Source organism: Bacillus pumilus (genome assembly GCF_038738535.1).
Taxonomy (GTDB): domain Bacteria; phylum Bacillota; class Bacilli; order Bacillales; family Bacillaceae; genus Bacillus.
Map to the genome: position 1 here is coordinate 228352 of NZ_CP046128.1, position 57671 is coordinate 286022.

Sequence of the window (57671 nt, forward strand, 5' to 3'; positions counted from 1 at the left end):
TTAGAAGAGGCAGAAGTTGTGCCAATGGTCAATCAAATCGAGCTGCATCCAAAGCTGACGCAGGAGCCTTTACGAGACTACTGCAAGGAGAAAGGGATTCATGTAGAAGCGTGGTCACCATTAGGCAGCGGGAAGCTTCTGAACCATCCTGTTCTTCAGGATATTGCGAAAAAACATGACAAATCCGTGGCACAAGTCATTCTTCGCTGGGACTTGCAGCATGGTATTATCACCATTCCAAAATCTGTGACGAAGAGCCGAATCATCGAAAACACACAAGTCTTCGATTTCGAGCTGTCCGCACATGAGATGGGCGTCATCGATCAGCTTAATGAAGATGAGCGCACAGGTCCAGATCCAGATAACTTTGATTTTTAATCGAAAGAAAAGCACAGGTGAGATGCCTGTGCTTTTTTTTATTTAACGGTTTTTCGAGGCTGATACGTTTTCAATGACTTGAATGGCGTCGGCAATTTGCTCTTTGGAATAGTCTCCAATCAAGCAAAAAGTTTCGTCTGCACGTGCAGCATGGCTTGCCACTGTTTTTGCGGCTTCTTCCAGCTGAGCTGTGATGCCAAGCTCACGCATATTTTTAGGTAATCCGAGTGTTTCATAAAGCTCAAGTAATTCTTCTACTTCGCTCATTCGATTTTCTGCGGCAAGCTGAACAAGAATGCCATAGGCCACTTTTTGACCATGTAATACGTGATGCGTTTCTTCAATAAATGTCAATCCGTTATGGATAGCGTGCGCTCCTGCCATTCTGCCGTAGCGTCCCCCGTACCCGCCGACCGTGCCGGCTAATGTAATAATGGTATCCGTTACATCTGCAAATGCTTGCGAGTGCTGCCCTGTTGTCAAGCTGTGGACGGCTTCTTCGCTATGGGAAAGAAGAATGTCTCTGACGTATACCGCCTGCTTTAGTGCAGCATGCACCATGAGCGGTAAGGAGTCTTTTGCATTTCGAATAATGGCTTCTGCTTCATACCATTTCGCCAGCGTATCTCCAATACCACTTTGAAGGTAGGAAAGAGGAGAAGAGAGCAAAAATGTATGATCAATTAAGGTGAGATAACTGGACCGTTTATGGTAATCGACTCTCATGAAATTCCCCTTGTCATCATAAATGACGCTAAGCGGTGTAGATGCAGCACATGTCCCTGGAATGGTTGGAACCATGATCACTTCAATTTGAAGAGCTTCTGCTACTGACTTAGCGGTGTCTAAAATCGTGCCGCCCCCGATCCCAATCATCACATCTGCCCCTTTCAGTTCTTCAGCAATTCGTGTGATCGCATTTGGTGAACTGTATCCTTTATGCTGAACAACAGGCCAATGAGGTGGAAGCTTTGTGTACGCTGAAAAAGCATGAAATGAATCATGTCCCGTCACGACAGCGGGCGACTGGAAGGAAGAAGAAACAAGTGAATCGAGTTCATGATAAATTCCTTTTTGTGAAATAAATTGGTTTGGGCCGCTTCTGACGATATCTTCTGGCTGGATCATTGCGTTCTGCTCCTTTACAACATCATATTTCATAAATCATCTCATTTTACAGAAAGTTCTGTCAAATAATCGATAATATGAGGAGAAAGACCCTTCCGTTTTATGGAATTGAGCCGCTGTCATTGCCTTTAGGTATGTATTTCCTGTATGATAAAGAACGGTATGTTCTCATTAAATTTAAGAGGTGTTTATATATATGGAAAAACAATATCGTGTCTTACTTTACTATCAATATGTCCCCATTGAGGACCCAGAGACGTTTACAGCAGAGCATCTAGCATTCTGTAAGGAGCTTGGTTTGTTAGGCCGTATCCTTGTGTCAGCAGAAGGCTTGAACGGAACTGTTTCTGGTACCATTGAGCAAACGGACAAGTACATGCAAGCGTTAAAAGAAGATCCGCGCTTTGCGTCTATGCCGATCAAAATTGACGAAGCAGATGGTCATGCGTTTAAAAAAATGCACGTCCGCCATCGGAATGAACTAGTGAATCTTAGCCTTGAAGATGACGTGAATCCGTTAGAATTAACAGGTAAACATCTCAGCCCGGTTGAATTTTACGAGCAAATGCAATCACCTGATACCGTTGTGATTGATGCACGTAATGATTACGAGTTTGATGTCGGCCACTTTAGAGGGGCAGTACGTCCTGATATCGAGACATTCCGCGAATTACCTGAGTGGATTCGTGACAATAAAGACATTCTTGAAGGGAAAAAAATCCTGACGTATTGCACAGGCGGCGTACGCTGTGAGAAATTCTCTGGCTGGTTAAAGCGTGAAGGCTTTGAAGATGTCTCTCAGCTTGACGGCGGAATAGTCACGTATGGAAAAGATCCAGAAGTTCAAGGGAAGCTTTGGGATGGTCAATGCTATGTGTTTGATACTCGCTTAACAGTGCCCGTGAATCAAACAGAGCATGTGGTTGTCGGAAAAGATTTCTTCACTGGTGAGCCTTGCGAGCGTTATGTGAACTGTGCAAACCCTGCATGTAACCGCAAAATGATTGCAACAGAAGAAAGCGAGCATAAGTATATGCGCAGCTGCAGCCATGAATGCCGTACAAGTGAACGTAACCTTTATGTGAAACAGCACAATCTGTCTGAAGAAGAAGTGCAAGAAAGACTAGCTGTGATTGAACAAGAACAAGCAATCTCACAAGGATAGAGGGAAACCCCCTTTATCCTTTTTTCTATACATGATAGGGCTCAGAAGAAAGAGGGATTCATTTCCTCTTTCTTTTTTGTTTTGTTTTTTTCAAAATAAGGGTAAAGGTAGTTATTCAGTCTAATAGATTGAAGCATTGAAAAAGCGCTTTCTTAAGAAATAAGCATGTTCGACTATTTCAGAAAATAGAGAATTGAGAGATAATAAAACAGGCGAAAAAATGAACAAGGGTAAAGATTTAGTTGAAGAAATATTTGTCAATTGAATGAAAAGTGAGTTGCAATGAAAGAAAGGTGCTTACTTGGGCACATGCTTTGTAATTTAATCGAAAGGTGTTATGAACATGAATCATTTACATCGTAGAATGGGAACTTTCGCTTTAATGATGGTAGGTCTTGGCTCAATCATTGGTTCAGGATGGCTTTTCGGTGCTTGGCGTGCCGCTCAAATTGCCGGCCCTGCTGCTATTTTGTCCTGGTTGATTGGGATGGTCGTGATTTTATTTATCGCTTTGTCTTATAGTGAACTCGGATCGATGTTTCCAGAGGCAGGCGGAATGGTGAAATATACGCAATATTCACACGGCTCTTTTATCGGGTTTATTGCTGCTTGGGCAAACTGGATCGCTATTGTCTCCGTCATTCCGGTTGAGGCGGTGGCTTCTGTCCAGTATATGAGTTCATGGCCTTGGGAATGGGCAAAGTGGACAAGCCATTTGGTCACAAAAGGGGTGTTGACGACAGAAGGGCTCATGGTCGCCAGTGTGCTTCTTGTGATTTACTTTCTGCTCAATTATTGGACAGTAGGGTTATTTTCAAAAGCCAATACATTCATTACCGTGTTTAAAATTGTCATTCCAGGATTAACAATTGGTGCGCTCTTATTCGTAGGTTTTCATAGTGAGAATTTTACTTCTGGAACAAGTATTGCCCCTAACGGCTGGGCGAGTGTGCTGACAGCTGTTGCGACATCAGGAATTGTGTTTGCCTTCAATGGCTTCCAAAGCCCGATTAATATGGCGGGTGAGGCGAAAAATCCAGGCCGATCAATTCCGATTGCTATTGTTGGATCCATTTTGATTGCGACTGTGATTTATGTTCTTTTACAAATCGCCTTTATCGGTGCTGTCGATCCGTCCATGATTGTGAATGGATGGGGACATTTGAATTTTAACTCGCCATTTGCTGACCTTGCCATTGCGCTTGGGATTAACTGGCTGGTTCTGATTTTATATGCAGATGCGTTTGTATCACCTTCTGGTACAGGCATTACGTATACGGCGACGACATCCCGTATGATTTATGGAATGGAAAAAAACAAATACATGCCAAGTGTACTTGGTCGTCTGCACCCTATTTATGGCGTGCCTCGTCCAGCGATGTTTTTTAACTTAGCCGTATCGTTTATCTTTCTGTTTTTGTTTAGAGGCTGGGGTGTACTTGCGGAAATCATTTCTGTTGCGACACTTATTTCTTATTTGACAGGCCCAGTGACTGTCATGACACTGAGAAAGACAGGGACAGATTTATATCGTCCCCTTCGAATAAAAGGACTCAGCATTATTGCTCCTCTCGGTTTTGTCTTTGCGTCATTGACGCTGTATTGGGCGAGATGGCCGTTAACAGGTCAAGTGCTATTCATTATTCTCATCGGTCTTCCGATCTATTTTTACTATCAAGCAAAAGCGAAGTGGAAAGGCTTCGGCCGCAACTTCAAGGCGGGTGCTTGGATGGTCGTGTACTTACTTGTGATGATGACGATTTCCTGCCTTGGCAGTGACAAATTCGGCGGCTATAACGTCATTCATTATGGCTGGGACATGGCTCTTATTACAGTGGTTGCTCTGCTATTTTATATGTGGGCACTCAAAAGTGGATTTGAAACAGAATTTCTAGAGGATGCGAAAAAAATCAATGATGAGCTGCGTACTTCTACGCAAGAAGCCGCATCATCCAAAGAATAAAGGAACGGCTGCCTGAATATTACGGGCAGCCGTTTTATTTTGATAAATGATGCATCACGTGCTGCCTTAGCCAAGTGGTGACACCGCGCAAAACGGCTGCTGTGACAAATGAGATGAGCACATACTTCCAAAGCTGATTCATGCCTTGTCCACTAAGCAAAAACACGATTCCTAGAAAGACGAGTGTGAATAGAAGCACGAATAAAAATGATGCAGACCAGAAAAAAGCCTTCACTGAAGGTCACCTCCTCGGAGTATTGTATGCAGGCAATTGAAGGATCAGACCAGCTATGACGGGGGAGAATTATGGTGAAATCTATTGCAAAAGTCAGATAAAAACACCAAGTGATTTGACAGTTATGTTAAGATGAGAGCATATTTTGAGAGAAGATTGTGGTTCATAGACGGAGGTGTTTGGGGTTGCAGATACAAAAAGTTCTAAACAATAATGTCATTAGTGTGATAGATGAACAAGGGAAAGAAATCGTCGTCATGGGGAGAGGTATCGCGTTCAAGCGGCGACCCGGGGACCCGGTAGACGAGTCGTTAATCGATAAAGTCTTTCGACTAGAGGATCATTCCGTTCATGAGCGGATGAAAATGCTGCTTCTGGAGGTTCCGTATGATGTGGTCAAGGTAACCGAAGAAATGATTCAATATGCACATACAAAGCTGAACCGAAGATTAAACGAAAGTCTGCATGTATCGCTCGCAGACCATATTCATTACGCCATCGAACGATTGAAGAAAAATCACCTCATTGAGAATTCGCTCATTTGGGAGATTAAACGCTTATACAAAGATGAATTTCTTGTGGCAAAGGACTGTCTTGAGATGATTGAAGAGCGTCTTCATATTGAACTGCCTGAGGATGAAGCAGGCTTTATTGCGATGCATATCATTAATGCAGAGCTCAATGAGGACATGAATACAACGGTCAATATCACAAAAGAAGTAAACGCCATTCTCACCATTGTGAAATATCATCTCAATATGGAATTTGATGAAGATTCGCTCAACTTTTATCGTTTTCTCACGCATTTACGCTTTTTCGTCCAGCGTCTGATGAACGAAACAATGCTTGTCAGCGAAGATCATGACTTGTATCAGCTAATCAAGGTAAAATATCCGAAGGCATACGAATGTGCAAAGAAAATCGCAGAATATGTCTATCAAACCTATCACCGAGATCTCACATCAGAGGAGATGCTGTATCTATCCATTCATTTGAATCGATTGATCAAACGAGAAAAATAAAGGTAGATTTTAAAAGAAAGCGTTGACATGAGAAAAGCTGAGTGGTACTATTTGCTCATAAACATAAAAGAATACGGTTTCACAATGATCGTCTTAGAGGATTGTGACTGTTCGGCAGGCAAAACCTAAACGTTCACTGAAAAAGCGCAATGGCAAGTTGCGACTATTTTTGGTGCCCGTTTAGGTTTTTATTTTGCCTAAAAACGTATTTTTTTGAAAAAAAGGGGGTTTTTGTATGAGTTATCGTCAATTAGCAGAAGACATTATCAAACACATTGGCACAGAGAAAAACGTTCATTCACTGGTCCATTGCGCTACAAGACTTCGCTTCACATTACATGACCGATCAAAAGCAGACAAAGCAGCCATTGAAAAATTAAATGGTGTTGTAACCGTCATGGAAAGCGGCGGCCAATTTCAAGTAGTCATTGGCAATACAGTACCAGAGGTTTATCGAGAAATTGGGGAGTTTACGAATCTATTAGAGGATTCCACTTCTTCATCTGCAAAATCAGGTGGAGAGAGTACAAGCCTTTTCGGAAAATTCGTCGACATTGTCTCTGGTATTTTCACACCACTTCTCGGTGTCATGGCGGGTGCTGGTATTTTAAAAGGTCTATTAGGTATCTGTATCAATGCGAAATGGTTATCACCTGAAGATACGTCGTACCAAATTTTATTTGCTGCGTCTGACAGCTTGTTCTACTTCCTGCCACTACTGCTCGCATTTACTTCTGCTAGGAAGTTTAAAGCGAATCCGTTTGTCGCTGTGACGATTGCTGGTGCACTCATTTACCCAACCATTCAAGAGTTGTCAAAAGGCGGCGGAGATGTGACCTTCTTCGGGATTCCGGTCGTCTTAATGTCTTATACATCGACGGTTATTCCAATCATTTTGGCAGTGTTTGTCATGGGATATATCGAACGTTTCTTTAACAAAGTCATTCATGAAAGTGTCAAAAACTTTATTACACCACTGATTTTACTTGTCACGGTTGTTCCGCTGACACTCATTGTATTCGGCCCATTTGGTGTGTATGCAGGGAACGGCATTGCAGCTGTCTTGCTGAAAATATTCTCCTTTAGTCCTACACTTGCAGGTGCTTTAATTGCGATGGCATGGCAGGTTCTCGTGATCTTCGGTATCCACTGGGGTCTAGTGCCAGTGATTTTAAATAATATCGCCGTCCATGGAAAAGATCATATCAAGCCGGCTACTGCGCCAGCTGTATTCTCACAAGCCGGTGCCTCAATCGGTGTTATGCTGAAAACAAAGAATAAAAAACTGAAATCATTGGCTGGATCGACAGCGGTTTCTGCCGTGTTTGGGATTACAGAGCCAGCTGTATACGGGGTCACGCTTCGTTTGAAAAAACCATTTATTGCAGCCGTTATCTCTGCCGGTGTCGGCGGTGCGATCATCGGTTATTCACAAAGTATTGCGATTGCGTCAGGGCTTCCAAGTTTACTGACACTTCCGATTTTCTACGGACAAGGCTTTACAGGGTTCATCATCGGAATCTCGGTCTCGTTTGTTCTATCCATCGTCTTGACTTATTTGATTGGATTTAAGGATCCAGTAGATGAAGATGACACGCCAGCACCGATTTCCGCACCAACAATGGAAAACGAACATGGGGTCAAAGCAGCTCATGTGAAGAGTCCTTTAAAAGGCGAGGTGATCAAGCTGGAGGAAGTGCAGGATAAGGCATTCTCATCTGGTGCACTAGGAAAGGGTGCAGCCATCATTCCATCAGAAGGCAAGCTGTTTGCACCAGTATCAGGAGTCGTGACAACGGTGTTCCCAACAGGCCATGCGTACGGCCTCACCTCTGAAAGCGGAGCAGAAGTGCTCATTCACATTGGACTGGATACCGTCCAATTAGGCGGTCAGCATTTTGCCCCGAAGGTCGTACAGGGGCAAACCATCACAGAAGGTGAACTGCTTGCAGAATTTGATATTGAAGCCATCCAAGCTTTCGGCCTTTCCGTCACAACACCAGTGATTATTACCAATTCAGGTGAGTTTAGCGATATCATAGAAACAGAAGTAAGACAAATCACACCAGGACAATCATTTTTACATCTCGTTTAATCAAGAGGAGGAAGAAATTATGAGATATTCAACACTAGCACCATTTCCAAAGGACTTTTTCTGGGGCGGATCTACTTCCGCCTATCAAGTAGAAGGTGCGTGGAACGAGGATGGCAAGGGGCCTTCTGTCATTGATATGAGAGCAAGTTACCCTGAAGGGACAACGGATTTTAAAGTCGCAAGCGATCACTATCACCGCTATAAAGAGGATGTGAAGATGTTTGCAGAAATGGGTTTAAAGGCTTATCGCTTCTCTATTGCATGGACACGGATCATTCCAGATGGAGATGGGGAGATCAACCAAAAGGGGATTGAATTCTATCATTCTCTCATCGATGAATTGCGCCGCTATGATATTGAACCAATCGTGACAATGTATCATTTTGATCTGCCTCATGCGCTTCAAGTAAAAGGCGGTTGGTCAAATCGTGCGACAGTAGATGCGTTTGAACGTTATGCAGAGGTTCTCTTTAAGGAATATGGCCATAAGGTAAACTATTGGCTGACCATTAATGAACAAAACATGATGATCTTACATGGATCGGCGCTCGGTACACTTGATCCAAATTTAGAAAATCCAAAAAAAGAACTGTATCAGCAGAACCACCATATGCTCGTAGCTCAGGCGAAAGCCATGACGCTTTGTCATCGTTTGCTGCCTGAAGCGAAAATTGGACCAGCACCAAATATTGCGCTCATTTATCCGGCATCTCCAAAGCCTGAGGATGTGCTTGCTGCGGCGAATTACAATGCGATCCGCAACTGGCTTTATCTTGATATGGCAGTCTTCGGCCGTTATAACAACCTTGCTTGGGCTTATATGAAAGAAAAAGACATTCTTCCTGTTATTGAAGAGGGAGATATGGATATTTTGAAAAGTGCGAAGCCAGACTTCATTGCCTTTAACTACTACACTTCGCAAACAGTTGAAGCGAGTAAAGGAGATGGCAACGATGAATTTGCACGCGGCGGAGATCAGCATTTAAAATCTGGTGAAGATGGCGTATACAAAGGCGGCAACAACCCGTTCTTAAGTAAAAATGCGTTTGGCTGGGAGATTGACCCTGTCGGCTTCCGTTCAACGATGCGCGAGATTTATGACCGCTATCAGCTGCCGCTTATTATTACAGAAAACGGATTGGGTGCTTTCGACAAGTTAGAAGAAGATGGTTCGATTCAGGATGATTATCGAATTGACTATTTAGAAAAGCATATCGAACAAATCAAATGGGCGATCACAGACGGCGTCGAGGTCTTCGGATACTGCCCGTGGTCCGCCATCGACTTAATCAGCACACACCAAGGATGCTCCAAGCGCTACGGGTTCATCTACGTCAACCGCGACGAATTTGACCTAAAAGACCTCAAACGAATTCGTAAAAAGAGCTCTTATTGGTACGAAATCTTGATTCAGCAAAATGGAGAGAACATCGGGAAGTAACAGATAAAAAAGCCAATCACCTTATGCGGGTGGCTGGCTTTTTTTTTCGTTCACTCTATTGGCAACGTCATATTGTTCGAGTTGTTTTAAAATGATAGTCTAATTATATATTGTAAAATTTGGTTTAATATCCATTATAAGAGAGGGTCTGTTTATATGATGACGATTCTTTTTCTGTTTTTCTTATTGTTTTTCATTTTTTATGCTTTGAATTATATAGGTCAGAAATTAATTGCGAAGGAATACCCAATGAACCATGGTGTGATTGTGACTCTATCAGCTGTGGAAGGTATTCTTGTTTTTGTACTTGTTGGTGTTAATGAGAAGTTTCCATTTTTTTAGATCCAATCACATCTTGCTCTCTACTATTATTATACCGCGAATACAATCTCATTTACAGACTGTTTTCCGCCCAGATCAGGCCGTATACTGTTATACGCAAGTCAAAAACGATAAGGGGTGCGGCTGTATGAATGACAATGAGCAGGTTTTAGATCCTGGCCCATTTTTTCATGGGACGAAAGCAGAATTGAAGATTGGAGATCTGCTTGAACCGCTGTATTTATCCAATTTTCAGGATAAAAAATCAAACCATATCTATTTCACTGGAACATTAAATGCGGCCAAATGGGGTGCTGAGTTAGCAAGGTCAGATGCGAAAGAGAGAATATATCTTGTAGAACCGTTAGGCGAGTTTGAAAATGATCCGAATTTGACTGACAAAAAATTTCCCGGCAATCCAACACGTTCTTATCGATCGAAATCCCCTTTGAAAATAGTCGCAGAATTAGGTTCATGGGAAAGACATTCTGATGAAGAAATTGAACATATGCTGAGCTCTTTGAAGAAATTAAGTGAAGAAGGAAAAAATGTCATATACGATTGATGATCCATATTCTAAATAACACGAAGGCCGCCTCATTAACTGGGCGGCCTTTGTTCTATCTTATTGAAACAACGCATCCATCAACTCAACAAATGTGTTTGCTTGCTTCAAGGAGTGAATGCGGTTTGGATTGTCCAGTAAATCGACGGCTTGTTCAAAGAATTGATTCATGCAGGCTGCGTCATCCTTATGAATGGCTAATAAAAAGACAAGTGATACTTCATCTCCCTGCCAGTCAATTGGCTGTTTTAAGTGTGCGATGGCTACGCAGGAGGTGCCTTCATTTGTGATGAGCGGGTGTGGCATAGCCATTCCTCTGCCAAGATAGGTAGACGACATTTGCTCCCGCTCAAGCACCGAGGACCGAAAAGAAGGCGATACTAGCTGATGCTCCTCTAGACGGCTGCATAGTGTGTCTAATACCTCGTCCTTGCTGGATAGGTCAGCATTTAATAAGGTCAATCGTTCTTGAAAAAATGCCATCAGCTCTTTAGAGGGAGTCCCATGTCCATTTAATAAATGAATGATCTCATTTACCCGCTGTACATCATGATGTTCAAAAAAAGCGCTGACCTGAATCACGGGTTTTCCCTTTGATGCGAGTGGGACGGTTGTAATGATGACATCACAGGGCAGGGTGGTACTCATTAGATAATCCTGATAGGAATACAGCTCGACGATTTCCAGTTCGTGCTGAAAGGCTGCCTTCAATTTAATTTCAAGCAGTCTTGCCGTCCCTAGTCCAGACCCGCACACGATAATGGCTTTCTTTTTTTGCGAGGTATCGAGCTGACTTCTTTCAAATGAAGCAGCGATATGCAGGGCAACATATGCCGCCTCGTCTTCATTTGGCGTCCGTACCAGCTGTAAGGCATTCAGTCCGCTGACAGCCAAATCAAACGGGTAAGGATAGGACGCTTTGATCTCATGCAAAAGCGGATTTTGTAAGGATACGCCATATTGGATTCGATTTAATAATGGCTTCATATGAAGCATCAAGTCTTGCTGCAGGATGTTGTCATCTGCAAAGCGGTGGCCGCTTGTTTTCTCAATGTGCTGTAGAAAGACCGCAACCGCCTGCTGAACTTCCACTGTCGTCTGGTGCTGGGCGGCTTCTTTCCACGTTTGATTCGCCAATAGATGCATCACTAAGTAATCTGTTTCATCCTCTGATAAGATGACGTGAAAGGTGTCACTTACCTGCTGTATGATCTTTTGGGCAATTCTCATTAAGACTTGCGATTTTTGTGTACGAGTGGTGCTGGCGGATATCCGCTGGTTTTTTCGTGTCTGCTGAATCGCAATCGCTAAGTGAATGACTAAGTTTTTTAAGGCAATGTCTTTAATGAGCAATGACTCTTGATGCAGGTTCGTCAGGACAATAGATCGAATGGTTTCAAGAGAAATATCAGGAAAATGGAGCTGCTCCCGCTCGGTGATATGAGAAAGTGCAGGCTCTTCCTCAAGGAGTAAGTCTGCATAGCATGTTCTTTTTTGCAACTCGTCTCCCTCAATTTTTAAGCCAAACCCAGGTTTTGACACAAGGGTCATGCCGTATCGGGCTAACAGCTCTCGTCCTTTTTTTAAATCACTGCTGACTGTCATGCGGCTGATAAACAGTTCTTCAGCCAGCTGGTCAATTTTTAAGTAATCCGGTTGAAGCAATAGCTTTCTCATCATAAATCGTACACGCTCTTCTGGCATGACGGGGACGAGAGAGCGGGCAGGAAGCTTCTGCTGATGAAGCCAAAGCAGAAAGGCGTCTTGATCACTCGTTAATAGGGTGTATCCCTTTCCGCGGATCGTTTTAATCTTGGCTCCAGCTTCCTTTAATTGCTCATTTGCTTCTTTGATTAAATTGCGGATGGAGCGGTCAGATAAGCGAAAAGAGGCAGTGAGCTCCTCCAGCTTCACGAACCCCTTCGTTTCAAATAGCCGCTGAATCAGCTGATAGGTTCGAGGATCTGCCGTCATCATCATTGCGCGGCTCCTTGCGCCTGTAAGGCATCAGTACCAAGAGCGATTGCGCCCATTAAACCAGATAATCCATCAAAGGATGGCTTGGTGATAATTTCATTTAAAGGCTTTGGCAGCTGCAAATACCCGTGAAGCCGCTTTTCTGTTTCATCAAGAATGAGCGGCAGCATAGCGGGCTGTTTCATCACACCTCCGCCGAGAATGATGCGCTCTGGTGAAAGAGTGAGTAATAAATTGGCGGTCATCTGCCCGAGATAGTAGGCATGAAGTGACCAGGCAGGATGCTCCTCTGGCAGCATTTGCGCCAGTGTATGATAGCGTCCTTCTATGGCAGGTCCAGATGCCAGTCCCTCTAAACAGTCGTGATGTATTGGGCAGCAGCCTCCGTAGGAATCATGAGGATGCCGCTGAACGGTGATATGACCCATTTCTGGATGCAATAATCCGTGAATGAGGCGGTGTTCAATATAGGCACCGCCGCCTATTCCTGTTCCAACTGTGATGTAAACCAAAGAAGCAGGCTTTCGTGCTTCGACCGAAAAGCGGGCTTCTCCGAGTGCTGCACAGTTCACATCGGTATCGAGCTTCATCGGGAGCCCAAGGGCTTGTTTTAAGGTTGAGAGGAAAGGGAATTGGCGCCAGGCTGTTTTTGGTGTATCTAAAATCGTCCCATAGCTTGGGCTTTGTTCTTTTACATCGACAGGCCCGAATGCCCCAATGCCAATGGCATCGACAGGATGCTTTGTAAAGTAATCGATCACTTGCCGGCATGTTTCAATTGGGTTTCCTGTTGCAAAGGAAGTCATGTGTTCAATCGTTCCGTCTGTTGTTCCGTAGCCGCAGACAAATTTTGTTCCGCCTGCTTCAATGCCTCCAATTCGCATGATCAATGCCCTCCATTAAAGAGGGGCGGAATCCAAATGGACCCCGCCCCTACATGTTCATTTTTTCTTTACAATGTAGGTTTGTACCTGACAAGGTGTGAGCGGTTCAATGTGTAATGATCCATGTTGTGCTTTGAGTATATGTCCTTCAGGTGTTTCGCCTAAATTCGCTGTTTCTCCGTGTTGTAGAGATGAACTATTGATTGAAGCGGCTGTTTGACGCGTTAAATATGGATTGAAGAGACGGATGACAATGCCTGTTCCATGCTCTTCTTTTTTTAGAGCGCTTAGAATGGCTCCGTCTGTCTCAATGTCAAGCAGGCTATAAGTAGATTGTAAGTCTTCTTTTTCATCTCGGAAAGAGAAAATTAAACGACCGTTTAAAAAGTCTGCCCGTTCGTAGCATTGAACTGGGGTGGTATACCGCTTAGCAAGCTGCGCTAAGTGCCCCTCGCTGACAGCGTCCTTACTATAGTGCATGCCAAATGAGAACGACAGTGCACCTTGCAGCTGAGCGTCAGGTGTCTCAACAATTTTTTCCCCAGATGCGCGGCCTGGACGGTAAAGAAGATTTTCTTTCCCCATTTTTCCGAAACAGCGGAAGAGCGTATACGCAATCGTTGTGTAGCCTTCTCCTGTGATCTGATATTCTCTCACACAGTCGGTCAATAGAGCGACACCATATGCTTCATCACGAAGTGCAGTAAAGGATTGCATCGGTTCAATGGTGATCGGTTTTTCTTCCCAATGCTCATTGCTCCACCATTCAAGCTCTTGTGTGAGCTCTGTTGGGCGTTCGATGGTTCCAAACTGCTGATCGCTCAGTGATACCTTTGATGCGATGCCTGTATCAAAGAGGACACGCAGACGATGGTCTAACGCATGATTGTCGACATCGACATGAAAACGGATGACAGGCTCATCTTTGTTTAATGCCACCTTCGCTGTGATCGGGAGTGAAGTCGTGACCGATTGCTGAGAGCGCTCTTCTAAGTCATATGGGACAGTGAGAGTAAGCTGGATGGTGAGCTCTTCCTGCAGGCCGCTTTTAGACACTGTGATGTCTGCTGAAGAAAGATCCTTGGATGACACATACAGATCTTCGCGCGGCGGGGAATAGTTGTAGGAATCTCCATCGTCTCCATTGTCTTCAAAGATCATTTGCTCAGAGAATGTCAGGCCTGTTTGTTTATCTGTGATGTCCAGCGATCCGTTGTCATTTGCCGCTATGCGGTAATACGTATTTTCAATCGCGCGTCCTTCTGTTTGTTCCCATACAGATTCGCTCGATTCATCGAAAACCATGCTGACTTGTGTATAACCAACGGACGGTAAGCTGGCGGCTTCAATCAGCAGAATGGCTTTCCATACTTGTTTTGGCATGTACACATCTTTACTTGGGTTAAGAGAAATTTGCTGTGCCAGCACATAATCTGTGACATCGGTTTTGCTTTTCACTGTGTAGTGAAGCGTTCTTCCGTTTGCATCCTTTAGTGTAAATGGACGTTCCGTGATAAAGGTTTCAACCTCAATGACTTCAGAACGCTTTGAAGGCAGTGTATTAAATAACGTGAATGTGATTTCTTGCTCAGTTTGCAGTCGAATAGCAATGAGACGCATGTGTAAGTCCACAAGATTCTCGGCGATTTCCTTTGCCTGCTTGTAGCGGAAGAAGACATCTTGATTCGTCGTGTCGCTATTGCAGCCGCCAATGCTGTCATGCGCTGCATTTTCAAACATGAGGTACCAAATATCACGAACCGTATCATGCGGATAGTCGTGTCCGAGTGAATAGCTAATCGTTAGGATAGGCTCCATCACATTGACGAGATAGTTTTCAATTTGATTGTTTAAGATTTTTAAATCAGCTCGTGTTGAAAAAATAGATTTGTGAATCCGCATATGCTTCGCATGAATGAGCTCTCCTTCTAATGTCTCAAAAGACGTCCGCTCTTTTTTTACTGCTGCAATGTAATCTTCTAAACTGCTGATTTGATAGTGGTGCTCGTCAAGTTCATTGGCTTTTTCTAATAAGTCAGGCAGGTTTTTGCGGATCGGTGCCTGGTCAAAGCCATTTGGGAAATAGACATTCTTTGTGGTTGCTTTTGCTTGCAGTGCACCAATTTTTTCAGATAAAAAGGCTTGTAAATCCTCATCCTTCTCAGGAATATTTCCACCGTAGTAGTAGCCAAATGGCAGGTTCACCGCAAAGACTTCACTGCCGTCAGCACCTTGCCAATTGAATTCAGTGTGATTCGTCATATGGTCTGAAACGCCGCGCCAAAAAGCCGTATCCACAATGCCGAATCCACGGTAAATTTGAGGCATTTGCGCGGATTGACCGAAGGAATCAGGGACATAGCCGACTTTCATCACATGACCGAACTGCTGACAGCGTTCAATCCCATATTGCAGGTTCCGTACAATCGATTCACCTGAAATGACGAGCTGGTCGGTTTGGGTATACCATGGGCCGATGATGAGACGTTTGGCTGTGACGAGCTTTTTGATTCTATTCTCATCCTCAGGGCGCCATTTCAGGTAATCATCCAATAAGGATGCCTGTGCATCGAGCATGAAGTAATGGAACCTTTCATCTGTTTCAAGGGTGTCTAAAATGTCCATTACGCTTTTCATTAAGTAGATACGGGATCGGGAGGTGGTGAAATACCATTCCCGGTCCCAGTGAGTATGTGGAATCACATGTACATTGACAGTCATTGATCAACGACACCTTTCTATGTTCAAATTATCCTTCTAGCACAAGGTCAAAATCGTCTTCTTCTTTCTGCTTCTGGTCATGTTCTGGCGTTTTTGGCTCTTTTTTCTCAGAGAAATTCACAAGCAGGTTGGCGCCAATACCGATGACGAGTGCGCCAGTGAGGGCTCCGATTAAATAAGCCCACCAGTTTCCGACTGAGAAGAAGCCGTATAGCCCGCCAATTGGCGGCATGATGTCATGAACACCTAATAATGCAGCGACCCCGCTTCCAGCAGCACACGCGACAACATTGAGCGGAATCAATTTCAAAGGATTGACAAGGGTAAAAGGAATCGCCCCTTCCGTAATACCGATAATGCCCATCACAAGCCCGCCTCGTCCGGCTTCTCTAAAGGTTGGAGAGAAGTTGCGTTTTCGAATCAATGTCGCAAGCCCGTATCCAAGCGGCGGAATGACAATCGCAATATTGACGAGGATGGCAGGGAGGTAGACGCCTGATAGGAAGAGTGCGTTACCTGCCATCCAAGCGGATTTATTCACCGGTCCGCCAAGGTCGAAGCCAATCATCGCGCCTAGAATCAGAGCGAGTGCAAGTGTGCTTGTGCCGTCAGCGACCATACCTTTAATCCATTCAATTAATGCCGTGTTCAAAGCGCCTAATGGTCCGCCCAGCAGAACGGACATGAGAAGCCCGGTTAAGCCAACGGTTATAAGCGGTAAGATGAGCAGAGGAACGAGTCCGGCCGCGGAGCCTTGAATTTGAATTTTTCGTTTTACAAAAAGAGCGACATATCCTGCGAAGAAGCCTGCAATGACGGCACCGATAAATCCAGCATTCGTTGAGCTGGCAAGGGCACCACCGATGAAGCCGGCCGCAAGACCTGATTTATCCGCAATCGAATAGGCGATAAATCCAGCGAGCAGGACGTTCATTAAGCCAATGCCTGTCCAGCCAACCTGCTCCATTAAATAGGCGCCGTGTAAAATGCCGCCAGCATCCTTATAGGCGTTTAAATCTGAAACACCAAATCCTAATCCGACTAGTTTTGCTAAACCAACGATAAGGGAGGCACCGATGATCACAGGAAGAATATAAGAAATACCGGTCATGAGATGGCCTTCAATGACTTTTAATTTTGCTTTCATTTTGCTTTGCTCCTTTCTATATGGCATTGCTCACGTTTTTTGAGATTCAGATTTTTTCTTTTCAACAAGTGCTACGGCTTTTGTGATGATTTGCTCGGCATTTTTTAAGGCGCGTCCAATCTCGACACGTACTGTGGGAATGCCTGAGAAACGTTCCGCATCGTTGATATGCTGATTTGAGGCAATGATACAAAGGTCTGCCTGCTTTGCTTCCTCTGTTGTAATGCCATTTACCTGTCCCATAATCCCTTGCTGCTCGATTTTGATCTCGTGACCGAGCTGTTTACCCGCATTCTCTAATGCCTTTGCTGCCATTGGTGTATGAGCTAACCCTGCTGGACATGAAGTGACACCGACAATTTTCATTGTGTAATCCCCTCTTTCAATTGTTGTTCAATGACTTCGTAATAATAGTCAGCGGTTTGACCTGGTTGTATCTTTTCGATGAAAGCCGGTTCCATGAGGCTTGTCGCAATCCCTGACAGTAATTTCAAGTGTGTGACATTTGCTTCTTCTAATGGAACGAGCAGTGTAAATAAATAGCTTGTGGGCAAATCGTCGAAGCTTCCCCATTCAATAGGTTGTTCTAACTCTAAAAATAGAAGTGAAGCCGTTTGTACAGCGGAGCTTTTTGTATGAGGAATGGCGAAGCCTTGCTGAAGTCCTGTTGAGACTTCGTCTTCGCGTGTCAACAAATCGGATAATAACCCCGCCTGATCGTTTGTAATCTGAAGGTCTTCAGCTTTCTCGGCAATGTATTGTAAAATCTCATTCTTTGATCGTCCGTTTACTTGTGTGAAAACATGATCTTTTTGGAACAAGCTGATCCCTTCTCTCTTGTTTGTTAAGCGCTTACAAGTTGATTGTAATGTACTTTTCGGCATGGTTAAATAGCATCATTTTCCGTTTGAAATGGCAAAAAGTTTATGAAGCTATTCGTTTTGCTGTCTGTATATCTCAAATCCTAGCTTAAAACGAGTTTAATTATGTAAAAAACAGATTCTACTAAATGCATTTCTGTGATATTCTTCCAAGGTATTACAAAAGATAAGGGGGTCTTTTCATGTTCAAAAAGCAGGTCAAATCCTGTGTGGTCGTACTCATGGCCATCATTCTCTGTATGGCGGCATTACCTGGATACGAGGCAGCAGCTGCCAGTAAAGGAACAACTGTCAATGAAGCCATTGGGTTAAAAAATGGTGAAGTGATTTCAGGTACATTACAGAATGAAAAAGAAGAGTCATGGTACCAAATCACGCCATCTGCACAAGAGGTGGCAAAACATACGCATATGAAAATTTCTGTAAAAAGTAAACAGGTGTTGTCCGTATCGGTCTATCCAAGCAAGGACAGAGCGATGAAGGATGACACTTATTCCAGATATCGTGTGGACACTGCAAGTGGAGAGACAGAGATCGACTTCCCGCATGCATGGTCAGGTCCTTATTTTGTCAAAGTGCTCTATTTAGGGTCGGAGGAAGACAGCCGTGATGAGGAAGAGGATGCGGCCTATACAATTGGGTATAAAGGAGCTAACCTTCCGCCTTCCGAACCCGTTTTCCCTGAAGACGATGAGCCTGACATCATTATTATTGAGAAAAAGTACGGGCGCGAAATTCTCCAATCGATGCGTACAATTGAAGATAAACGTTTTAATGAAACACCAAATGGTCAGAAGCTGAGTCGCCTGCTCCAAAAGACAAAGCCATTTCTCAAATCGAAGCTCATCAAACAAAAAAATGAGCAGCAAAAGGTATACAATCATCTGCTTACATTAAAGACACTGCTAAATGACGTAGAGAAAAATGGTGCATTTAGCGGTCATATCGTGACAGAGAAAGAACAACAGGCGATCCGTTCTCTTTTTGATATGCTCAAAGGAGCAAGTCCTGCCTATTTAAAGAAGGAATTAGAAGCAGTGAGTCAAAATATTGGAATCGATCAGCTTGAAGGAAAATCGATCGGTTATGTATTAGAGAAGCAAAAGCTTGTAAAAGAAGAGAAAGTGAAGACGAATAAGATCATTTTTAAACTAAAGGATGGCCAAACGCTTCAATCTGCGAAAAAGAAGATGAAAAGCTATGGAATCCAAGAAAACCGCGTGACATCGCAGTCAGTAAGTCCTTTGTTTAAAGGAATGTATGTCTATGATGTACCAGCAGGGCAAGAATCAGCTGGGAAGACACTAAAAGCAGGCAAAGCTGTGATCAAAAGCACTGCAAGAAAGCTGTCCAGTATGCCGAATGTTGAATTTGCGGAGCCTGTTCAAACTTATCGTGCACTTAGCAATGACGTGCAGTATGGTTACCAGTGGCCGCTGAAAAACAGTGCGCAAAACAGCGGGAAAAAAGGCGCTGATGTGAAGTTTGAACAAATGAATACACTGATTGGCACAAGCAAAATGAAGCAAACATTAATTGCTGTTGTGGATACAGGTGTAGACAGTCGTTTGACTGATTTAAGCGGGACTGTTCGTACGGACTTAGGTGCGAATCTCATTGGACGAAACAAAGATGCGATTGATGACAATGGACATGGTACGCATGTTGCCGGCATCATTGCCGCAAAAGCCGATAATCATTACTCCATGGCAGGCCTCAATCAACATACGGGCATCATTCCAGTGAAGGTGCTGGATGCCTATGGCTTTGGAGATACAGAGCATATTGCACTTGGAATCAAGCATGCAGTAGATAAAGGCGCAAAGGTCATCAACATGAGCCTTGGCGGCTACTACAGCCGGGTGATTGAATATGCAATGAACTACGCGGCTCAAAGAAATGTACTAGTGGTCGTCGCGAGTGGAAATGATGGCATTCCAGAAATGGGCTATCCTGCGACATCAAAGTACGCAATGGCCATTGGTGCAAGCAACCGTATGGATATTGCCGCTGAATTCTCAAGCTATGGTAAAGGACTGAGCATGTCTGCACCAGGATCTGATATTCCAAGCTTAATGCCAGATGGGAATGTCTCATATCTGAGCGGGACATCAATGGCGACACCATATGTGGCAGCAGCAGCAGGATTACTGCTTTCTAAAAATCCATCCTTGAAGCCAAATCAAGTAAGGAATATCTTGCAAAGCACAGCAGATAAGATCTTCTTTACATCTGTTGATGGAAAAGATGACGTTTTCTATGATGAAAACGATGAGCCAATTGTCGATCCGAAAATTCCAGGTATTGATTGGATGGCAGGACATGGCAGACTGAATGCATTTGCTGCTTTAAGTGCTGTCGAACTGAATGCATCTGTGAGCAAAGTGGAGGATCAGCATCAAAAGGTGACAGGTAAAGCAAAGGCAGGCGCTGCTATTTCTGTGTATAGAGGCAAAACCCTGCTTGGAAAAGGCACAGCAGGCAAAAATGGAACTTTTAGTGTGAAGATCAAGCATCAGAACAAAAACAAAGTCCTTCACATTAAGATTTCAAAAGGAAAGGCCGCTACAACGCTCAAAACAGTCGTCAAAAAAGGCAAAGCACCAGCTAAGCCGAAAGTGGGCAAAGTAACGGTCAAAAGTAAAACGGTCAAAGGTACTGCGGGTGCAGGATTGACCATTAAAGTGAAAAACAAATCAAAGAAAATCATCAAAACGGTGAAAACGAATAACAAGGGCGCATTTACTGCCCAAATAAAACCGCAAAAAGCCAAAACAGTCTTGTATGTGACCGCTTCTGATGTGAGAAAAAGAGAAAGCAAAGCGGTGAAGGTTGTTGTTGTGAAAAAGTAAGAGAAGAACTTCCCTTTCTAAAAAAAGGGAAGTTTCAACGTGTAGACAAACCCTCGCATTCGCCCGCAGGGCTGTGCTCCGGTGCTCACGAATGTCAAATTCGCTCCGCTCCGGTGCTCGCCCTTCCTAGACTGCAAAGGTTTTCTATCACGCTGAAAAGAAGACAAAGGGCTAAAATAAAGATCATTTTAGCCCTTTGTCAACAATCTGGAACTTCCCTTTCTAAAAAGGGGAAGTTCTTTTGTTTGTTACTGGAAAAATACCAATTAATGTCGAAAGTAATATAGTAGGAAAAAAAGGAGGATTTATCGATGAAAAAAATGATGTTTGCTTTCTTTCTATCATTGCTTCTCGTATTCCCAACCTTTGCACATGCAGAGGAAACAGGAGCAGTACCAGCATCTGTACAAGTAACTAGTGTCACAGCAGCAGATAGTGGAATGGTGAATTACGGCTCTGGCAGTAAATATCGAGTGGGCTCTTATTATCCAGCTACGTTTAAAGGAACATTAAAGGATGCGAGCGGAAATCTGATGGCTAATCAGCCAATCCAGCTTTATTTTGAAGCAGCGATCAAATCATTGGCTCAAACAGCGACAGGCACAACAGACGAGAATGGACAATTTTCACTAACGATTCAAGTTCCTTCAGGTGCAGGCTACCGTACATACAATAATGCAGGCTGGTCGACACATTACTACGATATTGTTCCGGCGACGTTCACTTCAAACGACATCAAGCTATCTTCAAATGTCACAAGTGTGTACCATTTGGCATATACATTACGTAACTAATTTGCTGAGGGAGACGACTTGGCTGGAGCTTGTCGTTTTTTTCATAGAAAAAAGGATGTCTCATTTGACATCCTTTTCTTTTTGTTAGCAAACCTGCTGGGCGGCAACCGAAAGAGTCGATAAACAAACACTCATCAGCCGTTACTCCCAGATTCGATCGAGCGTTTAACTTTTAATCCTGAGCTTTGATGGATAAGAACTTTCACACTTGAACGTTGATCCTTGAACATTCAGCTTTGAGCTTTTATCAAGGATCATCCAAAGATGATCAGATGAGGAGGGAATGACCTTTCCCTCGGAGGTGTTTAGTTCTATCGATTTTCGGCTCACTAACAAAATCAATTAATCGATCTGTATTTTCGTCAGTGTATTGCTTTCAGACAAGGAAAAATCAACTTCCATTTGAAAATCCTCAATTTCGTTCGAAAGCTTTTCAATCTTCACTCGAAGACGAAGCGGGTCGATGATCGTTGCCTCATTTTCAGCGAGGAACGACTTGACGATCTCTTGGTTGGCAGCCGCTTGTGTTTTTCCGTCTTTCCCAAACAAGGTTTCTAAATGCTGGTCGAGCCTCTTTTTCACATCTTCATTGGTTTGTTCTGCTTTGTCTACTAGTTCTGTGTACACCTTTTTCAATTTCCGTAAATAACGAATATCGTATTCGATCGACGTCTTCCGTTCAATCGCTTCTGCCACCGTCATGCTGACACCCGCTACATCAATTGTTGTGGTCGCATTCGACACAACAATGGCTGATTTGATGGCATTCCGGCGTTTGATTAATGCTTGAATCGATTGGTCATCAGCCTTCGCCTTTTTTTCGATTTCTTCTTGATCTTGAAACCCGTGCTGTATATGTTTCCCGATCATCAATCCACCAAGTACGGCTTCATCAACGGTTCGGTTGATTCTCTTATCTAACATTTTCAGTTCACTTAATGCTCTTGTAATGGTCATTTCCATATTAGTGACAACTCCCTTGGTTCATCCTGAAAATCATAGATTTCTATCATATACCAATGTGTGTTTCTTTTGCTAGCGATATCCTTTTTTGTCAAGTTGTTTATACTTTTAAAAAACCTGGTGCTATACACCAGGTTCTTCTCGTTTTTTCTGAATCCAAGCTGTCACATAATAGGCAGCATAGCAGAGCGCGATGAAAGGAATGCCGCAGATGAGGGCAATCCGCTGATTTGGATCAAAGGCAATACCGATGACAGATGCAAAACACAGGAGGAAAGCAGCAATTGGAACCACTGGATAGAGCGGGGTTCGAAAGGAAAGATCATGGAGCTGTCCGCCCTCCTGTAAAAAACTTTTCCGAAACATAAACTGTGAGGCAGCAATCCCCATCCACACGATTACAACGGCCAGTCCAGAGATCGAAACAAGGACAAGGTATACCGTTTCGGGTGCGATGACACTTGATAACAAAGAAAGAATACCGCCGATCATACTTAAAACCAGTGCATTCAAAGGAATTCCTTTTGATGTCAGCTTCGCTAGTTTCTTAGGCAGTGTCCGTTCCTCAGAAAGAGACCAGAGCATACGGGATGACGCGTATAGTCCTGAGTTTGCGGCAGATAAGATCGCCGTCAAAATGACAAAATTCATGAAATCTGCGGCATACGGAATCCCGATTCGATCAAACACCACAACAAATGGACTTTTGATCACCCCGGCTTCTTCCACTGGGATCAAGCCGGCTAAGACCACGATCGTTCCAACGAAAAACAGGACAAGACGCAGTACGGTTGTGCGAATCGCTCTTGGAATGGTCTCGTCAGGATTGACGCTTTCACCCGCAGCAATCCCAATTAACTCCGTACCTGAAAAAGCGAAATTGACAGCTAGCATCGTCATTAAAATTGGTAAAAAGCCGTTTGGGAAAAGTCCGCCTTCTCCAGTGAAGTTAGAAAAGAACGGAGCAGATTCACCGCCCTTTAATGGAATCAAGCCAAACATCGCAGCTCCGCCAAGGATAATAAAGAGAATAATAGCCATTACTTTAATGCTGGAAAACCAAAATTCCGATTCTGCAAAGAACTTAACTGTAAAAGCATTGAGTAAAAAGATGAGAAGAGCAAAAACGCCACTCCACATCCAAACCGATGTGTCTGGGAACCAGCGCTGCATTAAAAGGCCTGCCGCTGTAAATTCCGAACCGAGTGCCACTGTCCATGTCAGCCAGTAGAGCCAAGCGACTGTATAGCCTGTGCCGGGTCCAATGTATTTTGTTGCATACGTATGAAAGGCCCCTGTAACCGGCATTGCGACAGACAGCTCGCCTAAACAGAGCATCACGAGGTACACAATTAATGCCCCGACAAGATAGGCAAGAATCGTTCCTGCGGGTCCTGCCTGATTGATGGTATACCCAGAGCTTAAAAAGAGCCCTGTTCCAATAACGCCGCCTAGAGAAAGCATGAACAGGTGGCGGCTCGTCATTTTTCGTTGATATTGTTGTGACTGATCTTTTGCTTGTTCCATGTCTTCCCGCCCTTTTGCTTAGAAGTATGTGTGATGATTCGTGGTGCTATGATGTGGTTTGTTTTAAGATGTCCGTGATATCTTCTGGGGTCGTCCGGCAGCAGCCGCCGATGATATGCGCGCCGTCTTTGTACCATTGATGCGCACATTCACCAAATGTATGCTGAGATGTATCCCCGCTCCATACCTTTTCTTCAGGATCATATAATTCTCCTGAGTTTGGATACACGACAATCGGCTTGCTCGTCCCCTTTTTCATCTCTTGAATGAGAGAAGAGATAAATTGCGGCGGCGTACAGTTTACACCAACAGCAGCGATCTGTTCATAAGGTTCCAATGCTTGTACACATTCTCTGAGCAAATCACCTTCACTAATGTGAAGATCGTCCTTTGCGCTGAATGTGATCCAAGCAGATACACCCCTGAATTCATTTTGCAGCAGCTTTGCGATAGCCGTTGCTTCAATCAGACAAGGGATCGTTTCACATGCAAGAATGTCTGCACCAGCTTCTACTAATGCCTGAATTCTTGGTCTGTGAAAATCAATGAGTGCCTGCTCCGTGAGTCCGTAATTTCCCTTATATTCTGAACCATCAGACAAATAAGCACCGAATGGCCCCACAGATCCTGCGACAAATGGTTTTGTCCGCCCTTTACGATGCGCTTCATCCTGCCAAAAAAGATCGCGTGCCTCTTTTGCTAAAGTGACAGATCGTTTCATTAGTTCAATGGCTTCTTCTTTTGTATAGCCTTTTTCAGCGAAGCCATCAATCGTTGTTTGGTAGCTCGCTGTTGTGGCACAGTCAGCTCCGGCTTGGAAGTAATCCAAGTGTACTTGCTGAATCAATTCTGGCTGTTCAATGAGTATTTTGGCTGACCATAAACGATCGTTTAAATCGCATCCCTTTCGTTCAAGCTCCGTTGCAAGTGCACCGTCTAAAACCAAAGGTGCGTGAGGCTGTAAACGGCTTTGAATAGGATTCATCGGAATCGAACACCCTCCTTTTTAGTTGGAAATGATGGATATGATATGAGGCAGTAGTTTAAATGACTAAAGTGTTTTTGTCAAGGAGAGGAAAAAGCATGATATCGCGGAAAAACCTTGAAAACATGCGGGTTTCGGTGCATAAAGATGCAGTCAAAATAATAGAAAACCAAGTCATTGACAGCCTCTAAAAAGAGATATATATTATGGAAAGGCTCATTTCAGAAAGCTTCATCAAAAGGCGCTGTCTTTTGATTTTTATTTTGTCCAACGACTGTCTTCTTTCGTGCAGAAAGAGGGTTTTTTATATGCTTAGAAAAGGAGGAAAGAAGAAATTGAAAAAATGTGTAAAAGATTTGGCTATGATTCTGATTGGTTCTTTTTTATTTGCTGCAGCAGTGAACATGTTTGTCATTCCACTTGAATTTGGTGAAGGCGGTGTAACGGGGCTGTCCATCATTTTCTATTATTTGTTTGAAATTGCACCATGGCTGACGAACCTGGTGTTTAATGCCATCCTGCTGCTTGTGGGGTATAAATATTTGGACAAGAAGACGACGATTTATACTGTGGTTGCCGTCGCAAGTAACTCCCTATTTTTACACCTGACCACAACATGGGTCGTGAATGTACATGAATTGATCATTGGAGCGATTTTCGCAGGAATTATCATCGGTATTGGAATTGGTCTTGTGCTAAGAGCAGGCGGTACAACGGCGGGTTCTGCCATACTCGGAAGAATTGCCAACAAGTATTTAGACTGGAACGTGAGCTATGCCATCTTGTTCTTTGATCTGATCGTCGTATTTGCTTCCTACTTTATTATTGGTGCGGAAAAATTAATGTTCACCATTGTGATGCTGTACGTGGCAACAAAGGTGATGGACTTCGTGATAGAAGGGCTTAACACGAAAAAGGCAGTAACGATTATTTCTTCATGCAAAGATGATATTGCTGAAGAAATCAATCACACTTTGGATCGAGGCGTGACGATTTTAAACGGACGCGGTCATTATTCAAAGGAATCGAAGGAGATTCTCTACGCAGTTATTCAAAAGCAAGAGCTCATGCGCCTAAAGAAAATCATCAAGAAAATTGATCGAGACGCATTCGTTGTTGTCCATGACGTGCGTGATGTGTTCGGAGAAGGATTTGTGAATATATAAACCTGAAAAGACCTTAACCGGGTCTTTTTTTATGCTCTATACCTCTTGTCACATTATACTATGTATTGTATAGTATAAATGGTTAGGAGTTGTAATTATGAATGCACAATTAAAAAAAGGTTTGCTGGAATTCTGTGTACTGGCGGTATTAAAGAAAGGCGATTCCTATGGTTATCAAATTATTAAAGATATGTCCCATTGTATTGAGATTTCAGAATCGACATTATATCCGATATTAAAGCGGTTAGAGCAAAACAACTATGTGGAGACCTATTCCCAGGAACATAACAGTCGATTAAGAAAGTACTACCGAATGACAAATAGCGGCCGTGAGCATATGGCGCAGTTTTTAGCGGAATGGGATCAAGTGATGGCGATTTACGACTTTATTTCTGGAGGACAGGGCAATGAATAAAAAAGAATTTTTAGCCAGCTTAGAGAAGCACCTGCATCGTCTAGGCGAAAAAGAAAGTGATCGGTTCATCGAATATTACGATGAAATGATCGAGGATTATCAGGAAGATGGCTATAGCGAACAGGAAGCTGTTCATCAAGTGGGTCAGCCTTCAATCATCGCTGAGGGGATTATGAAGGAACAAGGAATCAAAACTGCTCAGGTGCCGACGTTCGGAGAAAAAGCTACAAGGCTTTCCATTCTCATTTTGGGCTTTCCGTTATGGGGAAGTATTTTAGCAACGGTCATTCTGCTGATTCTTTCTGTCTATATGGTGGTTTGGTGCGTTCCGCTCGTCACAGGTGCATTGACGCTCACTGGTCTGCTCGGAGGTTTTTGGAGCATCATTGGTTCTCCATTTATTTTTCAGGACGGTTTGCATGTGGTGGTGACGCAGGTTGGAGTGGGTATTCTTCTATTAGGTGTCGGATTATTATGCGGAATTGCCACGGTGTATTTGACAAAGTTATTTGTGCAAATGACTGTTCAAACCACTAAGGCATTCATGGGAATGTTTAGAAAGAAGGTCGTGAGAATATGAACGTGAATGAATTCAAAAAGCAATGCTTTAAATGGGGCATGATCTTCACAGTTGTAGGAGGCATTGTAACGGCGATTGGGTTTGGGCTATCAGGTTTTGATCCAGACGCATATCACACAAAAAAAGAGAACAACGTGTTCCGCACCATCAATTGGTAGCAACGCGCTATAATGAACTAAAAAAACCCGCTTATGCGGGTCTTTTTGTTGCTCGGGCCACAAAGAAGAAATAACAGCAAAGTGCACCTAGGTCACAAAGCATAATGATCAGGCCCATTGGAAAGGCTGTTTGGCTTCCCGCTAGTCCGACAAGAGGTGTCATGCATGCGCCTAGCAGCATTTGTGCCACCCCGATGAGGGCAGCTGCACTTCCTGCATGCGCTCCGTGATGCTGCATCGCAAGAGACGGCGCGGACGTACCGACAATTCCGACGCTTGAGACAACAAAAAACAATGGAATGAGAATGCCATACAACCCTGCATCAATGGAGATCATCAAAAATAAGGAGACGCCGCCTAAGGCAGCTGTCAGCAATCCAATGCGAAGAACTTTCTCTTCGCCGATTTTTACAGCGACACGGGCAAATACTTGTCCAGCCGTGATGATGCCAAGACTATTCACCGCAAAGGCAGCACTAAATCCTTGTGGAGAAAGGTGGAAAAGATCCTGGAGCACAAACGGTGAGCCAGAAATATAGGCAAACATCGCTGCGAATACAAGACCCTGCGAGAGGGCATACCCAACAAAGAGACGATCACTCGCTAAAATTTTCATGGCACCAACAATCTGTTGAAAGCCCCCAGTCTGTCTGCGCTCCACAGGTAAACTTTCTTGTAGTGAAAAAATGGATCTCAGCAGCATCAAGGCCCCGAGAATTCCTAGTAGAACAAATACACCCTGCCATGTTGTAAAGCGTAAAATCTGTCCGCCCACAATAGGTGCCGCTGCCGGAGCAACTCCGTTGACCAACATCAGCAGTGCAAAGAATTTCGTCATTTCTGATCCTTCATAATGATCTCGCACAATGGCTCGTGCAATGACAATGCCAGCTGAACCAGCGAGCCCTTGAATCAATCTTAAGAGGATGAACATCCAAATCGATGTGACCACCGTACATAAAAGTGATGAGGCTATAAAAATGATTAAGCCGATCATCAGCGGTTTTCTTCTGCCGATCGTATCACTAATAGGACCTGCAATCAGCTGTCCAAGCGCCAGTCCAATAAGACAAGCCATAAGACTTAATTGGGACAAAGCCGTGCTTGCTTCAAAATCACGCGCAATATTAGGCAAAGCAGGTAAATACATATCCATTGCAAGCGGTGCAAGGGCTGTTAAAGACCCAAGCAATGCAGCAAGGAGAAATCGATTTTTTTTCGATTCTTGGGGATAAGATAAAGAACTCATATGATCACTACACTCCTCGTATACTTCCTCAAAACAGCATAATGAATCAAGCGTTCCTTTTCAATGGAAATTTTCAAAGATGATTCCGTGCAAAATGATTGATCTTTCGAATGAGACTCTTTACATTGAATGAGTAGAGAAAAGAACAAGGTCATCGACATGCAGTATTTGCATGATACGTATATCTAGCAATAAACAACAGGAGGTGCTGACATGAAGCAGCAAGAGCTGATCATTCGTCAAGCAGTCAAAGAAGATCATGAAGCGGTCAGGCATGTACTAATCAAATCCTATTCACAGTATGAGCCTCAATTTACAGAGGAAGGCTGGCAAAATTATTCTGCTGCGCTTGCAGCAGCTGTAGATAATCCGAACATGGAGCTGATGCTTGTGGCGGAGCTTGAAGGCAAGGTCGTGGGGACGCTTCAAATGTTCCGGTCATCAGAGCAAGCGTATGACAAACCCGAAATGGGCATTACATCAGCCATCGTCCGGTTTTTAGGAGTAGATCCCGATGTTAGGGGAAAAGGAATTGCAGAGTCATTATTACGTAAAAGTATTGAACTTACGCAATCATGGGGCGAAAATGTCCTGTATCTTCATACATCTGATAAAATGCAGGCTGCCATTCGTCTATATGAAAGAATGGGCTTTGAGCGTGCACTAGATAAAGAATTTGTGAATCAAAATGGGACGCATGTCAAGAGCTATCAATATGTTATCCAAAAAGAACAGCCGGCTGGTTCATCACTTCACTCGTAATAAAAGGAAGAGCAAGTCCTTCAGGGACAGCTCTTCCTTTTTTCAATTTACGCCCACAGTACAAGCGCCCAATATGATACCCCCCCCACGAAATTAAACCGAACATGACAAAGAATTTTAACACGCGTTCGTAAAGGGACAGCTTTCGTTCTCTCTTCGTTTTCACCAGCCGCCAATAAAAGGCATAGTTCCATAAAAAGAGGATGATTTGTCCAAGCTCTGTAAGGTTTTCAAGAATCGTGATTCCGTTCATTTATTTCATCTCATCATAGGTCTTCCATAAGTAAATGCAGCAACCCTTTATTTCTTCAAAAAAAATCGGTGTATACTGGAAAGAGAGAAACTAGATGCAGAGGGAGTTGTGACATGTTGTTTTCGCTACATGCGGATCGTTGGGATGAAGTAATCGAGAGAAAAATCAAATACGATCAGAAGGTCGTGGAATATACTTGTCAGCTGTTAGACGCACAGGAGCAGCAGGCTGTGCTATTTCACAAGATCGAAGACACGTTTACGATGAGGGCAGGTGATGGTGCTCTGACCATTCCAAAAGGGAGCTATACGACCGCCTATTATTGGAAGGATCGACCTTACAATATTTACTTCTGGAGGGATGATCAAGGGAAGGAACTTGGGTCTTATTTTAATATTGTGGGGAATACATGGTTCAACGGCCAGCTGGTCATATTTGAAGACCTCATTATTGATCTTCTCGTTCTGCCGAATGGTCATTTCTTTGTGTTGGATGAAGATGAATTGCCGGAGAGTTTAGCGGCTTTTGAACAAGGTTCAGTGCGCCGGGCATTAGAGGGTGTGATGGCTTCGTTAGAAAGCATACTCGATCAAGTGAGGGCAGATGCCGAAGGAAAATATCATCACAGCTTGTTTGAGCCGATGTTGAAATAGAAAAAACGATTCCTTTCAGGCGAGGAATCGTTTTTTTCTGTCAAACCTTGATACGGTTTAATCGTTTCTGTAAGTTGGTTTTCGTTTTGGAAGCTTTTAGCTGTTTGACAGCGGTTTGAGCCGCTGCTTTTGTTTTCTTTGTCCGTTTGGCTTCCGCTTTTTTCACCTTTTGTTTGGCGTCTGTCACTTTCTTTTGATAGGCGACCTGTTTTTTGACTTTGTCGAGCCGGTTTTGCAGGCTTGTTTTTTCTTTGCCTTTGTTTAGCTTTTTGATAGCCGTTTGGGCGCTTTTAATGGCGCCTTGTGTTTTGTTTTTTTCGGCTGTTTGAACCTTTGAACGTGCGGAACGGATATCAATGGTTCCTTGTACCTTTTTCACCCGTTCGGTGAGTGCTGTTTTTTGTTTACTTGCAGTGAGTCGGCCAATTCTCGTTTTGGCTTGATTGACATCTGCCTGCTTTTTAGATGTTTCGGCTTTTTTGACAGCGCTGGTCGCAGCCTTTAAAAAGGTGGATTGCGGTACATATTGCACGCGGCCATAGCCGAATTGTGGATCCTTTCCTTTTGCGCCAAGATCCACTGTATAGCTGCGCAATAAGGTGCGAAGCTGTGCATTTGTTTTCTTCGGATGAAGCTGCTTCAACAGCGCCAGCATCCCTGTGACATGCGGTGCAGCTTGTGATGTACCCGTTGCATACCAATATTCATTTTTTAAATAAGTGCTGATGACGTTCTCGCCAGGGGCAGAAAATTCGATGCCTTTCCCTGTATTTGAGATAGACGCGAGTTTGTCTTTGTCAGTGGTTGCGGAAACAGCAATGACGCTATTGTAAGCGGCAGGGTAGCTGATATGATTCTTCTTCCCATCATTTCCGCTTGCAGCGACCACAAGCAGTCCTTTTTTGTATGCTTCATCCACTGCTGAACGCAAGATGGGGATATTGTCTTCAAAACCTAGACTTAAATTCATAATATCCATCTTATTGCTAATGGCCCAATCGATGCCTCGAAGCAGACTGTACAGGTCGCCTTCTCCCTTTTTATCTAACACTTTCACAGCATACAGCTTCGCGCCAGAAGCGACGCCGACTGTGCCGTAATCGTTATTGATCGCACCAATCGTGCCCGCGACATGTGTGCCGTGTCCTTCATCATCTTTATAGGAAGATGTGTAGTTCACAAATGATTTACCGCCCGATACCTTTAAATCCTCATGTGGAAAAATACCAGTATCTAAAACGGCTACTTTCACATTTTTACCTGTGACGCCTTCTTTGATCGCTTTCTTTACATTCAGCTTTTGCAGGTTGTAAGATTTTTGAACCAATGCATCCTGATTCGTAGCGGCAGCAGTTTTTTTCATGGTAGAAGAAGCGAGTTTGACCTTTACGTTTTTTGACACATATGCAATGTTTGGGTCTTTTTTGAGTGAAGTGACGGCTTGTTCATCTGCTGTCACAGCGACAGCGGGAAGATGTATGTACTGTGCGTTCACTTTTTCACTTTCTTCAATAGCCGTTTGCTTTCCTTTTTGGTTTTTATAGACGATAATGACATCTGTTTCTTTTGGCGGTGCAGCTGCCTGCGAATGGTAAGGCAAGGCAGTTGTCAACGCAAGAAGAAACGCGATGACTACGACGATTTTCTTTTTCAAGGCGATAGCCCCTTGCATACGATGACCTCCGTCTTTTTTTCTCTATTATATCGGAGAAATGAGAAGGATGGTTAGAAGAATCATATTGTTTGTCAGAAAGTTTTTTTACAAGTAACCTGAAATTGAAATTCATACAAATCTAGTAGACAATAGAGAGATCATAATAAGAGAAAGTAGGACATGCTGATGAACGTAAAAGAGTATATGACGTATGATGCGACTGGCTTGGCAGCACTTGTACGGAATAAGCAGGTAACGCCAGACGAGCTTGTACAGGCTGCATTTGCTAGATTGAATGAGGTCAATCCTGAACTAAATGCGGTGATTCAGACAAGACAAGATCAAGTATTAAAAGAAATCAAGACATTACATACGAATCAGCCGTTTGCGGGCGTTCCATTTGTACTGAAAAATATATCGCAAGGGATGGAGAATGAACCGCTGACAGCAGGTGCTGCATTGTTAAAGGATGTAAAGGCAAAAACGGACTCCCACTTTGTCCATCGATTGAAGCAGGCTGGATTTCTCATGATGGGGCATACAAACACACCAGAATTCGGTTTAAGGAATGTAACAGAACCTTCTTTACATGGTCCAACGAGGAACCCTTGGCATCCTGACTATTCCCCTGGCGGTTCAAGCGGCGGGACGGCAGCAGCTGTTGCAAGCGGCATCGTACCGGCTGGTGGAGCAAGTGATGGCGGTGGGTCCATTCGGATTCCAGCATCCTTTACAGGTTTGTTCGGTCTCAAGCCAACGAGAGGAAGAACGCCAGTAGGACCAGGCGCAGGAAGGCAGTGGCAAGGGGCTTCCATTGATTTTACACTCACAAAAACAGTGCGGGACAGTGCAGCCCTTCTTGATCTGCTTCAAGTCATTCAGCCTGAAGCGGCTTTCCAAACGCCGTTATACGACGGCAGCTATCAAGAAGATCTAGTGAAACGTACATCTTCTATGCGAATTGCTTACAGTATAGAATCTCCAGTAGGTACGAAGGTTAGTGAGGAAGCGAAGCAGGCGGTTCAGCAAACAGTGAAATGGCTGAGTGACCAAGGGCACCAAGTAGAAGAAGCGAAGCCGGCAATTGACGGGATCCATCTGATGCAGCAATACTACGTCATGAACAGCGGAGAAATGTCTGCATTATTCACGTCCTTGGCTCGTTCATTAGGACGTCCAGTCAATCCGGAGGAAACGGACATCGTCGCATGGGTGCTGGCGGAGGCTGGCAAGAATGTGACCGCTGCTGCTTATACAGAAAGTCTTGATGCGTGGGATATGGCGGCTGCACAAATGGCATCATTTCATCAAACGTACGATCTTTTTGTGACACCAGCTACTGCCTATTCAGCTCCAAGAATTGGTGAGCTGATGCATTCGAAAGAGGAAATCACTGAACTTTTACGTGTGTCATCCCTCTCAATGCAAGCGCAGCAGGATCTCATTTATGACATGTTCTTAAAGAGTCTGACCTACACACCATTTACACAGCTTGCCAACTTAACGGGTCAGCCTTCTATGAGTGTTCCTGTTCATCTCACTGAAGCGGGCATGCCTTTAGGGGTACAGGTGACAGCACCAAAGGGAAAAGAGGACTGGCTGCTTCGGCTTGCAGCAGAAATGGAGACATCCTCGATTTGGAAAGGAACAAATCAAATCATACGTTGAAACGACATTTGTCTATGGAGGGAAAGGAGTGTCACACGTGAGTACGAAGGACAGAATCATTCAAACGGCTGCACTTCTTTTACGAAAACAGGGGTATCATGCGACAGGATTGAATCAAATCATTAGAGAGAGCGGCACGCCTAAAGGATCTCTTTATTATTACTTTCCAAACGGAAAAGAAGAGCTAGCCATAGCAGCCGTTGAATATATTAGTCAAAAGGTCATCGATCGAATTGAAGAAAGTTTTGCCTATTCGGATGACCCTTATATCGCCATCGACCGTTTTATGACAAACATCATTCGGGGATTTATGGAGCAAGAAAGTGAAAGAGGGATTCCGATTGTCTTGCTGGCGGCAGAATCCAAGCCAGAACATACGCAGCTTCATGCTGCATGCAAACAAGAAATGATCCGCTGGCAAGAGCTTGTGAAAGAAAAGCTAATGAACAGCGGATATGAAGAAAACAAAGCGGATGAGCTGGCTTCTCTCCTTCATTCAATGGTGATTGGGGGTCTATCGATGACCACAGCACTCAAACAAACGACCCCGTTAGAACACGTAAAGTGTTACCTTAGACACTTATTTATGCGAGAAGAGTAAAATCTCTCGCATATTGTCTATCTATTATATCAATTGGTCTATATAATAAAGATAGTCAATTAGTCATGAGGAGTGATGGGATGTCGGAGCAACCGCAATCAATCAAGCAATCCGAAGATACCTATTTTTATACCGTGTCTGGTTCAGGGAAGCTGTATGGGCTTGAAAATCAGCTTGTTCATGTGCTGGCAGAAGCAAATCAAACGAATCAGCTGTTTGAGCTTGTCTTAATCACAGGTGGGAAAGGGGCTTATTTTCCACTTCATTGTCATGAGCACTTATTTGAAACCATTTTCGTGCTGGAAGGAAAGCTTGAAGTGATACTGGACGGTAAAAAATATATGGTCACAGCCTTCGATTATATTCATATCCCGCCTAAAACGATTCATGGCTACAGAATGCATAGTCACAAAACAAGGTTTATTTCATATACGTTGGGCGGACAAATGACAGATGTCTATCAGCAAATTGGGAAGAGGCTTCAGCAGAACGAATGGCTGATGACTGATCATGCTTTCGATGCAGCCAGCTTTGAACAAGCTGAAAAAGAAAGCGATCTCATATTGATGCATGGTATCCGGCAGCTATCAAATACAACCAAGCCCTCCGTTTTATTTCATAGTCAGCTCCCTCAGGCGGTGCAGCCCTATGTATTAGAGGCTGGTGAAGGGAAGCAATATATCGTGGATGGTCAGCTTCATGAGCTGATCGCAACAACAGAAACAACTGGAGGCGGGTTCAGCCATTTTGTGATTGAAGGCGCGAAGGGAAAGTATTTTCCTCCACATTATCATCAAGTACATACAGAAGCACTCTATTGCGTTGAAGGAAAAATGAACCTTCAATTGAACGGAGAGGATATTTGCCTGATGCCGGGTGATTTTGCCTATATACCGCCGGATACGATTCATTCTTATGAATTCGTTTCCCATTCTAATAAATTTTTGCTTTTACTGCTCCCTGGAAAGATTGAGCAGTTGTATGAGCAGTTTGAAGAATCACAAAGCCCGAGTATATGTCCTTATTTTATTCAAGAAGGGAACTTGATGATCGATCGAGAGACTTCATCTCAATATGATTTGGTTTTTGTCGAAAAAGGATAAATATGTAACGCGTTACACATGATTGAATAAGCGCCTGTCGAACCTATCGACGGGCCTTTCTTATTTTTTGGCTCCTCCTTATAAATCTCTCATTTGATGAATGAACCATTCATTCAAGGTGAAGCTATGTACAGATGATTTTCGCTAAAGGAGGAAATGCATGTGAGAGCTGTTACTTACCAAGGGAAAAATAGCATTGCAGTGAAGAAAGTAGATGCGCCATCTATTCAAGATCGGGAAGATGTGATCATACGAATTACATCAACAGCAATTTGTGGATCTGATTTACATTTGTATCAGGGGAACTTCCCGCTTCCAATCGGCTATGTGATTGGGCATGAGCCAATGGGGATTGTGGAGGAAGTTGGACCGGATGTCACGGTAGTAAAAAAGGGAGATCGTGTCGTTATTCCATTTACCGTTGCATGTGGTCAATGCCAATATTGTCATCATCACTTAGAAAGCCAATGCGACAACTCAAACCCGCACTACGATTCGGGTGGGCTTTTTGGATATAGTGAGAAATATGGGAATTATCCTGGAGGACAGGCAGAGTATTTACGCGTGCCTTTTGGAAATTACACCCCGTTTAAGATCCCAGATGATTGTGAGCTGGAGGATGAACAATTACTGTTCTTATCGGATGTTCTTCCAACTGCCTATTGGAGCGTGGAGCACGCAGGTGTGAAAAAAGGTGATACGGTCATTGTGTTAGGCTGTGGACCTGTTGGGTTAATGGCGCAGCAATTTGCATGGCAAAAAGGGGCAGAACGTGTGATTGCGGTCGATTACATTGATTACCGTCTGCGACATGCAAAACGGATGAGCGGCGTAGAAGTATTTGATTTTACAGAAGATCCCGACATGGGAGAAACGTTAAAGGAGCTCACCAAGGGTGGAGCCGATGTTGTGATCGATTGTGTGGGAATGGACGGGAAGAAGTCACCGCTTGAAAAAATTGAGCAGAAACTCAAGCTGCAAGGTGGAACGATCGGACCGATTCAAATTGCTACAAAAGCCGTCCGTAAATGTGGAACGGTGCAGATGACGGGTGTGTACGGCGGACTATACAATATGTTCCCATTAGGTGCCTTTTTCGCAAGAAACGTCACACTGAAAATGGGACAGGCTCCGGCGAGAGGCTACATGTCAAAACTCTATCAAAAAGTGACAGCCGGTGAAATTGATCCTAGAGCGATCATCACACACCAATTGCCGTTAGATGATGCCGCTCATGCGTATCACATATTTAATGAAAAGAAGGATGATTGTATAAAGGTCATCTTAAAGCCATAAAAAGAAGGCTTAGGAATATTCCTAAGTCTCAGCAAGTAGACAAACCCTCGCATTCGGTGTCAGGTCTGCATTCCGGTGCTCACGAATGTAAATTCGCTCCGCTCCGGTACTCGTCCTTCCTAGACTGCAAAGGTTTTCTATCACGCTGAAAAGAAGACAAAGGCTTAGGAGGTTTCCTAAGCCTTTAATGTGTGCTCGTCCATCATTTTTTCGATTAATTCAAAAAATGTTTTTTTATCTTCTTCTGAAAGATGGTTGAACAGCTGATTGACAAGCAGCTGGCGGTTGTCGATCATTTGTTTTGCGATTTGTTCACCTGATTCAGAGAGTGTAATCCATACAGTACGGCGGTCATTATTATTTCGAGAGCGGATAATCAGCCCTTCATCTTCTAAGTGATTGAGAGCGGTTGTTGTTGCAGAGGGAGATAATGAAACTTCCTGCAGAATATTTTTCACAGTACATGTTTGATGGCGATAAATGATGCGTAAAATAAACCCTTTCACATACGTGACGTTTTTCGGGATGTTCTCTTCATCTATTTGCTTCGTCGCCTTTAAATACTTTGTCAGCGCATGGTCTAATAAACTTGCCTCTAGCTCGAAATGTTGCATTCTCCATACCTCTTTTCCTATTGCGTTCGCATTTTCCGATCAATTACTAGGTCTATCTTATCATAATAGTTATCATCATTTAAACCAAAATGGAAGACGGCTATAAAATTACCTATATTATCAATTAATATAAAGAACAATTCCAAAATGAAATGATTTTACTTTCAGCTGGTTTTATTTTAGAATGTGAATGAGATAAAATCTGCCAACCCCATTCACTGGAAATTGGCTATTGTAAATCAAACGTTTGGAGATGAAGATATTGAATACTTTACAGGCATTACTTAACGACAGAATGGAACGCTCTTCACAAATTGAAGCGGTAACTGGCGGGGGTGTGTCTTATACATTTGAAGAATATGCAAAACGCATTGACAAGCTCGCTCATTACTTATATCAAAAGGGGATTCGAAAAGGAGACCGCGTTTGCTTTATTTGTCAAAACCATCATCACTTTTCAACGATTATGCTGGCAGCTATCAAAGCAGGTGCAGTCGCAGTTCCGCTTAGCTGGCAGCTTACTTCTTTTGAGCTGGAAGGTATTTTGAAAAAAGCAGAGCCAAAGGCTTTATTTTTTGACCGTGAATTCCGTGACATCATTGCGGCAGTGAATGTGTCTTTAGAAGATTGTCTGATGGTGGAATCCGGTGCCAATGCGAAAACAACCCAGCTGTTTGAAGACATTTTGGCTTCAAATGATGGAAGTCATCTTGCTGATGAGGTATCAGAAGAGGATTTAGCGATGATTTTATTCACTTCTGGAACAACGGGCAATCCAAAGGGCTGTATGGTCGGGCATGGACGAATTTATCAATTTTTAACAAGACATGGGAATCGAGGATTTGATCTGAAAGGAAAACGGTACTTGGCGAGTCATCCGCTGTATCATATGAGTTCAATTAATCATCTGATCGCAGCTGCGATTGAAGGGTATACGCTTGTCTTCTTACATGATGCAACACCGAAACGCATTTTAGAAACGATTGAGAAAGAAAGAATTACGTTCATGATGGCTTTCCCATCAGCTTACACGTACATGCTAGAAGAAATGAAACGCGGTTCGTACGATCTCTCATCTTTTGAAATTGCGATTTCTGGCGGTACGAAGGTGCCGGTACGCTTAATTAAAGATTACAAAGAAGCAGGCATTCAGATGATGCATGGCTATGGAAGTACGGAAGCATGGGTTGTCAGTGCGTGGCATCCAGCGATGGGTGAGGATAAAATGGGCTCTGCCGGTAAAGTGGATGCGGATGTAGATGTGAAAATCGTGCATCCTGAGACAGAGGAGACATTGCCAGCAGGAGAAATTGGCGAAGTCGTCATGAGAAGTCCATTTTATTTCCTAGGCTACTATCATCAGCCTGACGCTACTGAGAAGGTGCTGAAAAATGGCTGGTTCCATATGGGGGATGCAGGCTATCTAGATGAAGACGGTTTTCTTTTCATTACTGGCAGATACAAAGATGTGATTCTGTACGGCGGGGATAATATCTATCCTGACCAAGTAGAAGAGGTCATTGATCAAATTCCAGGTGTGATTGAATCAGCTGTCATCGGGGTACCAGACGAATTATATGGTGAAGTGCCAAGTGCGTATATCGTAAAAGACGATTCCGTCGATTTTTGCGAAGAAGATGTGGTGAACTATTGCCAGGAACGTTTGGCAGATTACAAAGTGCCCTCCATTCATTTCACACAGGAGCTGCCAAAAAACAAGCTTGGTAAAATCATGAAGAAAGATTTACGTGAATTGGTTGTGAATGCGTAGTACCTATTCTGCTATAATGAAATTTGAGTGATTTTTTGTTTTTCTAACGTTTTGGAGGGAAAGGGTTTGCGACATATTCTTCGTAAGAAACACATTCACGATTTGTTAGAACAGAGCAGGCAGCAAAAGGTAAAGAGAACGCTGGGCGGGCTCGATCTCACGCTCCTTGGTATAGGGGCAGTGATCGGCACGGGGGTCATGGTGTTAACCGGAATTACAGCGGCTAAGGATGCAGGACCGGCTGTCATTTTCTCCTTTGCCATTGCAGCGATTGTGTGCAGTTTGGCAGCACTTTGCTATGCAGAAATGGCTTCAGCGCTGCCTGTATTCGGCAGTGCGTACATTTATTCATATACAACGATGGGTGAGCTTGTCGGGCATCTGATGGGATGGACTTTATTGTCCGTTTATATGCTGACTGCTTCAGCTGTCGCCAGTGGCTGGTCGAGTTATTTCAACAGCTTGCTTGAGGGGTTTGGCATTTCGATTCCCCATCAATTTTTAGCGGGGCCAGAACAAGGCGGATACATGAATCTGCCAGCCATTATCATTGCCTTACTGATTGCGTGGATCTTATCTAGAGGAACGAAGGAAAGTAAAAAATTCAATAATATCATGGTGTTTGTGAAACTCGGTATTATTGTTCTTTTCATTGTAGTAGGCGGTTTTTATGTACAGCCAGCCAATTGGCAGCCGTTCATGCCGTTTGGTGCAGAAGGCGTCATTGCCGGTGCTGCTGCTGTGTTTTTTGCCTTTTTAGGATTTGATGCGATTTCTGCTTCTGCGGAAGAGGTAAAAAATCCGCAGCGGAATCTGCCGATTGGTATTATCGGCTCATTACTCATTTGCACGATCATTTACATTGTCGTTTGTTTGATCATGACAGGCATGGTGCACTATACAAAACTGAATGTCACAGAGGCTATGTCCTATGTGCTGCAAAGTGTACATCAAAATAGCGTAGCCGGTATTATTTCTGTCGGTGCGGTTATTGGATTGATGGCTGTGATTTTCGCCAATAATTATGCAGCAACTCGAATTGCTTATGCGATGGGACGAGATGGACTTTTGCCTAAAGTGTTTTCGAAAACAAACAAAAGCGATACGCCTGTTGCAAGCATATGGATGATTGGCGGCATGACAGCTGTTATTTCAGGGTTTATTGATTTAAAGGACTTGTCCAATTTAGCGAATATCGGTGCTTTATTGACGTTTGCGATGGTGAGTTTATCTGTGCTCATTTTGAGAAAGACACATCAGCAGCTTGAGAGGGGATTCCGGGTTCCATTTGTGCCGGTCTTGCCGATTATCTCAATGGGCTGCTGCTTGTTCCTTATGCTCAACTTACCAGGCCGGACGTGGCTTTACTTTGGTGTTTGGCTGTTAATCGGTGTCGTCATGTACGCAGCGTATTCAAACAAACATAGTGAATTAGCGAAAGCTTCATGAGAAAAAGGTGCAAATCCGTTGACGATTTGTGCCTTTTTTCATACGATTTGGGATAAGCTATAAAAGAGAAGATGGACGGACAAGAGGAGGATGAAGGGTATGATTAGCGTTAGTCCTTATATTGTGGTAGACGATGTGAAGGAATCTCTTCAATATTATCAAGGAATTTTTGGCGGAGATATTCATATTTTAAATGAACATCAAGACCGTGTGCTGCATGCGGAACTTCACCTTGGAGAATCATTGCTTCACTTTTCAGATACGTTTGGCCGCACACAAAAGCCCGAGAATCTCAGATTGATTATGCAGTTTGACAATGAAGAAGAACTAAAGGCAGTATATGAAGCGCTAGAAGCTGACGGAGATGTACTGGTCGAATTACAGGATACGTTCTTTGGTGCACTTCACGGACAAGTACAGGACCGCAAAAATGGGTTGATCTGGGTGCTGAATTATATGAAATAGATGAAGACAAAGAGCTAAATAAAGATCATGCAATGATATAAAAATAAAAAATGATTGTGGACACAGCAACCTCAAAAAACAATTCCCTTATATTTACCTTAAATCTATTGAATATCCAATTAATGTAATATGATATATAATTTGTTATTCAATTGAATTTCTAATAAACTATAAGGAGTATTGGACTTGATCAAAAAAATAATTTCCACACTACTAGCACTATCTGTATTTACTTTTGTTTTACAAGCACCAGCAAAGGCAACAGAAAACGAAAATATTGTGATTAACCCAAATGATTTAGTATCCTCTGAAGGAGAAATAAATCATGATCAACTTGCAGAAACAAAATTTGCAATTCCGATCCCTTTCTTCTTTATTCCAGGATTAGGACAAGTCGCAGTATTAGCAACTGGGGCTGTCATTGTAGGTGGTATGATATTTTCTTCAAACTCTTGGGAAGCTCAAGTTGTTAAACATCACAAAATGACAGCAAATGAATTCATCTCAAAAAACAGAAAAGGAAAAATAAGAGGTGAATTTCCAACAGAATATCTAAATAAAACCATTGATCAAATTAATAAAGATGCAAAAAAGGGTATCAAAAAAGCAAGAACAGCTAAAAAACTTTTAACTGATAACAGATTTAAAAAGAAAAAATAATTAAAAGGTGATAAATCTATGTATGATCTCTTTTCAGCAAAATTATTGTTTGAATCCATACCGTCTCCCAAAGTTAGACCTGATAAGATATTTGAAGAAAGAATCGTATTAATCAAAGCAAAAGATCAAGATGAAGTTAAAAAAATTATAGAAAAAAGTTTTCCAGAAGAAACATTTGGAAATGGGGATTACGGACAAACAACAAAAAAATTAGTAGCAATCCTAGATATATTTGAACTTGTAGACAATTTAGAAGAAGAACCACTTCACTTAAGTGAAGTGTATTGTCGTTATCTTTCATTTGATGAAGAAATATCTCCAAAAGAAGCAATAGAAAAATATTCTCTAGATAAATAAAAATCGTAAAAAAAGCAGACTGATTAGAGTCTGCTTTTTTAGTTATTTAGTCATTTAGCACAAATACATATCTTCTCTGTTTCTTTCGCAATAAGGCACCAATTCGCTGTTCAAGGATCCTTGGTCAAAATTCTAAGACCTTCACTATTGTGAAGGTTTTTTTGGGAGTGTTTTTATTTTCTGAAAAATGGAAAATATGCTATGTTGGAAGAATAAAAGAACAAGGAGAAGGGTGGCAAAGGGATGGAGCAAATTGAATTTCAATCGATCCAAACAAATGGTGTAACACTTCACACAGCAATGGCTGGACCTGAGGATGGCCCGCTGCTTGTACTGCTGCACGGGTTTCCTGAGTTCTGGTACGGCTGGAAGAACCAAATCATGCCCCTGGCTGAGGCAGGCTATCGTGTCGTCGTTCCTGATCAAAGGGGCTACCATTTAAGTGATAAGCCGGAAGGAATCGAATCCTACGTATTAGATCAACTGAGAGATGATATCGTAGGGCTGATTAAGACGCTTAGTCCGAATCAAAAGGCGATTGTGGGAGGTCATGATTGGGGAGGAGCTGTTGCTTGGCATTTGGCATCCACACGTTCTCAATATGTAGAGAAATTAATCATTGTCAACATGCCGCATCCGCGGGTCATGATGAAGGTTCTTCCGTTTTATCCCCCGCAGTGGAAGAAGAGCTCCTATATCGCTTTCTTTCAGCTTCCAAATGTGCCAGAGGCAGCACTTCAGGAAAATCACTTTCAAAAGCTGGATGAAGCCATTGGATTGACTGCAAGACCACATTTGTTCACGAAGGAAGATGTATTAAGCTACAAGCTGGCTTGGACGCAGCCAGGTGCCATGACCTCAATGCTGAATTGGTACCGCGCCATCAAAAAGGGCGGCTTTGAAAAGCCGATATCAAAACGCATTTTAGTACCTGTTCGCATGATCTGGGGGATGGAGGACAAGTTTTTAAGCAGAAAGCTGGCGAAGGAAACGATGAAGATTTGCCCAAATGGTCAGCTGATTTTTGTCGATGATGCTTCTCATTGGATCAATCATGAAAAGCCAGAAGTGGTGAACAAACTCATACTCGAATTTTTGAACTAAAGAAAAAAGCTCTGATCAGAGGACCAGAGCTTTTTTTATTTATCCGATTTGATTCTTTTTCAACGAAGCAGGTTCGTCGTCCCAGCATTCAATTTTCTCATTGTTTGGAACGGCATTTTTATAGAAGACAGGGTCCTTGCCTTCTTTTTTCTGTCTCGTATAATCCTTCAATGCTGCAAAGGCGACCTTAGACAGCATGGTAATGGCGATGAGGTTGACGATGACCATGAGTCCCATGAAGAGATCGGCTAGACCCCAAACGAGAGGAACAGTTGCAACTGCACCGAAAAGAACCATTCCAATAACGGCAATTCGATAGATGTTAAGCCAAATTTTGTTGGCACCAAGGAATTCAATGTTCGTTTCACCATAGTAATAGTTACCGATCAATGTACTAAAGGCGAATAGGAAAATCATGATAGCAAGGAATCCAGAGGCCCATGGCCCAATGTGCTGACTGAGTGAAGCCTGTGTTAATTCAATTCCTTGCAGGTTCGTTGTTTTGTACGCATCAGAGAATAGGACAAGGAAGGCTGTGCTCGTACAAATAATTAACGTATCTGTTAATACGCCAAATGCCTGGATTAACCCTTGTTTTACAGGGTGACTTGTCACGGCTGTTGCTGCTGCGTTAGGTGCACTACCCATACCAGCCTCATTTGAGAAGAGACCGCGTTTAATCCCTTGTAATAATGCCCCGCCTAGTGTTCCGCCAGCGAACTGTTCAAACCCGAAGGCATGTTTCACAATCGTACTGATGACACCAGGAAGTTCAGTGATATTTGTCACAATAACAAAGAATGCAATTCCGATATAAGCTAGAGCCAGTACAACGACAATGTATTCAGAAGCTTTTGCAATGGCTTGGATTCCCTTGAAAATGATTGCTGCAAAAATAACAGCCATTACAATACCGACTGTTAAACGGTCTAATCCAAAGGAGTTTTCAAAAGCGACGGTGATCGTATTTGATTGAACCGCATTAAAGACGATTCCAAAAGAAATTGTAATTAGGATCGCAAATAAAATTCCCATCCAGCGCTTGTTTAACCCTTTTTCCATGTAATAAGCAGGTCCACCGCGGAATCCTGTTTTATCTTTCACTTTATACACTTGGGCTAATGTACTTTCAACAAAGCTTGAGGCAGAACCGATAATGGCTACGATCCACATCCAAAAAATTGCCCCAGGTCCACCAATTGCAATGGCGATAGCAATCCCTGTGATATTCCCTGTTCCTACACGTGCCGCCATACTGATGGCAAATGCTTGGAACGGTGATATCCCCTCTTTTTCTTTTCTTCCTTCTTTCAGGACACGCACCATTTCTTTAATCATTCTCACTTGCAGGAAGCGTGTTCTATATGTGAAGTAGACCCCTACTCCAAGTAACAGAGCAATCACAATATAAGTCCAAATAAAATCATTTGTATTTGTTAAATAAGATAGCAAAGCTTTTTCGTTCATAACATCACCTCTTCGAATTCATGACTGTTCATTTTAAAAAATACTGAGATCCCACTCTTTGGCGAGCTTTTTCAGCATCATGACACCGGTAATACTATTTCCGCAATCGTCAATGGCGGGACCATAAATACCAATTCCGCAGCCTGTCTGAAATGGGAATTCTCTTCTTGCGCTTGGCGGAACGCAAGCCATAATTCCTCCAGACACACCACTTTTGGCTGGAACGCCTACGAAAGCAGCAAAATTACCAGATGCATTATACATGCCGCATGTCAGCATCAATGCCTTTGTTAGTCTTGCGATATCCTTTGGTATGACTTGGACCTGTTTAAAGGGATGGTAGCCATCACTTGAAATAATCAGTCCAATCAAGGCGATGTCCTCTGTTGTGACCTCGATGGAACATTGCTTTAAATACACTTCTAATGTCTCTTCGACATCTGATTCTAAGTAATTGGTTTCTTTTAAGTAATAAGCAAGAGCACGGTTGCGGTGCGCAGTTGCCCATTCTGATTGATAAACCTCTTCATTAACAGATGGACGCTTTCCTATTAAGTTTTCGATTAAATCGAAAATATATGCTAGCTTTTCTGTAGAAGTCTTTCCGGGAAGGATGGAGGATACGGTAATAGCTCCAGCATTAATCATTGGATTAAAGGGCTTCCCCGGTTTATGCATCTCAAGGCGGTAGATGGAATTAAATGCATCACCAGTTGGCTCTACATCTACCCGGTCCAAGACGTAAGGAACGCCTCTTCCTAAACAGGCAGCTATAAAGCTGATGACTTTTGAGATACTTTGCAGGGTAAAGGGAACGTCCCAATCACCATATCGTACAGATGATCCATCTGGGCCTATCACGCTGATACCAAGTTGAGAGGAATTCACTTTTCCGAGTGCTGGAATGTAGCCAGCATTCTGCCCGTTTTTGTAATACGGACGTATTTCTTCTGCCCATTGATCAACAGAAGACTGGCATGCGTGTTGTGTATTATTAGAAATTGCTGTTTTCATACGATTCCTCCAATCAAAAATCAAAAAGTACCCTATTGAATTGGCGGATGACAAAAAATGCGATCAAATAGGCACGAAAACATGTTACACATCTTCAAAGAACTTGTCATGCGCTGCTTGTACCACTCCTTTACACCTAAATATATGTTCAATTGAAGGCTTTGGCGGCGAAAAAACAAAAAGGGTTTTTAGTGAAAATTCAGAAAACGCTTACATATAGTTTCACTAAAATTGTTCATTTAATTTATCTTGGAAACTACACAATCTGACGAAAATCTACAGAAAAACTTACAAATAAAAATCGGTTTGTCGATGATTGTCTAAACAATTCCCATTATTGTAGACAATCACCAAAACGCTGAATAGCTGAAAGGTCACCATGCCGTCTCGGAGAATAGTCATAAAAAAGGATTTTGGGGAAAGAAGGAGCCGTGAAAATTATTTTTTTGCACATTGTGAAGAAAAGAGTCTCCTTGTATACTGTGGCTATGCAAAAAGGGGAAGGGATGTCAGTCATTTGAGTTTAAACCAGCTTGTCAAAAAAGACGCATTCATTTTAATTTTTATGGTGGTTATTGTGCCGCTTGCAGGAGAACTGAAGTTTTATCCTGTGAATGAGACGTTCCGGATCAGCTTTGGCGCACCTGCGTTTTTCTTTTGTTTATTACTCTTAAGGAAATCTAGACCGTTTTTGCCTGGGTTTTTAACAGGCGCAGCCATTGTGCTTTTTCGAGTAGGCTTAGATCTGATTCAGCATAATGCTGGACTGGCTGCATCATTTTATCAGCAATTCCCAAGTTTCTTCTTCTATTTTACATATGCTTTCCTGTTTTTTGCCGTCCGTACGGGACGTTTTAAACAGCGCTCTATTTTTATTGGGATCATTGGTCTCATGATCGAATTAGTAGCTGATTTTGTTGAGCTGTTTGTACAATTTTTAGTGTTTGGTACGACGATGACATTATCAAAGCTGAGTGATATGTTTCTCATTGCGTTTGCTCACAGCTTTGTGGTGATCAGCTTTTTTAATATGATGAAGCTGTACGAGGCACAATCAAGAGAGAAGCAGATCATGAAACAAAATGAGCATATGATGATGGTCATTTCAAATTTATATGAAGAAACGGTTCATTTAAAGAAAACGTTAAAACATACAGAGCATATTACGCAAGAATCATACAGACTTTATCGTCTGCTGCATGAACACGAAGCAGGCAAGAAAGTGAGTCAGGAGCTGTTGAAGCTCGCAGGAGAAATCCATGAAGTGAAAAAGGACAATCAGCGTATTTATGCTGGTCTTTCGAAGCTGATTTCTAAGGAAAATATGCAAGACTATATGAAGGCTGAAGAGCTGGTTCAGATTGTCATCCGCATTCAAGAGAAATATGCGTTATCTCTAGGGAAAAACATCTCTTTTACATCTGATATAAGGGGCATTCATTTGCATGATTACCATGTGTTCATTTTCTTATCGCTCATTAATAATTTAATGGCAAATGCGGTTGAAGCCATAAAGGATACTGGAATGATCTCACTCGTATTAAAAGGAAGTCATGATAAAATAGAGATTCGGATTGAAGATGATGGCCCGGGGATTCCTGAAAAAATGAGAGAAATTGTATTTGATCCAGGCTATACTTCTAAATTTGATGCATATGGAACACCATCAACTGGGATTGGATTATCCTATGTGAAAGAGTTGGTTAAAGAGCTTGGCGGTCAAATTAAAATCGAACAAAGAGAAACAAAGGGAACAGCTTTTCAGCTAATCCTTCCTATACAAAATTTAATACAGAGAGGGTGAGTGTATGCGGTTTTTCATTGCAGATGATGATCGTGCAATACGCTCGATTTTAGGACAAATCATTGAGGATGAAGATTTGGGAGAGGTCGTGGATGAAGCCGATGACGGAGTTGGATTAGAAGCACATTCATTGAACCTAAAAAACATAGACATCCTTCTGATTGACCTTTTAATGCCTGCTAGAGACGGCATTCAAACGATTCGTCATATTCACCCTGAATTCAAAGGTAAAATCATGATGATTTCCCAAGTAGAGGCGAAAGAGATGATGGCAGAAGCCTATGAATTAGGGATCGAATATTATATTCATAAACCTGTCAATCGAATTGAGATCGTCAGTGTGATTCGAAAAGTCATGGAGCGTATTAAGCTGGAGAAATCGATATATGATATTCAAGCTTCCCTTCGCCATGTGCTGCCGTTAGAGCCTGTAATTTCTCATGATACGACGGGTGCTGGGGCGAAAAAAAGGACGATGAAAGAGGCAGGGGAATTTCTCTTATCCGAACTGGGAATTGTCGGAGAGAGCGGATCTAAGGATTTACTAGAGATCCTGATCTACTTACATGAAACACAGTCAGCCAATTCTCATGAGGTCAATTTCCCGCCGCTAAAGCAACTCTTTATCAAAACAGCGGAGAGGAAGCTGGATGATGGGGCAACCGATGTCGAAGTGATGAGAGAAGTGAAAGCAGCAGAGCAGCGGATTAGACGCGCTATTCATCATTCCTTGAATCATTTTGCTTCACTAGGATTAACAGATTTCTCGAATCCTAAGTTTGAGCACTATGCGTCGAAGTTTTTTGACTTTACCGATGTCAGCCAAAGAATGAAAGAAATGCAGAAGACCTCTTCATCCGCAGGATCGACAGGCAGAGTCAATACGAAGAAGTTTGTTCAAATCTTTTATTTTGAAGCAAAGCAGTTATTTGAAGGAATGAGCTGAAGAAAAACTGTTGGAATGATTGGAGAAAATAAACAGAAAAAGACTGCTATTCCTATGATCTGTCGTGATCTTCATGTACCTTTGTTATTTAACTGATCATTCTGATTTTTCTTTTTTCTTGAAAATAAAACTCTCCTGTGCAATCGTTTGTTAAAATAGTGAGGTTAGACTAGAATGTCGGAGGTTTTATTTTGGGAAAAATTAAACGAAATGCGCTCTGCCCATGCGGAAGCGGAAAAAAATATAAACATTGCTGTGGTCAAAAGTCAGGCGGAGAACAAACGTCTGAGCTTGTGTTTAAGGAAGCTGTACAAGTTCAAAAGGATTTAATGAATTATGCTTTCTCTAAGCATCAGAGAGCCATTAATCAATTCATTAATGAGTTTTCTTTCCTTGCAGATATGGATAAAGAAACGCAACAAATTTCAGTTTTCCATTTAAGTGTATGGGGCATTTTCTTCCGTCCATTAACGGATCAGAAAGAAACCATCTTCCAAGAATTCCTGACAAAGAAAGCAGAGGATATTACCCGTCCGAAAACAAAACAAGTGGTTCAATCATGGACAGACATGGAACCATCTTTGCTTTTATTAAATGAAAAAACGGACGAGTCTCTTTACTTTGAGAATATGGTGACAGCGGAAAAGGTTGAAGTAGATGTAAAACCTGATCAAACAGTGCTTCCTGAAAAAGGAAGTCTCGTGCTTGGATTCCCTGTTCAATTTGAAGAAAAAGCAGAGTTTTTCATTCAATATACGATGTTTGCAAAAGAGTTTACAGATACGCTTCTTCTTCAAGTTCGTCAGCTTGTTGAAGCATATGAGGCAAATGGAGGAACGCGCAGCACATTTATGAGAGAATCATTCCCTGACGTGCTGAAGTGCATGTTTGCGAAGCAAGAAGTAGAAGAATCAGAAACATCTGCTCAAACAGAAGGCGATACAGGTCTAACAGCAGATCGCATGGACTGGGCAAGTGATGTTCAGCTGGAAACAGCTAAGCTGATTGAAGACGGAATGAAGGAACACGGGGACCAAAGCCTGACTGATGGCGCTTTAACTGTGTGGAAAGCCTATTGTGATCAGAAATCACCTGTAATCCGTAAAGCGGCATCATTTGCTGCGGGAATCGAATATTACATTCATTCACTTGCAAGCGATGCCCCGCTTTCTCAAGCGCAAATAGCGAAAAAGTATGGCATTAGTGCGTCTACTGTATCGAGCCGTTTTAAAGATATTGAAAAAGCGGTGAAAGAAGAGCAAGAGGCGACTGTATAGCATAAGAAAAGACGCGGCACCTTCATGGGCCAGCGTCTTTTTTTAGTTCATGATTATCTTGTTTTAATAAAACCGCTCATGTACTGCGATGTATTATAATCGTTGAGGTCAATTTTCCACTGACCATCCCCGTTACGTTTCATTTTCACTTCGTATTCAGCTGGGCTGGAGACTGGAGGAAGCTTTTCGAATTCAGATGCGTACATGTTTAAGCTTTTCTTATACAATTCTTCTTTAGAGCGGATCTTGCCGTTGTAAAACTCGTCTCTTTGCTTGTCTAGCTTGTCTTTTAAGTTAGAAGCATCAAGGCCTGTTACTTTAGCGACAACCTTCGCCTCGTCATCAGAGATGGTTTTTACACTTGTTTCTACTTTGGCTTTATCCTTCATGGTGTTTTGAATACGTTTGTACATAGACAGAATATCACGGTCACTTACTTCATTTCCGTAAATGCCGGCACTTCTTTTGAAGTCTTTCACAAACATGTCGTGGTATTTATTGACGACATCTGACTGGTTGTCACCCGTTAAATCTGCAAACTGATCGTTCTTTTTGTCAAAGACAATCATATCGGTATAAGCGGATAGCGCCTTTGCAGGGTTATCCAGCTTTTTCGCTGTATCCAGTATTTTGTTTCCATCTAGGTTGATTTCAATCGAATCACTGTTTTTCTTGATGCTGTCTTGGTACACGAACTGATATTTTTTCCCTTTGTCTACTAGGAAATAAAGAGCACCTGATTGTGATTTGCCTTTGTTCAATGAACCGAGGTCAAGACGGTCTTTACTGCCGTAAAATTTTAAATCAGTTACTTTGGCATCGTCCTGATAAAGGGAGAAGTCAGAGCTATATAATGAAAGAGCCTTGTCACCTTTGTTTGTAATCGTCAGGTTGACTTTTAGTACCAATTCATTGTCTCTTAGCGTAGTTGTTGAGTCTTCTGGTAACGTATATTCGTAGCTGTTGACTTTTACCTCTGCTGTTTTTGTTGATTTTTGATCAGTGTTGCTTGATTTTGCTGAGCTCTGGCAGGCTGCAGAGATGATCATCACGAATGAAATCATGAGGAGTGCACTTATTTTTTTAAGATTCACAGTTGATGCTCCTTTGCTTTTCTTTCGTCATTTCATTCCCGCTATCTGACTATGAAGAAAGAAACAGATAGAATGGTATATTCGGGTGTTAAAGGGGAAAATCTCCTTATGACGATTTGCACTTTTCATTCTATCGGAATTCAATCATGATGAGGAATAGGTTTTAGTCCCTATCTTTGAAAGAAATTTACACAAACATCTTTAATAAAAGGAATTTTTTAAGCCTAATATACTAGTTAATAAGAATTAATTTATAGATTTATCATGGGTTTTAAATGTTTTTTAGGTAAAAATTTTGAAGTGGAGGTGTTAATGCTTTCAGAGAGATGACTATATGTCCATTTATTTTCTCACCGTCCACCTCCCAGTTAATTTTCAGAGAGCAGGATACTTGAATGTTGAAAAGGATTCATGGGAAAATAAGGATGATTAAGCGGATAAGGGAGATGAGCTTTTGAAAAAGGTAACGCTTGGACGAACTGATTTACAGGTGAATCCGATAGGGCTTGGTACGAATGCGGTAGGTGGACATAATTTGTTCCCGAACCTGAGTGAAGATGCCGGACGAGAGCTTGTGGAGACGGCTCTTGATCAAGGTGTCAATTTCTTAGATTCTGCTTTTATTTATGGGCTGGGCCGTTCAGAGGAATTGATCGGTGAGATCATTGCCAAAAGAGGCGGCAGAGAAAACCTTGTCCTTGCGACAAAGGGGGCTCATAAAGAAGTAAACGGACAAATTGAACTGGATAACAGCCGGGACTTTTTAAGAGAGCAGGTCGAAAATAGCCTGAAACGACTGCAAACAGATAATATTGATTTATACTATATGCATTTCCCGGACGGCCGGACGCCGCTGGAAGAAGTAGCAGGCACATTAAAGGAATTGAAGGATGAAGGAAAAATCAGGGCAATTGGTGCATCAAACCTTGATTTCGAACAGCTTCAAGCCTTTAATCGAGATGGCTACTTAGACGTGCTTCAGTCGGAGTATTCTCTGCTGAAACGTGAGGCAGAGCAGGATCTTCTCCCATACTGTGTCGAGCATCGTATTTCCTTTATTCCGTATTTCCCGTTGGCGTCAGGCCTGTTGACTGGGAAATTTACGAAGGATGCGACATTTGATGATATTCGAGCAAAAGACCCGCTTTTCCAAGGCGAGGCGTTCCTTCAAAACCTCGAAAAAGTAGACAAGCTGAAGGCAATTGCACAATCAAAGAACGCTGAAACGGCACACGTCGCACTGGCTTGGCTTTTAGCGCAGGAAGGCATCGACGCCATCATTCCAGGTGCAAAACGAGCTGAGCAAGTTCTGCAAAACTTAAAAACAAACGATGTTCAATTAACAAAAGAGGAAATCAATCAAATTGATCACATTTTCTCTTAACATAAAAAAGGTGCCTAGCTGCACCTTTTTTTTATGACATCGTGAGGGGGATTTTGATGACGAGCCGCAAATTTGGAGAACGGTAAGTGAAATCAAGTGTACCGTCTGCCTTTTCAACAAGCTGATGAATGATATACGTCCCCATTCCTTGATGATCGCCGCCTTTTGTCGAGCGGCCATAGGTTTTGAACAAATGGTCTAACACGTGTTTTTCCATTCCTTTTGTGCTGTTCTCACAATGGATTAAAAAGAGCCCGCTCCGAATAGAGGTCGTGATTGAGATGCTTCCCTCGTTCCCGGCTTGCTTCGCTTCAATCGCCGCATCTAGGGCATTATCAAGCAGGTTGCCAGTAAAACTAACCTGATCCGCCTTAGAAAAGGGAAGCGATGAAAATGGTGCTTGAAGGTCTAGTGAAAGGGCAATGTCCTCTTTTTCAGCCCGCTCAAAAAAGGGGTGCAAGGTTGAGGCCAAATAAGCATTTTCTCCTTTAATCCATGGGAAATGTTTCACGTATTGCTGAATCAAATCCTTGATCTCATGTTCGTCGTTCGACGTGGAAAAGGCATTTAAATGTCTAGCTGTTTCATGATGTTTACTGCGCAGCTCAAGCAGCAATTCATTGGTTCTTGATTCTGCGTTGATCAGCTCTTGAAGCCGTCCATTTAACCGTCTCTCCGTCTGCATCATCTTCAATGAAAGGATATCTGCTGTCATGATGATCATCAAAGCCAAAAGAGAGCTCAGCCCATTTCCTTGCGTCAGAAAAAGGGAAAGACCTGCACAGGTGAAGAGCACAAAAGCGCCCAGCATCACATAATCACTCACATGAGGCAAAAACCTTTTGTATATGAAGAATGTATAAAGACAAATCACACAAAAGGTGAGGAGCCACAGCACCCCAGATGATAGCGGCAGAAAAGCTTCAACAGCTGCGTGAAATGCAAGACCTAGCCATATGAGAGCATACATGCGGAATCCAAGATAGAAATCGTTCACGTTCGTTCTCCTTAAAAATAGTATTTCTTAAAGTATTCTAATTGCTGCTTGGTCATCATGGCTTTTTTATCCGTACCTTCAAAAGACACGATAAACGAATTTTTGGCATACGCCGAGAAGTTCTTGATGTAATGAATATTGATGATAAACGATCGGTGGGAGCGGATAAAATCTTTTTCAGCCAGATCGCCCTTTAACTCGTTTAATGTCTGATATGTCTGGATATCTCCTGTTGTTGTGACAATGGTGGTTGACCGGCCTGTTCGCTCAACAAAAATGACATCCTTCTTTTGCAGCACATGAATATCTGACTGCTGCTTAATGAGAAGCCGTCCATGAATGCTTTTCTCCTGCTTGGTGGACAGATAGCGATCTAAGGATTTGGCAATTCGATCGGCTTGGTAGGGCTTCATAATATAATCATGAACATTTAAATCAAACGCATGGACCGCATATCCACTGTTTCCTGTCACAAATACAACATCGACATTCAGTGCGTGAGAGTGAATGAGATCCGCTAATTCATAACCGGACATTCCGGGCATTTCAATGTCTGCGAACAACAGATCAATGTCTCCCTGTTTGACCTTCTTATATGCATCCTCTGCTGACTGCGTGACAAAGACAATGTCTACAGCCTCCATTCTGCCCACAATGGCATGCAGCTTTTCTAAATCTACTCGGTAATCATCAACGAGACCTACTTTTATCATAAAAATCACCTGTGACTCTTCTTATTATTTGTCTATTTTACCATTTGTTTTTTTAAAATAGATCATTTCAAGACAGAAAAAGGACGTTTCGCGACATTTTTATGTCAGAGAAGCGTTATTTTTTCTATCATAGACTTAGAAAGTTGAAAGGGGCGAACCAAATGATTACTCTCAGCGATTGCAGCTGCTGGTTTAAAGATAAGAAAAAAGTCGTGAAAGCAATGAAACACATGACGTTCTCCGTGAAGGAAGGGGAAGTCGTTGGTATCTTAGGAGAAAATGGTGCAGGAAAAACCACATTATTGCGCGCCGTAGCCACATTATTAGAGCCTACGCACGGAACAGTCACTGTCGCAGGCTTTGATACGGTGAAAGAAGCAACTGAAGTGAAAAAGCGAATTGGTGTTTTGTTTGGCGGTGAGACAGGGCTTTACGATCGTTTGACGGCACGAGAAAACCTTGAATACTTTGGCAAATTATATGGCTTAGATCAGCATGAAATCAAAGCAAGAATAGAGGATCTGGCAAAGCGTTTTGGGATGAGACAATATATGGATCGCAAGGTGAAAGGATTCTCAAGAGGAATGAAACAAAAGGTGGCGATTGCTAGAACCTTGATTCATGATCCTGACATTATTTTATTTGATGAGCCGACAACAGGCTTAGATATCACATCAAGTAATATTTTCAGAGACTTTATTCATCAGCTCAAGCAGCAAAATAAAACCATCCTTTTTTCAAGCCACATCATGGAAGAAGTCAGCCAGCTTTGTGACAGTGTCATGATGATTCATCAAGGAGAGCTTGTGTACAAAGGGACACTTCCAGAATTATATACACAGGAACAAAGTGATGACTTGAACTATATCTTTATGTCGAAGCTCGCTAGGGGGATTTCATAATGTGGAAAACCGTATTTTTAAAAGAAATGACAGATGCACTCAGGGACCGAAAAACCTTACTCTTAACAGTGCTGATTCCTCTTTTGACGATGCTTGGACTGGTGTTCTTTTATGAAAGCATGATTGCAGATCCAGGGGATGAAACCTATACGGTCGCAATCAATGAAAAGCTTCCAACTGAAATGAATCAAATGATCAAAGAGGTCAAAAACCTCACGCTTGAAACATTTGATGACCCGCAGCAAGCTGTCAAAGAAGGGAAGGCGAATGCTTACCTGGAAATGCCGAAAGAGGCTGACGACATGCTTCAGCATCAAAAATCATTTGAGATTAAAATTCATGGGTACACAACAGATGATGATTCTGTCATAACGGTTCAAATGCTGCAATCCTTACTGGAGCAGTATCAAAACCAAGTCGTAGAAAAGCGTTTAGCAGCTGATCAAATTAATACGTCTGTTATTCATCCATTTCAGGTGCAGGCCGTTGATGTAGAAGAAGGCGATGAAGGGGAAAATGGAATGACCGCTATGCTTTTGTCGATTCTCCTTCCGATGATTTTGGTGACCTCCGTTATCTCAGGAGCTTTGCCAGCTGCGCTTGATATTGTAGCGGGTGAAAAAGACCGGAAATCCATTGAAGCGTTGTTCCTGACACCTGCCAGCAGACTTCATATTCTCATAGGAAAATGGCTTGCTGTCTCTATGTTTGGTATTTTAAGTGGAATTGTAGCAATCGGTATGCTGCTTCTATCCACGCTGCTCTTTACAGAAAAGCTAAAACAAGCACTGAACTTTGGTGATCAAATGTGGAGCATTATCGCCGTCATGTTTGCGGCACTTATCATCTTCTCATTCATGGTATCGATGATTGAACTGCTACTCAGTGTCATTTCAGGCTCAGTCAAAGAAGCGCAGTCGTACATGTCCATGATCATTACATTAGGTGTGATCCCAATGTTCTTTACCATGAGAGCAGGTGCTACGCAGCTAGATACGTACTACTTTGCTGTCCCATTCCTTAATATTCATGCATTGTGTAAGCAATTGATGTTTGGCATCATCGATCCGATGTCCATCACTCTGACACTCGGCTCCTCAGCCCTCGCAGTCGTCATCTTGTTTGTCATCGTGAGAAGCTTGTTTATGAAAGAGAAATGGATGCTTGCGAAATAAAGAAAGTAAAACTTGTAGATTATTCTACAAGTTTTTTTATATCCAGAGATTCATATAAAAGAGGTTCACGATCGGGTTAAAGAAATGGCATAATAGAAGAGAACTTACATTATTATCCTAATTTGATTAAAGAGGTGATTGGTGTATGTCTTATCAAACAGATGACGATGATGTGCTAGAGTTATGTAATATATATGCTCAACAAACACACCATTTTGAAGCGTTTATTTTGGGGAACAGGAAAGGGTTATTGGAATTAAGAAAAGCAATAGATGAAGCGTTAGAAACGGGCAGTTCCGTTGCACATTTATATCCATCTGATTTTGAAGGATACGAAACTTATATTGCTTTAGTAGACGATGAGCAAAGGTTTGAGAAATTAACCACTCCTTATGTAGAGGAATACGCACAAGAGGAGGATGCTGTTGATCCGGTTGAGGTGATAAAAGAGTATGAAGCGGCAAAAGAAAATCCTTCGTAATAGACCGTATCTTACTTTCTTGGCTGTATTTCGGAATCAAATATAGGAATCAACCGAAAAAACGATAAATGAAAAACCCCCGTTTTCCGGGGGTTTTTCTTTAGTTCTTGATGAACTTTTCAACTAATGAGCTTGTTTTGTAATCGTTCAAATCAAGTTTCCATTGGTCGATGTCATTTTTCTTCATGTTGACTTCTACTGTTTCTTCAGAAGAGGATGGTCCTAATTTTTTGAACTCTTCTGGGTAGATCGAGAGTAAATATTTTTGTGCTTCATCATAAGACGCTGTACGGTTTTTGCTGTAGAACTCAGTCGCCTTTTCTTTTAAACGATCGACAAGCGGGCTTGCATCAATTGGTGTAAGGGTCACAGTCACAACGGCTTTATCGCCACTGATGGCTTTTGTTTTTGTTGATACTTTTGATTTTTCAGCTAATGTTTCTTTTACAGCTTTTAGAAGCTTATCAAGGTTTTCGTCCTTCGCTGAGCTAGAAGAAATACCTGATGACGTGATGTAGCCTTGTTTGAATGATTTATCAAATTCGTTGATAACGGTTGATTTGTTATCACCTGTTAGTTTTTCGAACTCGTCGTTATTCTTACCAAAAATCATCACATCAATATAAGAAGAAAGAGCTTTTGCAGATGCTTGAAGTGTATCTGCTTTTTTCATTAAGTCTTTCCCTTTAATATCGAACTCTAGTGTTTTGTCATCTTTTTTAGAACCACTGCCTGGCTCATTGTACACAAGCTGATAGTCTTTGTCTTTGTCAACAACAAAGAAAAGACCGCCTTTTGATACTTTGTCTGCATTTAGAGAGCTTGAAGATAATACTTCGTTGTAGTCATCTGGAGAGATCGTAGACACCTGTGCGTCATCTTGGTAAAGCGTGAAGTTGCTTTTATCAACATTTAGAGGCTCTTTGCTGATATTTTTTACAGATACATTCACTTTTAGAACATACTGATCATCCTGTACAGATGTATCGTATTGAGGTGGCAATGTGTATTCAGCACTTTCTACCTTTACCTCTGCTGCATCAAGGGATTTTGTATCTTTTTCCTTTGCAGCTGACTTTTCTTTTCCACCACTACAAGCAGCAGCGACAACAGTGACACACAAGATCAGAAGAAACAGGGATAATTTCTTTTTAAACATGACGTGTTTTCCTCCTCGGGTTTATGATGAATTTCATTGGAAAGCTTTAGTTCATATCGTTCTTTTTGCACAAAAAGAAAAATACTGTATGTTTTTTACTGTAGAATGAAGCGAAAGTACTGTCAATACTTCAGTGCGTTTCAAAGGTCGCACAGCTTCAAGTAGTAAAAATGACACTAAGTTGAGAGGAGAAACTTGTAATTTATGATGTGATATCTCCTGTAAAAACTCAACAT

Annotated in this window: 53 protein-coding genes (1 of these 53 running past the window's edge); 32 read left to right on the plus strand and 21 right to left on the minus strand. The window is 42.5% G+C overall.

The features are described 5' to 3' along the window. Positions 1–378, plus strand: the 3' portion of a protein-coding gene (locus GKC25_RS01295; protein WP_034664349.1) for an aldo/keto reductase. The gene continues 450 nt to the left of window position 1, outside the view; 378 of the gene's 828 nt are visible here — the last part of the coding sequence; the start codon falls outside the window, past its left edge; its stop codon occupies positions 376–378. A gap of 42 nt (positions 379–420) precedes the next feature. Here the strand turns inward: GKC25_RS01295 and GKC25_RS01300 are convergent, their stop codons facing one another. Next, entirely contained in the window at positions 421–1503 is a 1083-nt protein-coding gene (locus GKC25_RS01300) for an iron-containing alcohol dehydrogenase family protein (RefSeq protein ID WP_340974432.1), read from the minus strand. 199 nt (positions 1504–1702) lie between these two features. Between GKC25_RS01300 and GKC25_RS01305 the strand changes: the two genes are divergently transcribed. Both GKC25_RS01305 and GKC25_RS01310 read left to right on the plus strand, forming a co-directional pair. Continuing rightward, positions 1703–2671 carry a rhodanese-related sulfurtransferase gene (locus GKC25_RS01305; protein ID WP_106038484.1) on the plus strand — a complete coding sequence of 323 codons (969 nt, stop codon included), beginning with the start codon at positions 1703–1705 and terminating at the stop codon, positions 2669–2671. A 343-nt stretch (positions 2672–3014) separates the two neighbouring features. After that, entirely contained in the window at positions 3015–4634 is a 1620-nt protein-coding gene (locus GKC25_RS01310) for an APC family permease (RefSeq protein WP_034664347.1), read from the plus strand. Positions 4635–4668: 34 nt separating this feature from the next. Here GKC25_RS01310 and GKC25_RS01315 read toward each other — a convergent pair whose 3' ends face one another. Continuing rightward, complete coding sequence (locus GKC25_RS01315; RefSeq protein ID WP_034664345.1) at positions 4669–4869, minus strand: hypothetical protein; 201 nt, start codon at positions 4867–4869, stop codon at positions 4669–4671. Positions 4870–5054: 185 nt separating this feature from the next. Between GKC25_RS01315 and licT the strand changes: the two genes are divergently transcribed. From licT to arr, 4 genes are all read left to right on the plus strand, one after another. Further along, positions 5055–5891, plus strand: a complete 837-nt coding sequence (gene licT, locus GKC25_RS01320) for a BglG family transcription antiterminator LicT (RefSeq protein ID WP_034664343.1) — start codon at positions 5055–5057, stop codon at positions 5889–5891. A 235-nt stretch (positions 5892–6126) separates the two neighbouring features. Then, complete coding sequence (locus GKC25_RS01325; RefSeq protein ID WP_034664341.1) at positions 6127–7986, plus strand: beta-glucoside-specific PTS transporter subunit IIABC; 1860 nt, start codon at positions 6127–6129, stop codon at positions 7984–7986. Between the two features lie 19 nt (positions 7987–8005). Continuing rightward, positions 8006–9427: a glycoside hydrolase family 1 protein gene (locus tag GKC25_RS01330; RefSeq protein WP_187704304.1), complete on the plus strand. Its 1422-nt coding sequence runs from the start codon at positions 8006–8008 to the stop codon at positions 9425–9427. Between the two features lie 469 nt (positions 9428–9896). After that, positions 9897–10313 (plus strand): NAD(+)--rifampin ADP-ribosyltransferase, encoded by a 417-nt coding sequence (gene arr / locus GKC25_RS01335; protein WP_034664337.1) that lies wholly within the window; start codon positions 9897–9899, stop codon positions 10311–10313. A 60-nt stretch (positions 10314–10373) separates the two neighbouring features. Here the strand turns inward: arr and GKC25_RS01340 are convergent, their stop codons facing one another. Genes GKC25_RS01340 through GKC25_RS01365 form a run of 6 tightly spaced genes read right to left on the minus strand, consistent with a single transcriptional unit; the run spans position 10374 to position 17863 of the window. Continuing rightward, positions 10374–12293, minus strand: coding sequence for a BglG family transcription antiterminator (locus GKC25_RS01340; protein ID WP_034664334.1), 1920 nt, complete (start codon positions 12291–12293; stop codon positions 10374–10376). Next, complete coding sequence (locus GKC25_RS01345) at positions 12290–13174, minus strand: ROK family protein (protein WP_034664331.1); 885 nt, start codon at positions 13172–13174, stop codon at positions 12290–12292. The genes GKC25_RS01340 and GKC25_RS01345 overlap by 4 nt, the downstream gene beginning before the upstream one ends. 57 nt (positions 13175–13231) lie before the next feature. After that, positions 13232–15895, minus strand: coding sequence for a mannosylglycerate hydrolase (gene mngB, locus GKC25_RS01350; RefSeq protein ID WP_342689412.1), 2664 nt, complete (start codon positions 15893–15895; stop codon positions 13232–13234). A 28-nt stretch (positions 15896–15923) separates the two neighbouring features. Continuing rightward, positions 15924–17042, minus strand: coding sequence for a PTS fructose transporter subunit IIC (locus GKC25_RS01355; RefSeq protein WP_034664325.1), 1119 nt, complete (start codon positions 17040–17042; stop codon positions 15924–15926). A gap of 30 nt (positions 17043–17072) precedes the next feature. After that, a complete protein-coding gene (locus tag GKC25_RS01360; protein WP_187704306.1) occupies positions 17073–17408 on the minus strand; it encodes a PTS fructose transporter subunit IIB in 336 nt (111 codons plus the stop codon). Then, a complete protein-coding gene (locus GKC25_RS01365) occupies positions 17405–17863 on the minus strand; it encodes a PTS sugar transporter subunit IIA (RefSeq protein WP_060595447.1) in 459 nt (152 codons plus the stop codon). The genes GKC25_RS01360 and GKC25_RS01365 overlap by 4 nt, the downstream gene beginning before the upstream one ends. A 242-nt stretch (positions 17864–18105) precedes the next feature. Here GKC25_RS01365 and GKC25_RS01370 point away from each other — a divergent pair, with 242 nt between their 5' ends. After that, complete coding sequence (locus GKC25_RS01370) at positions 18106–20775, plus strand: S8 family peptidase (protein WP_187704307.1); 2670 nt, start codon at positions 18106–18108, stop codon at positions 20773–20775. A gap of 311 nt (positions 20776–21086) precedes the next feature. Further along, positions 21087–21569, plus strand: coding sequence for an Ig-like domain-containing protein (locus tag GKC25_RS01375; protein ID WP_187704308.1), 483 nt, complete (start codon positions 21087–21089; stop codon positions 21567–21569). Positions 21570–21911: 342 nt separating this feature from the next. On the opposite strand, the gene GKC25_RS01380 is transcribed toward GKC25_RS01375, so the two are convergent. The 3 genes from GKC25_RS01380 to mmuM form a co-directional block, all read right to left on the minus strand. Then, positions 21912–22532, minus strand: coding sequence for a hypothetical protein (locus tag GKC25_RS01380; RefSeq protein WP_106031961.1), 621 nt, complete (start codon positions 22530–22532; stop codon positions 21912–21914). 123 nt (positions 22533–22655) lie between these two features. Further along, positions 22656–24059 (minus strand): S-methylmethionine permease, encoded by a 1404-nt coding sequence (mmuP, locus tag GKC25_RS01385; protein WP_342689885.1) that lies wholly within the window; start codon positions 24057–24059, stop codon positions 22656–22658. 46 nt (positions 24060–24105) lie between these two features. Next, positions 24106–25044: a homocysteine S-methyltransferase gene (gene mmuM, locus GKC25_RS01390; RefSeq protein WP_034664310.1), complete on the minus strand. Its 939-nt coding sequence runs from the start codon at positions 25042–25044 to the stop codon at positions 24106–24108. Positions 25045–25379: 335 nt separating this feature from the next. On the opposite strand from mmuM, the gene GKC25_RS01395 reads away from it, so the two are divergent. From GKC25_RS01395 to GKC25_RS01410, 4 genes are all read left to right on the plus strand, one after another. Beyond that, positions 25380–26210: a YitT family protein gene (locus GKC25_RS01395; RefSeq protein ID WP_034664484.1), complete on the plus strand. Its 831-nt coding sequence runs from the start codon at positions 25380–25382 to the stop codon at positions 26208–26210. 97 nt (positions 26211–26307) lie between these two features. After that, positions 26308–26625: a PadR family transcriptional regulator gene (locus tag GKC25_RS01400; protein ID WP_034664309.1), complete on the plus strand. Its 318-nt coding sequence runs from the start codon at positions 26308–26310 to the stop codon at positions 26623–26625. Then, entirely contained in the window at positions 26618–27205 is a 588-nt protein-coding gene (locus GKC25_RS01405) for a DUF1700 domain-containing protein (protein ID WP_034664308.1), read from the plus strand. The genes GKC25_RS01400 and GKC25_RS01405 overlap by 8 nt, the downstream gene beginning before the upstream one ends. Next, positions 27202–27363 (plus strand): hypothetical protein, encoded by a 162-nt coding sequence (locus GKC25_RS01410; RefSeq protein WP_164847186.1) that lies wholly within the window; start codon positions 27202–27204, stop codon positions 27361–27363. The genes GKC25_RS01405 and GKC25_RS01410 overlap by 4 nt, the downstream gene beginning before the upstream one ends. 31 nt (positions 27364–27394) lie before the next feature. Here GKC25_RS01410 and GKC25_RS01415 read toward each other — a convergent pair whose 3' ends face one another. After that, positions 27395–28612: a multidrug effflux MFS transporter gene (locus GKC25_RS01415; RefSeq protein ID WP_034664307.1), complete on the minus strand. Its 1218-nt coding sequence runs from the start codon at positions 28610–28612 to the stop codon at positions 27395–27397. Between the two features lie 213 nt (positions 28613–28825). Here GKC25_RS01415 and GKC25_RS01420 point away from each other — a divergent pair, with 213 nt between their 5' ends. Continuing rightward, positions 28826–29374 carry a GNAT family N-acetyltransferase gene (locus tag GKC25_RS01420; protein ID WP_034664306.1) on the plus strand — a complete coding sequence of 183 codons (549 nt, stop codon included), beginning with the start codon at positions 28826–28828 and terminating at the stop codon, positions 29372–29374. Here the strand turns inward: GKC25_RS01420 and GKC25_RS01425 are convergent. Next, on the minus strand, positions 29331–29627 hold the full coding sequence (locus GKC25_RS01425; RefSeq protein WP_342689886.1) for a hypothetical protein: 297 nt from the start codon (positions 29625–29627) through the stop codon (positions 29331–29333). The genes GKC25_RS01420 and GKC25_RS01425 overlap by 44 nt on opposite strands. Before the next feature lie 113 nt (positions 29628–29740). Here GKC25_RS01425 and GKC25_RS01430 point away from each other — a divergent pair, with 113 nt between their 5' ends. Beyond that, entirely contained in the window at positions 29741–30280 is a 540-nt protein-coding gene (locus tag GKC25_RS01430) for a DUF402 domain-containing protein (RefSeq protein ID WP_080869579.1), read from the plus strand. A 40-nt stretch (positions 30281–30320) separates the two neighbouring features. Here the strand turns inward: GKC25_RS01430 and GKC25_RS01435 are convergent, their stop codons facing one another. Further along, on the minus strand, positions 30321–31952 hold the full coding sequence (locus GKC25_RS01435; RefSeq protein ID WP_034664303.1) for a S8 family peptidase: 1632 nt from the start codon (positions 31950–31952) through the stop codon (positions 30321–30323). Between the two features lie 168 nt (positions 31953–32120). On the opposite strand from GKC25_RS01435, the gene GKC25_RS01440 reads away from it, so the two are divergent. The 4 genes from GKC25_RS01440 (at position 32121) to GKC25_RS01455 (ending at position 36602) form a co-directional block, all read left to right on the plus strand. Continuing rightward, positions 32121–33602 carry an amidase gene (locus tag GKC25_RS01440; protein ID WP_034664479.1) on the plus strand — a complete coding sequence of 494 codons (1482 nt, stop codon included), beginning with the start codon at positions 32121–32123 and terminating at the stop codon, positions 33600–33602. A 37-nt stretch (positions 33603–33639) separates the two neighbouring features. Continuing rightward, complete coding sequence (locus GKC25_RS01445) at positions 33640–34203, plus strand: TetR/AcrR family transcriptional regulator (protein WP_034664477.1); 564 nt, start codon at positions 33640–33642, stop codon at positions 34201–34203. Between the two features lie 80 nt (positions 34204–34283). After that, complete coding sequence (locus GKC25_RS01450; protein WP_034664300.1) at positions 34284–35306, plus strand: quercetin 2,3-dioxygenase; 1023 nt, start codon at positions 34284–34286, stop codon at positions 35304–35306. 162 nt (positions 35307–35468) lie between these two features. After that, entirely contained in the window at positions 35469–36602 is a 1134-nt protein-coding gene (locus GKC25_RS01455) for a zinc-dependent alcohol dehydrogenase (RefSeq protein WP_034664297.1), read from the plus strand. Between the two features lie 176 nt (positions 36603–36778). Here the strand turns inward: GKC25_RS01455 and GKC25_RS01460 are convergent, their stop codons facing one another. Next, positions 36779–37216, minus strand: a complete 438-nt coding sequence (locus tag GKC25_RS01460; protein ID WP_342689887.1) for a MarR family transcriptional regulator — start codon at positions 37214–37216, stop codon at positions 36779–36781. Positions 37217–37478: 262 nt separating this feature from the next. Between GKC25_RS01460 and GKC25_RS01465 the strand changes: the two genes are divergently transcribed. From GKC25_RS01465 to GKC25_RS01490, 6 genes are all read left to right on the plus strand, one after another. Further along, the gene (locus tag GKC25_RS01465; protein WP_342689888.1) at positions 37479–38987 is read left to right on the plus strand and encodes a class I adenylate-forming enzyme family protein; all 1509 of its coding nucleotides are present in this window, start codon (positions 37479–37481) and stop codon (positions 38985–38987) included. A gap of 66 nt (positions 38988–39053) precedes the next feature. Next, a complete protein-coding gene (locus tag GKC25_RS01470; RefSeq protein WP_034664289.1) occupies positions 39054–40436 on the plus strand; it encodes an amino acid permease in 1383 nt (460 codons plus the stop codon). A 99-nt stretch (positions 40437–40535) separates the two neighbouring features. Further along, positions 40536–40901: a VOC family protein gene (locus GKC25_RS01475; RefSeq protein WP_034664286.1), complete on the plus strand. Its 366-nt coding sequence runs from the start codon at positions 40536–40538 to the stop codon at positions 40899–40901. Between the two features lie 186 nt (positions 40902–41087). Beyond that, positions 41088–41561, plus strand: a complete 474-nt coding sequence (locus GKC25_RS01480; protein WP_052004388.1) for a hypothetical protein — start codon at positions 41088–41090, stop codon at positions 41559–41561. A gap of 18 nt (positions 41562–41579) precedes the next feature. Beyond that, positions 41580–41918 (plus strand): DUF4288 domain-containing protein, encoded by a 339-nt coding sequence (locus tag GKC25_RS01485; protein WP_034664284.1) that lies wholly within the window; start codon positions 41580–41582, stop codon positions 41916–41918. 243 nt (positions 41919–42161) lie between these two features. Beyond that, positions 42162–43022 carry an alpha/beta fold hydrolase gene (locus GKC25_RS01490; RefSeq protein WP_034664282.1) on the plus strand — a complete coding sequence of 287 codons (861 nt, stop codon included), beginning with the start codon at positions 42162–42164 and terminating at the stop codon, positions 43020–43022. Positions 43023–43061: 39 nt separating this feature from the next. Here the strand turns inward: GKC25_RS01490 and GKC25_RS01495 are convergent, their stop codons facing one another. Continuing rightward, positions 43062–44489 carry an alanine/glycine:cation symporter family protein gene (locus tag GKC25_RS01495; protein WP_034664280.1) on the minus strand — a complete coding sequence of 476 codons (1428 nt, stop codon included), beginning with the start codon at positions 44487–44489 and terminating at the stop codon, positions 43062–43064. A gap of 33 nt (positions 44490–44522) precedes the next feature. Then, complete coding sequence (locus GKC25_RS01500) at positions 44523–45503, minus strand: glutaminase (RefSeq protein WP_012008818.1); 981 nt, start codon at positions 45501–45503, stop codon at positions 44523–44525. 517 nt (positions 45504–46020) lie between these two features. Between GKC25_RS01500 and GKC25_RS01505 the strand changes: the two genes are divergently transcribed. The 3 genes from GKC25_RS01505 to GKC25_RS01515 all read left to right on the plus strand — a co-directional run bounded on the left by GKC25_RS01505 (position 46021) and on the right by GKC25_RS01515 (position 49530). Beyond that, a complete protein-coding gene (locus tag GKC25_RS01505; protein WP_034664278.1) occupies positions 46021–47307 on the plus strand; it encodes an ATP-binding protein in 1287 nt (428 codons plus the stop codon). A gap of 4 nt (positions 47308–47311) precedes the next feature. Continuing rightward, entirely contained in the window at positions 47312–48253 is a 942-nt protein-coding gene (locus tag GKC25_RS01510; RefSeq protein WP_034664276.1) for a response regulator, read from the plus strand. Positions 48254–48444: 191 nt separating this feature from the next. Then, complete coding sequence (locus GKC25_RS01515) at positions 48445–49530, plus strand: SEC-C metal-binding domain-containing protein (protein ID WP_034664274.1); 1086 nt, start codon at positions 48445–48447, stop codon at positions 49528–49530. Positions 49531–49583: 53 nt separating this feature from the next. Here the strand turns inward: GKC25_RS01515 and GKC25_RS01520 are convergent, their stop codons facing one another. Beyond that, positions 49584–50624: a DUF4352 domain-containing protein gene (locus tag GKC25_RS01520; protein WP_034664272.1), complete on the minus strand. Its 1041-nt coding sequence runs from the start codon at positions 50622–50624 to the stop codon at positions 49584–49586. 454 nt (positions 50625–51078) lie between these two features. Here GKC25_RS01520 and GKC25_RS01525 point away from each other — a divergent pair, with 454 nt between their 5' ends. Beyond that, positions 51079–52008, plus strand: a complete 930-nt coding sequence (locus GKC25_RS01525; RefSeq protein WP_187704310.1) for an aldo/keto reductase — start codon at positions 51079–51081, stop codon at positions 52006–52008. Positions 52009–52039: 31 nt separating this feature from the next. On the opposite strand, the gene GKC25_RS01530 is transcribed toward GKC25_RS01525, so the two are convergent. Both GKC25_RS01530 and GKC25_RS01535 read right to left on the minus strand, forming a co-directional pair. Further along, positions 52040–53005, minus strand: coding sequence for a sensor histidine kinase (locus GKC25_RS01530; RefSeq protein ID WP_187704311.1), 966 nt, complete (start codon positions 53003–53005; stop codon positions 52040–52042). An 11-nt stretch (positions 53006–53016) separates the two neighbouring features. Then, positions 53017–53718 carry a LytR/AlgR family response regulator transcription factor gene (locus GKC25_RS01535; RefSeq protein ID WP_034664265.1) on the minus strand — a complete coding sequence of 234 codons (702 nt, stop codon included), beginning with the start codon at positions 53716–53718 and terminating at the stop codon, positions 53017–53019. Positions 53719–53879: 161 nt separating this feature from the next. Here GKC25_RS01535 and GKC25_RS01540 point away from each other — a divergent pair, with 161 nt between their 5' ends. The 3 genes from GKC25_RS01540 (at position 53880) to GKC25_RS01550 (ending at position 56276) form a co-directional block, all read left to right on the plus strand. Then, entirely contained in the window at positions 53880–54620 is a 741-nt protein-coding gene (locus tag GKC25_RS01540; protein ID WP_024427223.1) for an ATP-binding cassette domain-containing protein, read from the plus strand. Beyond that, positions 54620–55795: an ABC transporter permease gene (locus GKC25_RS01545; protein WP_106043345.1), complete on the plus strand. Its 1176-nt coding sequence runs from the start codon at positions 54620–54622 to the stop codon at positions 55793–55795. Before GKC25_RS01540 ends, GKC25_RS01545 begins: the two co-directional genes overlap by 1 nt. Positions 55796–55940: 145 nt before the next feature. After that, positions 55941–56276 (plus strand): hypothetical protein, encoded by a 336-nt coding sequence (locus GKC25_RS01550; protein ID WP_106031548.1) that lies wholly within the window; start codon positions 55941–55943, stop codon positions 56274–56276. Between the two features lie 100 nt (positions 56277–56376). Here the strand turns inward: GKC25_RS01550 and GKC25_RS01555 are convergent, their stop codons facing one another. Beyond that, entirely contained in the window at positions 56377–57435 is a 1059-nt protein-coding gene (locus GKC25_RS01555) for a DUF4352 domain-containing protein (RefSeq protein ID WP_106031549.1), read from the minus strand. Between the last annotated feature and the right edge of the window lie 236 nt (positions 57436–57671).

Bases quoted from the DNA above. Each gene is read 5' to 3' on its own strand.
- GKC25_RS01305 (WP_106038484.1), top strand. From the start codon at position 1,703: ATGGAAAAACAATATCGTGTCTTACTTTACTATCAATATGTCCCCATT.
- GKC25_RS01310 (WP_034664347.1), top strand. From the start codon at position 3,015: ATGAATCATTTACATCGTAGAATGGGAACTTTCGCTTTAATGATGGTA.
- GKC25_RS01325 (WP_034664341.1), top strand. From the start codon at position 6,127: ATGAGTTATCGTCAATTAGCAGAAGACATTATCAAACACATTGGCACA.
- GKC25_RS01330 (WP_187704304.1), top strand. From the start codon at position 8,006: ATGAGATATTCAACACTAGCACCATTTCCAAAGGACTTTTTCTGGGGC.
- arr (WP_034664337.1), top strand. From the start codon at position 9,897: ATGAATGACAATGAGCAGGTTTTAGATCCTGGCCCATTTTTTCATGGG.
- GKC25_RS01340 (WP_034664334.1), bottom strand. From the start codon at position 12,293: ATGATGATGACGGCAGATCCTCGAACCTATCAGCTGATTCAGCGGCTA.
- GKC25_RS01345 (WP_034664331.1), bottom strand. From the start codon at position 13,174: ATGCGAATTGGAGGCATTGAAGCAGGCGGAACAAAATTTGTCTGCGGC.
- mngB (WP_342689412.1), bottom strand. From the start codon at position 15,895: ATGACTGTCAATGTACATGTGATTCCACATACTCACTGGGACCGGGAA.
- GKC25_RS01355 (WP_034664325.1), bottom strand. From the start codon at position 17,042: ATGAAAGCAAAATTAAAAGTCATTGAAGGCCATCTCATGACCGGTATT.
- GKC25_RS01360 (WP_187704306.1), bottom strand. From the start codon at position 17,408: ATGAAAATTGTCGGTGTCACTTCATGTCCAGCAGGGTTAGCTCATACA.
- GKC25_RS01370 (WP_187704307.1), top strand. From the start codon at position 18,106: ATGTTCAAAAAGCAGGTCAAATCCTGTGTGGTCGTACTCATGGCCATC.
- GKC25_RS01375 (WP_187704308.1), top strand. From the start codon at position 21,087: ATGAAAAAAATGATGTTTGCTTTCTTTCTATCATTGCTTCTCGTATTC.
- GKC25_RS01380 (WP_106031961.1), bottom strand. From the start codon at position 22,532: ATGGAAATGACCATTACAAGAGCATTAAGTGAACTGAAAATGTTAGAT.
- mmuP (WP_342689885.1), bottom strand. From the start codon at position 24,059: ATGGAACAAGCAAAAGATCAGTCACAACAATATCAACGAAAAATGACG.
- mmuM (WP_034664310.1), bottom strand. From the start codon at position 25,044: ATGAATCCTATTCAAAGCCGTTTACAGCCTCACGCACCTTTGGTTTTA.
- GKC25_RS01400 (WP_034664309.1), top strand. From the start codon at position 26,308: ATGAATGCACAATTAAAAAAAGGTTTGCTGGAATTCTGTGTACTGGCG.
- GKC25_RS01405 (WP_034664308.1), top strand. From the start codon at position 26,618: ATGAATAAAAAAGAATTTTTAGCCAGCTTAGAGAAGCACCTGCATCGT.
- GKC25_RS01410 (WP_164847186.1), top strand. From the start codon at position 27,202: ATGAACGTGAATGAATTCAAAAAGCAATGCTTTAAATGGGGCATGATC.
- GKC25_RS01415 (WP_034664307.1), bottom strand. From the start codon at position 28,612: ATGAGTTCTTTATCTTATCCCCAAGAATCGAAAAAAAATCGATTTCTC.
- GKC25_RS01420 (WP_034664306.1), top strand. From the start codon at position 28,826: ATGAAGCAGCAAGAGCTGATCATTCGTCAAGCAGTCAAAGAAGATCAT.
- GKC25_RS01425 (WP_342689886.1), bottom strand. From the start codon at position 29,627: ATGAACGGAATCACGATTCTTGAAAACCTTACAGAGCTTGGACAAATC.
- GKC25_RS01430 (WP_080869579.1), top strand. From the start codon at position 29,741: ATGTTGTTTTCGCTACATGCGGATCGTTGGGATGAAGTAATCGAGAGA.
- GKC25_RS01435 (WP_034664303.1), bottom strand. From the start codon at position 31,952: ATGCAAGGGGCTATCGCCTTGAAAAAGAAAATCGTCGTAGTCATCGCG.
- GKC25_RS01440 (WP_034664479.1), top strand. From the start codon at position 32,121: ATGAACGTAAAAGAGTATATGACGTATGATGCGACTGGCTTGGCAGCA.
- GKC25_RS01450 (WP_034664300.1), top strand. From the start codon at position 34,284: ATGTCGGAGCAACCGCAATCAATCAAGCAATCCGAAGATACCTATTTT.
- GKC25_RS01460 (WP_342689887.1), bottom strand. From the start codon at position 37,216: ATGCAACATTTCGAGCTAGAGGCAAGTTTATTAGACCATGCGCTGACA.
- GKC25_RS01475 (WP_034664286.1), top strand. From the start codon at position 40,536: ATGATTAGCGTTAGTCCTTATATTGTGGTAGACGATGTGAAGGAATCT.
- GKC25_RS01485 (WP_034664284.1), top strand. From the start codon at position 41,580: ATGTATGATCTCTTTTCAGCAAAATTATTGTTTGAATCCATACCGTCT.
- GKC25_RS01490 (WP_034664282.1), top strand. From the start codon at position 42,162: ATGGAGCAAATTGAATTTCAATCGATCCAAACAAATGGTGTAACACTT.
- GKC25_RS01495 (WP_034664280.1), bottom strand. From the start codon at position 44,489: ATGAACGAAAAAGCTTTGCTATCTTATTTAACAAATACAAATGATTTT.
- GKC25_RS01500 (WP_012008818.1), bottom strand. From the start codon at position 45,503: ATGAAAACAGCAATTTCTAATAATACACAACACGCATGCCAGTCTTCT.
- GKC25_RS01510 (WP_034664276.1), top strand. From the start codon at position 47,312: ATGCGGTTTTTCATTGCAGATGATGATCGTGCAATACGCTCGATTTTA.
- GKC25_RS01535 (WP_034664265.1), bottom strand. From the start codon at position 53,718: ATGATAAAAGTAGGTCTCGTTGATGATTACCGAGTAGATTTAGAAAAG.
- GKC25_RS01540 (WP_024427223.1), top strand. From the start codon at position 53,880: ATGATTACTCTCAGCGATTGCAGCTGCTGGTTTAAAGATAAGAAAAAA.
- GKC25_RS01545 (WP_106043345.1), top strand. From the start codon at position 54,620: ATGTGGAAAACCGTATTTTTAAAAGAAATGACAGATGCACTCAGGGAC.
- GKC25_RS01550 (WP_106031548.1), top strand. From the start codon at position 55,941: ATGTCTTATCAAACAGATGACGATGATGTGCTAGAGTTATGTAATATA.
- GKC25_RS01555 (WP_106031549.1), bottom strand. From the start codon at position 57,435: ATGTTTAAAAAGAAATTATCCCTGTTTCTTCTGATCTTGTGTGTCACT.